At 64.7% G+C, this 57,671-nt stretch carries 34 protein-coding genes (2 of these 34 running past the window's edge); 19 read left to right on the top strand and 15 right to left on the bottom strand.

What is annotated here, in order from left to right; translation table 11 throughout:
* The 8 genes from OCQ_RS15500 to OCQ_RS15465 all read left to right on the top strand — a co-directional run.
* On the top strand, positions 1-513 hold the 3' portion of the coding sequence (locus tag OCQ_RS15500; protein ID WP_014385177.1) for a sulfotransferase family protein. Its footprint begins 480 nt before the window's first position; only the last 513 of its 993 coding nucleotides appear in the window; its start codon lies beyond the left edge, outside the window; its stop codon occupies positions 511-513.
* A 181-nt stretch (positions 514-694) separates the two neighbouring features.
* Positions 695-1,804 carry an NAD-dependent epimerase/dehydratase family protein gene (locus tag OCQ_RS15495; protein ID WP_014385176.1) on the top strand — a complete coding sequence of 370 codons (1,110 nt, stop codon included), beginning with the start codon at positions 695-697 and terminating at the stop codon, positions 1,802-1,804.
* A 153-nt stretch (positions 1,805-1,957) separates the two neighbouring features.
* Positions 1,958-2,764, top strand: a complete 807-nt coding sequence (locus tag OCQ_RS15490) for a TylF/MycF/NovP-related O-methyltransferase (protein ID WP_026071337.1) — start codon at positions 1,958-1,960, stop codon at positions 2,762-2,764.
* Positions 2,765-2,856: 92 nt separating this feature from the next.
* Positions 2,857-4,125: a glycosyltransferase gene (locus tag OCQ_RS15485; RefSeq protein WP_041785057.1), complete on the top strand. Its 1,269-nt coding sequence runs from the start codon at positions 2,857-2,859 to the stop codon at positions 4,123-4,125.
* A 413-nt stretch (positions 4,126-4,538) separates the two neighbouring features.
* The gene (locus tag OCQ_RS15480) at positions 4,539-5,825 is read left to right on the top strand and encodes a glycosyltransferase (RefSeq protein WP_080588027.1); all 1,287 of its coding nucleotides are present in this window, start codon (positions 4,539-4,541) and stop codon (positions 5,823-5,825) included.
* A 95-nt stretch (positions 5,826-5,920) separates the two neighbouring features.
* On the top strand, positions 5,921-6,727 hold the full coding sequence (locus OCQ_RS15475) for a TylF/MycF/NovP-related O-methyltransferase (RefSeq protein WP_009953300.1): 807 nt from the start codon (positions 5,921-5,923) through the stop codon (positions 6,725-6,727).
* 115 nt (positions 6,728-6,842) lie between these two features.
* Positions 6,843-7,646 carry a class I SAM-dependent methyltransferase gene (locus tag OCQ_RS15470; protein ID WP_009953302.1) on the top strand — a complete coding sequence of 268 codons (804 nt, stop codon included), beginning with the start codon at positions 6,843-6,845 and terminating at the stop codon, positions 7,644-7,646.
* A gap of 96 nt (positions 7,647-7,742) precedes the next feature.
* Positions 7,743-8,522 carry an SDR family NAD(P)-dependent oxidoreductase gene (locus OCQ_RS15465; protein ID WP_014380417.1) on the top strand — a complete coding sequence of 260 codons (780 nt, stop codon included), beginning with the start codon at positions 7,743-7,745 and terminating at the stop codon, positions 8,520-8,522.
* A gap of 7 nt (positions 8,523-8,529) precedes the next feature.
* Here OCQ_RS15465 and OCQ_RS15460 read toward each other — a convergent pair whose 3' ends face one another.
* From OCQ_RS15460 to OCQ_RS15450, 3 genes are all read right to left on the bottom strand, one after another.
* Positions 8,530-9,786: a glycosyltransferase gene (locus OCQ_RS15460; protein ID WP_014385173.1), complete on the bottom strand. Its 1,257-nt coding sequence runs from the start codon at positions 9,784-9,786 to the stop codon at positions 8,530-8,532.
* Positions 9,787-10,044: 258 nt separating this feature from the next.
* Entirely contained in the window at positions 10,045-11,130 is a 1,086-nt protein-coding gene (locus tag OCQ_RS15455) for a glycosyltransferase family 4 protein (RefSeq protein WP_014382797.1), read from the bottom strand.
* A complete protein-coding gene (locus OCQ_RS15450) occupies positions 11,127-12,179 on the bottom strand; it encodes a GDP-mannose 4,6-dehydratase (RefSeq protein ID WP_232065609.1) in 1,053 nt (350 codons plus the stop codon). The genes OCQ_RS15455 and OCQ_RS15450 overlap by 4 nt, the downstream gene beginning before the upstream one ends.
* Before the next feature lie 881 nt (positions 12,180-13,060).
* Between OCQ_RS15450 and OCQ_RS15440 the strand changes: the two genes are divergently transcribed.
* A complete protein-coding gene (locus tag OCQ_RS15440) occupies positions 13,061-13,930 on the top strand; it encodes a glycosyltransferase family 2 protein (RefSeq protein WP_232065608.1) in 870 nt (289 codons plus the stop codon).
* Positions 13,931-14,053: 123 nt separating this feature from the next.
* Here OCQ_RS15440 and OCQ_RS15435 read toward each other — a convergent pair whose 3' ends face one another.
* Positions 14,054-14,845, bottom strand: a complete 792-nt coding sequence (locus tag OCQ_RS15435) for a cephalosporin hydroxylase family protein (protein WP_014380411.1) — start codon at positions 14,843-14,845, stop codon at positions 14,054-14,056.
* Positions 14,846-15,302: 457 nt separating this feature from the next.
* On the opposite strand from OCQ_RS15435, the gene OCQ_RS27110 reads away from it, so the two are divergent.
* Positions 15,303-16,073, top strand: coding sequence for a formyltransferase family protein (locus OCQ_RS27110; protein ID WP_139826572.1), 771 nt, complete (start codon positions 15,303-15,305; stop codon positions 16,071-16,073).
* Between the two features lie 52 nt (positions 16,074-16,125).
* On the opposite strand, the gene OCQ_RS15425 is transcribed toward OCQ_RS27110, so the two are convergent.
* The 5 genes from OCQ_RS15425 to rfbF are packed head-to-tail and all read right to left on the bottom strand — an operon-like array spanning position 16,126 to position 20,849.
* Entirely contained in the window at positions 16,126-17,235 is a 1,110-nt protein-coding gene (locus OCQ_RS15425) for a DegT/DnrJ/EryC1/StrS family aminotransferase (RefSeq protein WP_014385168.1), read from the bottom strand.
* Positions 17,232-18,434, bottom strand: coding sequence for a class I SAM-dependent methyltransferase (locus tag OCQ_RS15420; protein WP_014385167.1), 1,203 nt, complete (start codon positions 18,432-18,434; stop codon positions 17,232-17,234). Before OCQ_RS15420 ends, OCQ_RS15425 begins: the two co-directional genes overlap by 4 nt.
* Before the next feature lie 17 nt (positions 18,435-18,451).
* Positions 18,452-19,015, bottom strand: a complete 564-nt coding sequence (locus OCQ_RS15415) for a dTDP-4-dehydrorhamnose 3,5-epimerase family protein (protein WP_232065607.1) — start codon at positions 19,013-19,015, stop codon at positions 18,452-18,454.
* Entirely contained in the window at positions 19,000-20,088 is a 1,089-nt protein-coding gene (rfbG, locus tag OCQ_RS15410) for a CDP-glucose 4,6-dehydratase (protein WP_232065664.1), read from the bottom strand. Before rfbG ends, OCQ_RS15415 begins: the two co-directional genes overlap by 16 nt.
* The gene (gene rfbF, locus OCQ_RS15405) at positions 20,076-20,849 is read right to left on the bottom strand and encodes a glucose-1-phosphate cytidylyltransferase (RefSeq protein WP_014385164.1); all 774 of its coding nucleotides are present in this window, start codon (positions 20,847-20,849) and stop codon (positions 20,076-20,078) included. Before rfbF ends, rfbG begins: the two co-directional genes overlap by 13 nt.
* 211 nt (positions 20,850-21,060) lie before the next feature.
* On the opposite strand from rfbF, the gene OCQ_RS15400 reads away from it, so the two are divergent.
* The 5 genes from OCQ_RS15400 (at position 21,061) to OCQ_RS15380 (ending at position 25,985) form a co-directional block, all read left to right on the top strand.
* Positions 21,061-21,951 (top strand): hypothetical protein, encoded by an 891-nt coding sequence (locus OCQ_RS15400; protein ID WP_041785055.1) that lies wholly within the window; start codon positions 21,061-21,063, stop codon positions 21,949-21,951.
* 330 nt (positions 21,952-22,281) lie between these two features.
* The gene (gmd, locus tag OCQ_RS15395; protein ID WP_014380402.1) at positions 22,282-23,304 is read left to right on the top strand and encodes a GDP-mannose 4,6-dehydratase; all 1,023 of its coding nucleotides are present in this window, start codon (positions 22,282-22,284) and stop codon (positions 23,302-23,304) included.
* A gap of 7 nt (positions 23,305-23,311) precedes the next feature.
* A complete protein-coding gene (locus OCQ_RS15390; RefSeq protein ID WP_041785054.1) occupies positions 23,312-24,274 on the top strand; it encodes a GDP-L-fucose synthase family protein in 963 nt (320 codons plus the stop codon).
* An 86-nt stretch (positions 24,275-24,360) separates the two neighbouring features.
* Positions 24,361-25,092, top strand: a complete 732-nt coding sequence (locus OCQ_RS15385; RefSeq protein ID WP_041785052.1) for an FkbM family methyltransferase — start codon at positions 24,361-24,363, stop codon at positions 25,090-25,092.
* A 107-nt stretch (positions 25,093-25,199) separates the two neighbouring features.
* Positions 25,200-25,985 carry a glycosyltransferase family 2 protein gene (locus tag OCQ_RS15380; protein ID WP_014385160.1) on the top strand — a complete coding sequence of 262 codons (786 nt, stop codon included), beginning with the start codon at positions 25,200-25,202 and terminating at the stop codon, positions 25,983-25,985.
* Between the two features lie 54 nt (positions 25,986-26,039).
* On the opposite strand, the gene OCQ_RS15375 is transcribed toward OCQ_RS15380, so the two are convergent.
* The 6 genes from OCQ_RS15375 to OCQ_RS15350 form a co-directional block, all read right to left on the bottom strand.
* On the bottom strand, positions 26,040-26,831 hold the full coding sequence (locus tag OCQ_RS15375; RefSeq protein ID WP_080588026.1) for an ABC transporter permease: 792 nt from the start codon (positions 26,829-26,831) through the stop codon (positions 26,040-26,042).
* The gene (locus OCQ_RS15370; RefSeq protein WP_014385158.1) at positions 26,831-27,571 is read right to left on the bottom strand and encodes an ABC transporter permease; all 741 of its coding nucleotides are present in this window, start codon (positions 27,569-27,571) and stop codon (positions 26,831-26,833) included. The genes OCQ_RS15375 and OCQ_RS15370 overlap by 1 nt, the downstream gene beginning before the upstream one ends.
* The gene (locus OCQ_RS15365) at positions 27,568-28,515 is read right to left on the bottom strand and encodes a daunorubicin resistance protein DrrA family ABC transporter ATP-binding protein (protein ID WP_026071342.1); all 948 of its coding nucleotides are present in this window, start codon (positions 28,513-28,515) and stop codon (positions 27,568-27,570) included. Before OCQ_RS15365 ends, OCQ_RS15370 begins: the two co-directional genes overlap by 4 nt.
* 173 nt (positions 28,516-28,688) lie before the next feature.
* The gene (locus tag OCQ_RS15360) at positions 28,689-31,604 is read right to left on the bottom strand and encodes an MMPL/RND family transporter (protein ID WP_009953331.1); all 2,916 of its coding nucleotides are present in this window, start codon (positions 31,602-31,604) and stop codon (positions 28,689-28,691) included.
* Between the two features lie 89 nt (positions 31,605-31,693).
* Positions 31,694-34,588, bottom strand: coding sequence for an MMPL/RND family transporter (locus tag OCQ_RS15355; protein ID WP_009953332.1), 2,895 nt, complete (start codon positions 34,586-34,588; stop codon positions 31,694-31,696).
* Positions 34,585-35,004 (bottom strand): MmpS family protein, encoded by a 420-nt coding sequence (locus OCQ_RS15350; RefSeq protein WP_036390192.1) that lies wholly within the window; start codon positions 35,002-35,004, stop codon positions 34,585-34,587. Before OCQ_RS15350 ends, OCQ_RS15355 begins: the two co-directional genes overlap by 4 nt.
* Positions 35,005-35,871: 867 nt before the next feature.
* On the opposite strand from OCQ_RS15350, the gene OCQ_RS15345 reads away from it, so the two are divergent.
* The 4 genes from OCQ_RS15345 to OCQ_RS15330 all read left to right on the top strand — a co-directional run.
* Positions 35,872-36,102 carry an MbtH family protein gene (locus tag OCQ_RS15345; RefSeq protein ID WP_003877688.1) on the top strand — a complete coding sequence of 77 codons (231 nt, stop codon included), beginning with the start codon at positions 35,872-35,874 and terminating at the stop codon, positions 36,100-36,102.
* Positions 36,103-36,146: 44 nt separating this feature from the next.
* Positions 36,147-46,409, top strand: coding sequence for a non-ribosomal peptide synthetase (locus OCQ_RS15340; RefSeq protein ID WP_014385156.1), 10,263 nt, complete (start codon positions 36,147-36,149; stop codon positions 46,407-46,409).
* Positions 46,406-54,064, top strand: a complete 7,659-nt coding sequence (locus tag OCQ_RS15335; protein ID WP_014385155.1) for a non-ribosomal peptide synthetase — start codon at positions 46,406-46,408, stop codon at positions 54,062-54,064. Before OCQ_RS15340 ends, OCQ_RS15335 begins: the two co-directional genes overlap by 4 nt.
* 529 nt (positions 54,065-54,593) lie before the next feature.
* On the top strand, positions 54,594-57,671 hold the beginning of the coding sequence (locus tag OCQ_RS15330; RefSeq protein WP_014385154.1) for a non-ribosomal peptide synthase/polyketide synthase. 21,696 nt of this gene lie beyond the right edge of the window; only the first 3,078 of its 24,774 coding nucleotides appear in the window; it begins with the start codon at positions 54,594-54,596; the stop codon falls past the right edge of the window.

The raw sequence follows: 57,671 nt of genomic DNA, 5'->3' as shown, positions 1-57,671 counted from the left end.
ATCGCGAAGTCCTGGCACGTCTCTCCCGCGCTAGCGAGCGCCTTGTGGTTGAAATGCAACATCCTCGCCGAACGAAATTCGCGCGGCGTACCGCGGGTATTCGTCGACTACGCGAACCTGCTCGACGACTGGCGCCGGGAAATGAAGCGCATCTCCGCGGAGTTGCCGGTCGAACTGCACGCCGAGGACGAGGACGCCATCGAGGGGTTCCTCACGCCAGGCTTGCATCGGCAGCGGCACTGTGGCGCGGTGACGGATCTGTTCGGCGCCGATTGGATTTCCACGGTCTATGAAGCGCTTCGCGATGCCGCGCAGGACGATCCGATCGACATGTCAGCGTTGGACCGCGTTTTCGAGTCCTACCGGTCCAGCGAGCGTGATTTCCGTAAGGCGTACGAGGACTTTCACGGCTTGTCCAACAGCATGCTGTTCCGGCTTCTCCGGCCGGCCATCGCGAGGCCGGTGATGGAGGTCGTCGCAATGGCCCACCGGCACAGGGGGACTTGGGCGTAGCGCCTTTCGTGCATGTGGCGTGGCCTCGTGCGGCCCCCGATGCGCCGCCTATCCGCAAGGAATCCCCTGATGCGGCGGTAAGTCCCCGTTATGATCGACCGGACCGCGATCTCGGCGAGCGTGCCGATCGCATGTTTTCCTCAGCATCGCAAACGGGAGGCGTCGATTCGTGTCAGCGTCCGTGCTCATCACCGGTGGGGCGGGATTCATCGGGTCGGCGCTCGCCCGTCGTCTCATCGAGGCCGGATACGACGTCGCCGTGATGGACGTGCTGCATCCGCAGGTGCACGGGGGAGATCGGCCGATCGAACTGCCGCCGTCGGTGCGGTTGTTCACCGGCGACGTCACCCACGCGCCCGACTTCGACGCGGTGCTGCGGATGTTCCGCCCGTCCCAAGTCGTCCACCTGGCCGCCGAGACGGGAACCGCGCAATCGCTGTCCGAGGCGACGCGGCACGGCTCAGTGAACGTCGTCGGCACCACCCAACTCCTGGACGCCTTGAGCCGCTCGGGACACGTGCCCGACCAACTCGTCCTGGCGTCATCGCGGGCGGTGTACGGCGAGGGCTCATGGCAGTCCGGCTCGCACATCTTCTACCCGCCACCTCGCAGTCACGCGCAGCTCGTCGCGGGCCGCTGGGATCCGCAAGGACCCGCGGGTGAACAGGCGGTGCCGCTGCCCAGCCGCGCCGACCGCACCGAACCCCGGCCCACCAACGTGTACGCGGCGACCAAGCTCGCCCAGGAACACCTGCTGGCCGCCTGGACGTCCGCGCGCGACACCAACCTCAGCGTGCTGCGTCTGCAGAACGTCTACGGCCCCGGGCAGTCGCTGACCAACTCGTACACAGGAATCGTCGCCCTCTTCGCGCGGTTGGCGCGCCAGGGGCTTGCGTTGGAGGTCTACGAGGACGGCCGCATCGTGCGCGATTTCGTCTACATCGACGCTGTCGTCGACGCCCTGTTCGCGGCGGTCCAGCGCCCGGCGACCCAGCCGCGCTGCCTCGACATCGGGTCCGGCCAGGCCACCACCATCCACGAGCTGGCCAACAAGATCGCCGCCATGTGTGGCGCGCCCGAACCGACCGTCGTCCCGAAATTCCGCGACGGCGACGTGCGCGCAGCGAGCTGCGACATCGAGCCGGCGATCAACGAGCTCGGTTGGCGCCCCGAGCGTTCGCTCGATGACGGTTTGCGCGCGCTGCTCGACTGGATCGCCGAGCGGCCCGAAGCCGCCGCCGGATCGAACGAATCGGGCCGCCCCGTCGTTGAACAGGCGGGACGCCGCTGAGAACTGCGGTCTGGTGTGACTGCTGGAAGCCGGGGCAGTGCTTATTAACGCCTATGATGGTTGCTACTCCCCGGTAGGGGCAGGGACGGGACCACCCACGCCAGTCCTTTCATTTTGAACCAGGGGGCAGCTTTGACCGTGGCCGATCGTGACATGCGATCTCCGTTCCTCGACACCAGATCCGCCTACCTTGACCTGCTGCGACGTAACCTCACCCGGTACGGCAGCGACGAGTTGGTGCCGGTGGGCTGGGACCGTCTGGGGCGCCCTCTTTTCAGCACCCGCAACCTGATGCTGGTCCGCAAGCGTCCGTTCAACGAGCATGCGCGAAAGTTGGGCCTGGATTGGCCGGCGGATGCCTTGACGATGATCGGCATGCAGCGGTTGACCAGCCTGCAGCGCTGCGTGGAAACGGTTCTGACGGAAGACGTCCCCGGTGACCTGGTCGAGTGCGGTGTGTGGCGCGGTGGGGCGTCGATTCTGATGCGCGCCGTGTTGTCCGCCTACGGGGACGAGAAGCGATCCGTGTGGCTATGCGATTCGTTCGAAGGGGTGCCGCCGCCGGACGCCGCGCACTACGAAGCCGACAAAGGCATCAATTTGCATCGCGCCGCCGGGGTGCTCGCGGTGTCCGAAGCGCAGGTCAGGGCGAATTTCGAACACTACGGATTACTCGATGACCGCGTTCGTTTCGTACCGGGCTGGTTCAAAGACACCCTGCAGGACGCCCCGATCGAAAGCATCTCCGTGTTGCGTCTCGATGGCGACCTTTACGAGTCGACGATCCAGGCCCTCGACGCCCTCTACCCGCGGCTCTCATCCGGCGGGTATTGCATCATCGACGATTACCACGCCATCGACGCATGCCGGCAGGCCGTGGCCGATTACCGCACGGCGCACGGCGTGACCGCAGAGATCGAGGAAATCGACGGCACCGGCGTGCTGTGGCGCAAGCCGTGACGATCGCGCAAACCGGTGCAGTGGGGATTCGGCGCTATCTAAAGTGATCGGTGCATCACCGTGATGGCGCAACCGAAGGGCTTGGATCCGCGATGAAATGTGTGCTGGCCAGCTACGGAACGCGCGGCGACATCGAGCCCTCCGTGGTGGTCGCCCGCGAGCTGCAGCGCAGGGGCCATGACATGGTCATGGCCGTCCCGCCCGACTCGGTGAGCTTCACCGAAGCGGCCGGGCTGACCGCGGTCCCTTACGGGCTGGACTCGCAGACCTGGCTGGACGTCTACCGCAACTTCTGGACCTCGTTCTTCCGCGGATTCTGGAAGATCCAGGAGATGCGCGGCATGTGGCGCGAGATGTGGGATCTCAGCGACCAGTGCTGGGCGCAGATGAACACGACGCTGATGTCGCTCGCGGACGGCGCCGACCTGCTGTTCGCCGGCCAGAGCTACCAGGAGACCGCCGCCAACGTCGCGGAGTTTTACGACCTTCCGCTGGCCACCTTGCATCACGTTCCCATGCGGCCCAATGGCCAGGTCGTTGCGATCCTGCCGCCGCCGTTGGCGCGCTCGGCGATGACGGCGTTCGACTGGTACTGCTGGCGCCTGAACAAGAAGGTCGAGGACACCCAGCGCAGGCGACTCGGGTTGCCGAAGGCGACGGCGCCGTCACCGCGGCGGATCGCCGAGCGCGGATCACTGGAAATCCAGGCCTATGACGAGGCCTGCTTCCCCGGGCTGGCCGATGAATGGGCGAAATGGGACGGCCTGCGACCCTTCGTCGGAACGTTGACGATGGAGTTGACCACGGAGGCCGACGACGACGTGATGTCCTGGATTCACGCGGGGACACCGCCGATTTGCTTCGGCTTCGGCAGCATGCCGGTGGAATCTCCGGCCGATACCGTCGACATGATCAGCTCCGCCTGCACGCAGCTCGGCGAGCGAGCGTTGATCTGCGCCGGGAGGAGCGACTTCAGCGACGTCCCGCTCGCCGATCACGTCAAAGTGGTGGGGCCGGTGAATTACGCGACGATCTTTCCCGCCTGCCGCGCCGTCGTTCACCACGGCGGCTCGGGAACCACGGCCGCCAGCCTGCGCGCCGGGGTGCCGACGCTGATTCTGTCGATGGATGCCAATCAAACCATCTGGGGAGCTCAGCTCAAGCGGCTGAAAGTTGGTACCACGCGGCGGTTTTCGGCCACCGATCGCAAAACATTGGTGGAGGATCTGAGCCGGATCCTCGCCCCGGATTACGCACGGCGCGCTCGCGAGATCGCCGCCCAGATGACCAAGCCGGCGGACAGCGTCGTCAAGGCCGCCGATGTGGTGGAAAAGTTTGCCAGCTCGCGGAGTCGCGCCTGACGCAGCAAACAGGTTCAGGGCCGTTGTGCTGGGGGAATAGTCGATTTTGCTATCGGTTTCGGTGCGCGGATGGATCCGGGTCGACTTCCCGTTTTCGCGGACACGATGTCGATAGTCTGGCAGACTACGGAAAGATCAGGCGACGACACCTGGGCTTCAGCCACACTGCCCACGGGTCGTCATAGTTCTACGGTCGGGGGGAAAGGCCGATGAGGTTGGCTTTGTCGCACTCGGCTACTCCGGTGCGCCGTTACCATCCCGCGTGGCCGCGGGGTGCCAAATCCGTTGCGGAACAACGACAACCAATGACGCCGACTGCGCCCCAGGGTAAATGGCGGGCCGTAGATTACCGAGCGGAAACGCCGCAGTCAAAGTTGCCCGCGCCGTCGGAGATTGACTAAGGTAAAGTCGCGATGAAATTTGCTGTGGCAAGTTATGGAACGCGTGGCGATATCGAGCCTTGCCTCACCATCGGTCGTGAACTGATGCGCAGAGGCCACTCGGTACGCATGGCCGTGCCGCCCAATCTTGTCGATCTGGCCGAGGAGGCCGGTGTGCCGGCGATTCCGTACGGGCCGGACATGCATGACTTTTGGAGCGACGAGTTCATCCGCGACTTCTTCAAGAACTTCATCCGGGGCCCGGTCAAGTTGATACGGGAAGCCTGGGAACCGGTACTGAAAAACTGGCAGGAAATGAGCGCGGCGCTGATGTCGGTGGGTGCCGGAGCCGATTTGCTGTTCACCGGGCAGCTTTACCAGGATTTGGCGATCAACGTCGCCGACTACTACGGCATTCCGATGGCCACACTGCACTACATCCCGATGCGGCCCAACGGCAGGGTCGTACCGGGGGTGCCCGCGCCCATGGTCCGCACCGGAATGGCCGTGTACGACTGGATGTGCTGGCGGATGAACAAGAAGGCCGAGGATCGTCAGCGGCGCGAGCTCGGCCTTCCCACTGCAACGGTGGCCTCGCCGCGGCGGATCGCCGAGCGGGGTTCGCTGGAAATCCAGGCCTACGACGACGTGTGCTTTCCCGGGCTGGCCGACGAATGGGCGAAGTGGGGTGGTCAGCGGCCGTTTGTGGGCTCGTTGACCATGGAACTGACGACCGATTGCGATGACGAGGTGTTGGCGTGGATCGCCCAGGGCACGCCTCCGATCTGCTTCGGTTTCGGCAGCATGCCGGTCGCCGAATCACCCGCCGACACGGTGAGAATGATCGGCGCCGCCTGCGCGGAGTTGGGGGAGCGGGCGTTGATCTGCTCCGGCTGGAGCGACTTCAGCGACGTCCCCCAGTTGGACCACGTCAAGGTCGTCGGCGTGGTCAACTACACGAAAATTTTCCCCGCCTGTCGCGCGGTCGTTCATCACGGCGGCTCGGGGACCACGGCCGCCGGTCTGCGCGCGGGGATCCCTTCGCTGATCCTCTGGACGGCCGGCGACCAGCCGATGTGGGGGTCGCGTGTCAAGCAACTGAAGGTAGGCACATCCCGGCGGTTCTCGAGCGCCACCCCTGAAACTCTGATTGCCGATCTGCGGACGATCCTTGCCCCGGAGTACACCACCCGCGCCCGTGAGCTGGCGACCCGGATGAGTAAGCCCGCCGAGAGCGCAGGGCGCGCCGTCGATCTGTTGGAAGAATTCGCTCGTTCGGGGCGCTGTGTTCCCGGGGTATCCACCGAGCGAAGTCGCTGAGCAACCGGTGACGGATACAGCGAAACGCATTGATGGCGTGGAGGGGCGTCTAGGCTCTCTACCGGTATTACTGGCACGCGGAGTTAGGGGCAGTTATGGCGGTGACTGATCACGACACGCGGTTTGCATACCTCGATCTGCTCCGGCGTGACCTCACCAGGTATGGCAGCGACGAGTTGGTGCCGGTGGGGTTGTACCGCTTGGGACGTCCCCTCTTCAGCACGCGTAACTTGCTGCTGGTGCGCAAGCGGCCATTCAACAAGGATGCCCGCGACTTGGGCCTGGACTGGCCGGCGGACGCCTTGACGATGATCGGCATGCAGCGGTTGACCAGCCTGCAGCACTGCGTCGAGACGGTTCTGGAAGACGACGTGCCCGGCGATCTGGTCGAGTGCGGTGTGTGGCGCGGCGGCGCCTCGATCTTGATGCGCGCCGTATTGGCCGCCTATGGAGACGAGAAGCGAACCGTGTGGTTGTGCGATTCGTTCGCCGGAGTGCCGCCACCCGATACCGTCAATTACAAGGCGGATAAAGGAATCCGGCTGCATCGCCACGCGCGCATCCTGGGTGTGCCGCAAGAGCACGTCAAGGCCAATTTCGAGCGCTACGGTTTGTTGGACGACCAGGTGCGTTTTCTTCCGGGCTGGTTCAAGGACACCCTGCAGGACGCCCCGATCGACCGGATTTCGGTGTTGCGGCTTGACGGCGACCTTTACGAGTCGACGATTCAGGCGCTCGACGCGCTCTACCCGCGGCTGTCGCCCGGAGGCTTTTGCATCGTCGACGACTACCACGCGATCAAGGCGTGCGCGCAGGCGGTGACGGACTACCGCGACAAGCACGGCGTGACCGACGAGATCGTCGAGATCGACGGCACCGGCGTGCTATGGCGTAAGTCCTAAAGAGATCGCTGAAACTCTAGGTGTACGAGACGATTTGCCCTTCGGTGCGGGATGGGCGGAACACGATCATGATGAACCGATTCCGTTTGCACCGGACGGGGTACGTGCCGATGCTATGGTTGCCGCCGTGGCACCAGGGCTGACAACCGGCACCCGCCTGCGGATGTGGTGGGTGCGCACCGAATACTGGCTCGCGCGCACACTGTTGCCCGACGTCTACGCCAACGACGCGTTGATCACGTTCAACAACTTTCACGCGTTTCTGGATGATCCCGAATTCCAGCGCGCTTACCAGCGTGGCGCCCGCTCCCTGGGCAACGAGGATTGGTACCAGTGGCAATGGCGCGTGCACGTGGGGCTGTGGGCGGCGGCCAGCGCCAGCAAGCTCGAGGGCGATTTCGTCGAGTGCGGCGTCAGTTACGGGTTCTTGAGCAGCGCCATCATGGAGTACCTCGACTGGGATCGGCTGGGCAAGACGTTCTATTTGCTTGACACCTTCGCCGGTCTCGATCCGCGGTTCGTCACCGAGAACGAACGGCGGGCCGGGGCGCTGGAGACTAGCAAAGGGCATCTGCGCAACGGGATGTACGTGAACGGCGTTGACAGCGTCCGCGCCAATTTCGCGCAATGGAAAAACCAGCGCATCATCGTCGGCGCGGTTCCCGAGACACTGGAGCAGGTCGATGCGCCGTCGGTGGCGTATCTGCACATCGACATGAACTGCGCTCCCCCCGAAGTCGCTGCGCTCCGGTTCTTTTGGCCGCGGCTCACCCCGGGTGCGTTCGTGCTGCTGGATGACTACGCCAACCGGGGACGCGACGAGCAGCGCGCCGCCATGGACGAAGTTGCCGGCGAGCTGGGTGTGAAAATCTGCACATTGCCCACGGGCCAGGGCCTGCTCATCAAGCCTGCACGCTAGGCGAACCAGGCCTTCTCCCAAGGGTTTTAGCGCGCCGAACCTCGAGTTGCCCGCGCGATCTGGTTTCACGTTCTTTCACACGGGTAGGCCTCTGCTATGGCATTAGCATTGATCACCGGCGCGTCCAGTGGAATTGGTCTCGAGCTAGCGGAGCTGTTTGCCGAGCGGGGATATGACCTGGTGGTGGCGGCCGAAAACGACGGCATCTACCCAGCGTCCACCACGTTATCCCGGTGGGGCGTCGATGTCCGGCCGGTACAGGTTGACCTACGCACCCCGGAAGGCGTCGAAAAGCTCTATCGGCAGGCCACAGAGGGTGATCGTCCGATCGATGCAGCCGCGCTGAACGCCGGCATCGGCGGCGGGGGAAGCTTCGTCGAGGGCGACCTGGCGCACGATATGTCCATCATCGACCTCAACGTGCGCTCGACCGTGCACCTGGCCAAGCTGGTGCTGCGCAACATGACCCGGAGCGGCGCGGGGAGGGTGCTGCTCACGTCGTCGCTGGCGTCGATGGCGCCCGGGCCTTTCGAGGCGGTTTATCACGCCTCCAAGTCGTTCGTTCAGTCCTTCGCCGGGGCCTTGCAGGACGAATTGCGTGATACCGGAATCACTATCACCTCCCTGCTGCCCGGCACCATCGAGACCAACTTCTTCAACCGCGCGGGTATGGACGAGACGCGTGCGGGGCAAAAGCCGAAGGATGACCCGGCCGAGGTTGCCAGGCAGGGTTTCGAGGCGATGATGCGCGGCGACCGCAAGGTCGTCGGCGGATCTCTGACCACCAAGACCGTGGGTGTGGCCCTGCGTTTCCTGCCCGATTCGCTCAAGGCGGTCGCCAGTCGGATAAATTCCACCCCCGCCGGGCGGCGATAAGGCGGCCTCAGCCAACCACTTTCCGGCGGACGGCCTCCTCCAAGAGGTCGGCGGTGGTCCCGATGCTCTCGGCGGGCTTGCTCATCCGGGCGGAGAGTTCCCGGGCTCTGGTCGCGTAGTCCGGGGCGAGGATGGTACGCAGGTCCGCCACCAGCGAGCGTGGGGTGGTGGCCGAAAAGCGTCGGGCGGCACCTACTTTCAAGCGTTTGATCTGGGCCGCCCAATACGGCTGATCGGCCGAACTCCACAGGGCCAAGGTGGGGATTCCCGCGCGCAGGCTCGCGGCCGTGGTGCCCGAACCACCGTGATGAACGACGGCACGGCAGGCGGGGAAGATGGACGAGTAGTTGACCGGGCCGACGACTTTGACGTGGTCGAAATGCGGCACGTCGCTGAACTCTGTGCCGCCGAAGCAAATGAGCGCCCGCTCGCCCAGCTGTGCGCAGGCCGCACCGATCATTTCGACGGTGGCGGTGGGGGATTCGACCGGTATGCTCCCGGACCCGAAGCAGATGGGTGGTGTTCCCGAGGCGATCCACGAGACGACATCGTCGTCGGCGTCGGTCGCCAACTCCATGGTGAGTGCGCCGACGAACGGACGGCGGCTACCCCATTTCGCCCATTCGGCGGCCAGGCCGGGAAAAAACACGTCGTCGTAGGTTTGGATTTCCAGCCAACCGTGGTCGGCGATTCGTCGCTGCGAACGATGTGTCGCCTCGGGCAGCCCGAGTTCTTGGCGCTGCGCATTGTCGACCTTCATCGTCGAGCGCCAAAACAGCCACTCGATCGCCGTCATCGTCGAGCGGACCAAAGGGGCCGGCATGCTGGGCACCAGGCGGCCGTTGGCGCGCATGGGGAAGTGATGCAACGAGGCCAACGGAATGTCGTAGTACTCAGCCACATTGGCGGCGGCCTGCTCGAAATTCAGGCCGGTGGTGAGCAAGTCGGCCCCATCCGCGAGCGACTTCAGCGTCGTGCTCACGTCCGGCCAATACTTGATGATCGGGTCCCAAACTTTGGGCAGCTGCCTGATCGGATTGCGGAAGAAATCCGCCCACATGTTCCGCAGGAATTCCTCGTCGAGGAACTCCTGCACTTTGGGGCCGTAAGGAACGGCTACCAGCCCGGTCGATTCGACGAAGGCAACCAGTTCCGGGGGGACGGCCAGTCGTACGTCGTGCCCTCGGCGCACCAGTTCGCGACCCACGGCGGCGGAAGGCTCGATGTCGCCGCGAGTTCCGTAACTCGCCAGGGCAAACTTCATTGTGGGTCCCAGCCTTGTGTTCCTTGACTTCGAATCGGTCTGGTCGTTGTGCTGAGACTAGCTAATCAGCGCATCTCCAGCGTGAAGAAGACTGTGAAATCAGCGGGCAGCTTACCGCGTGAGCGATGTCGCCCCTGTGTCGTCGACACTGTCCGCGACGGTGGCGCCGATTACTGATGGTGCTCGGAAGCGGTTGACCGCGGAGAATGGGCCAAGTCAACAGGTTGCCCAGGCATCGGGTGTCGCACGGCCCTTCAGTCAGACGATTTCGCGATAGATTCGTGCCGTGTCTGCGGCGCACTTGTCCCAGGAGAAGGCGGCGAGGCGTTCATATCCACGCGCTCGCAGGTCTGCTTGCAGGGCCTCGTCGGTTGCGACGCGCTCAAGAGTAGTGCGTAATTCCTCGGGGCTATTGGGATCGAAATATGCGCCTGCGTCTGCGACTACTTCGGGGATCGATCCTGCGTTGCTGCACACAACCGGGCACCCGTGGCTCATGGCTTCGAGGGGTGGAATCCCGAATCCTTCGTATTTTGAGGGGCAGATGAACGCGGCGGCCGCCTGGTAATGTGCCGCGAGTTCGCGGTCGGTGCCTGACTCGAAACGCACCTGGTCGCCGATCCCCAGCCGATTGATTTCTTCCTGCTCGTCGCGGCGCAACGGGGGTCCGCCGAAGGCTATCAATTCGAATTCCCGCAGTACCGGAGAGCTGCTATACGCCTGCAGCAACGTGCTGAAATTCTTATATCCCCCTCGCAGTCCGACGTACAAGAGCGTCGGTCTTTGTCCGCGTAAACCGTCCTGTGCCGAGTCAGCTTCGGCAGTCAGCGAATAGCCAAGGTGCACGACACTGGTGCGCGCTGGGTCGATATCGTGAAGACGTACCAGGTCTTGCCTGGTGTTCTCGGAGATGCAGATGATGTGGTCGGCGCGTTTGACCGCCGCGCGCTTGGCGGCGATCGCAAGTTTGGCGTTAGGCATGAAGAGCTCGTGGATCATGTCGTAGACCGTGACGACGCGGCGCCGTGCCTTACCCAATGGTTTGGCGGAGAAATAGGTTTCGTGCACGATGTCGGGATTGGCTCCCCTCCATGCTAGGGGCGCAGCCAACCGGTTTGTCAGTCCGAGCGCAAGGGGGATGCCTGCGAATTCGGAGCGCACGTACTTGCCCCGCGTGAGGCCGCGGGCGGAGTCGTTCGCCAGGTAGTTGTTGATGTGCAGTGGGGCGATGACCGATGCCTCCACGCCGTGGGCGGGAAGGCGGCTTGCCAGTTCGACGAAATAGCGTGAAACACCACCGTATCGCTGGTAAGCGAAGATGTGATGGTCGAATGCGACTTTCATAGGGGCTTCACTCCCGTGTGTTCGGCCTCAACCATGGCTTTGACGACGTCGTGCATTCGGTAGGTCGGCGACCAGCCGAGCACGTCTCGTGCTCGGGACGCATCGCCGAGCCCTCCGGTGAGATCGGAAGGGCGCCTAAGCGCCTCGGAAAGATCGGTATGTTCTCGCCAGTCAAGACCGAGGTGATTAAAGGCGGTCTGTGCGAATTCTTCGAGAGTGTGGCTTTGTCCGGTGGCGATCACGAAGTCTGAGCCGCTGGGTTGCTGCAACATGCGCCACATCGCGTCGACATATTCAGGTGCCCATCCCCAGTCTCGTTTGATGGCAATGTTGCCCAGCGTCAAACGTGAGCGCTCGCCTTTGGCGATGCGGACCGCGGCGGCCACAATCTTCTTGGTCACGAAACGCTCGGGGCGCAACGGCGATTCATGGTTGAACAATATGCCGGTGCTGGCGTGCAGCCCGTATGCCTCCCGGTAGTTGGCGACCAGCCAGTGTGCTGTGCTTTTCGCTACGGCGTAGGGGCTGCGGGGGCGGAAGGGGGTTTGCTCATTTGCCGGCTGGCCTTCGGTGTCTCCGAAGCATTCACTGGAGCCGGCGCTGTAAAAGCGGACGGGCTTATCCAGAAAACGTATCGCTTCGAGCAGATTGATCGTGCCGACGGCCATGCTGTCCAGGGTTTCCACCGGCTGTTCAAACGATAGCCCGACTGAGCTTTGGCCGGCTAGGTTGTAAATCTCTTGGGGTTCGGTTTCCCGCAGTACGTTGAGCACGCTGCGGAAGTCATTGGCCGCCATGGATTCCAGGCGAACATGATCCCGGACTCCGAGCCGCACCAGGTTGGGGAAGCCACCGATCTGAGCGTCTCGCGACGTGCCGATTACCTCGTAACCTTTGTCGAGCAGCAGGCGCGCCAGATAAGCGCCATCTTGGCCTGAAATGCCGCAGACAAGCGCTCGCAATAAACCCTCCTGGGGATCGCCCGCACCACCAAAAGTACCGAAGGAAAGAACAGTCCGAACGTACGCCACGGTTGGACCGATGAGCAATCCAACCTCCGTCGGTGCGCTGGCGAAAGATCGTGATCGTGCACCTGTCGTTGCCGCAGGTGAAGCCGGGTAGGCGCACCCGCAACCGGGTCGATGGCCCACCACCGGCAGATTGGCACTCGTTCGACATGATCATGCAGTTGGCCGGTCTCACCGCAGTCGATCCAGGTCAGCTCCTGGGCGATCGCCGCACCAGTGATCGTCACCAAACTCAATCGTGCGCATGATCGTGTCGGCAACAACGTTGAGCGGGCAGGCACTGGCCTCAGACACGGGCAACCTCGGTGGTGTGGCGGTCGAGTGTAGGAACCCGAATCGTCACGCACCGAGGTCCCACCTCAACTCAGCGACACGCATTCACCGTGATCAACCAACCAACCACGCACTCTCATTTCGGAAGAGCCGTTAAACTCGTGGGGTCATTGCGCATCGCCAACCCGGCTCTGGTGATCTACATGGCGGCGCAGGCGTTTGTACGGCGAAGTTATGCTGAGCCGTTCGAGGATGTTGGTTTCGGGATAGGGAGCAGTACGGAGTGCGAATTGAGATAGGAAAGCGCCCGTGAACGAGCACGAAAAAGTTGGCGCTGTATGTGGGCTTACCCTCCTCTCTTCTCAATGGATTTCCGCGTCCACTAGTGCTCGATACTCATACCATTTCGCCGCGCTTGGGGGCTCCGCAGGATATTGCGGCGACGATTGTCGAAGCCCTGCCGGGTCGGTGCCCATCCGGATCGTCCCTGGGGGCACCGTGACAACCCGAAAACCGTCGTTTTGGAAGTACCTTGAGAACCGTGTGGAGTTCGAGATCGATGACTCCCTGGACAATAAGCTGCTGATGTCAGTGGCGCCGCGCGGGTTCCTGCGCAGAAAGATGTGAACGTGAATGGCCAAGTTCGAATAAGTGTCGGCATTCCCGTCTACAATGGCGGGGCGTCTCTTGAGCAGGCCCTCAGATCTATAAATTCTCAGTCGTTCCGCGACTACGAGGTGATCATCTCCGACAATGCGTCCACAGATAATACAGCTCAAATCTGTCGAGAAATGGCTGCAATTAATCCCCGAATAAAGTACTTTCGCCAGGAAAACAATATTGGCGCCGCTGCCAATTTCAAGTTCGTTTTGGATAAAGCAGTCGGTGAATATTTTCATTGGCTTGCCGCAGACGATACGCGGTCAGACAATTTCTTGGAGTTGAATATCAACTTCCTGGAGGAAAATGTCGACTATGTAGCGTCAACCTGCCCGAACAGGTTCATGGGGCAGGCTGAAGCGGACAATGTCACCTTCTCGCTTGTCGGCACTCCGGGCGAACGCTTTGCGGGCTTTATGGACCATTGCTGGCAATCTCAAGCTGTGTACTACTCTGTGGTTCGGACCGCGATCCTGCGCCAATGTGATGTCATCGGTCAGTCATTCTGGGCGGCAGATTGGGCGATCGATCTGTTCCTTGCCTCGCGTGGAAACATAAATCGAACCGATGGCGGCTGGTTGGAACTCGGTGTGTCGGGAGCCAGCAGCCGCGCGGACGCATACCGTGTTCTCCGAGGTCGCCGCATCGAAGCTGTACTGCCGTTCTTCACTTTCTCGGCCTACGCGCTCAAATTGGCTAAGTCTTTCCCCCTGACCGACAGGGTGTCACTATTGTCTCGGCTCGTGGCACTCAATTGGCGCGTGGCCTATGGGAGAGTATTCACCGCGTTGTATCAGCGGTACAAGGCCGGTCTACGCCCAATGCCGAGGGGCAACTGAATGCTGCGCAGCATCAAGTAAGTCGAATCTGTTATCGCCTGGGTATCAAAGCTGTTGGTTCAGCTGCCCACGGTCTCCTACAGAGCTTGCCGGGCTGTCGCAGCCTTGCTAAGAAGCCGCACGTCACCGGATCCTGCGCAGAAACCCGTCCGGCGCCATGGTTACTTGTAATCTTTGCGGAATTTTGCGGTCAATCTCGAACTCGGAATGCGACTTGAGAAATTCCCAGACTGCCGTCTTCGGGTTGTTGCCAGGGCCCCACGGCCGGTCGGGGAACTTGTCCGCGCCCAAGTCCTCGATGATGGTATCGAAAACCACGCAATAGCTATCCGGCGTCACTAGAGGTGCATAGGCCGACAATTCGGCGAGGACATGCTCATGCGTGTGGTTGCTGTCGAGACAGACGAGCACAGGGCCATCACAGCGCGCCAGATCGTGAACCTGTTGAATGATGTCCGGGTCGATGCTGGATCCTTCGATCATCGAAATGTATTTATACATCGGGTGGGCTTCGATCGCAGCCCGATTATGAGGCCGTATCTCGATATCGACGCCGACGACTTGCCGGCTGGGAGTCCGCACGTCAAGAGGTGTGTCATTGGTGATCGCGTCGCACACGTCAAGCAGCGAGAGCATGGAAGCGCTGAGGATCAATGAACCTCCATGCGCGATTCCCGTCTCGACGATCACGCTAGGCTTAATCCTCCAAATCAATTCCTGCAGACAGACCATGTCCTGCGGGTATTGGATGATCGGCCGGCCGAGCCACTCGAAGTTGTACGAATAGCGGCGCGTGAGGCTTCGGTCGGTCCATTCGGAAGTTAGGCGAGCGATTTCTTGGTCGTTGGCCAGAGCCTCCACATTCTCGACCACGCTCCGCTGATGTTCTGTCTGAGTGTGTTCGGACACGTTCATGCTCCTAAGGTGATTCAAGGCCCCAGCTCAAGCGGGGTCGAGACCCGAGCCCCACCGGTGAGGATGATACTTGTGTCGATTTTCAGGGTCTTCCTGCCCGAGACGGCGTCGATTCGAGCCGGCAGTGTCCGCACCCGGAATTTGCGCCGGGAAGCCATGCCGGCCCGACGATTGGCCCGAAGTACAAGATGCGAGCCGGTCGGGGCCACGCAGCCTTGGCGATGCGTGATCGATTGCAGGAAACCCTCAGCGCTGAAAAGATCGATGCGCGGTTGTCCTTCTTGCCGGCCGGCTCGATGCCGGCGTGCGAGTCCCTTCCCGCGAATGAAGTTAGCTACGATCTCCGGACGGCCCGACCAACTTGCCGAGCAAACACGAGATGACGGAGGACGACGTGAAGCACGTCCTGGACGCTCCGCACCGGGTTGCGAAGAAGACGGTCTGACCGGCAACGAAGATGGAGAACAGCGACCGTTTCAGTGACAGGGCAACGAAGCGCATCGGCATTTTTGCGAATGGGAAGGCCGGCTATTCCTGTCTCGAGAAATTGCTCGCTTATGCGCCGGAAAGTGTCATTGCGCTGATAACCGACAACGAAGCGATCCCCGATGAGTTCGACATCCCCGAGGGATGTGAAGCGAAACTCTGGCAGGAACAGGGTGAATCGGAGAGAGCGAACTGGCTTCTCTCTAAGCAGCTCGACGTCATCATTCTGGCTTGGTGGCCGTATTTGCTCAAAGGAGGGATCCTGGATGCGGCGCCAGTCATTCTCAACACTCACCCAAGCCTGCTTCCGTATTGTCGGGGAAAAGATCCCAATTTTTGGGCAATTGTCGAAAGCGTCCCCTTTGGCGTGACACTTCACCACGTGAATGCCGCGATCGATGCTGGCGAAATCGCCTTCCAGAAGGAAATACCGGTGTCCTGGTCGGACACGGGAGGAACGCTCTACCACAAGGCCCTCACCGAAATGGTGGAGCTTTTTGCAGAAGCCCTCCCGACGATCGTGCACGGCGAAATCCCACGGATTCCGCAGTCAGACGTCGGCAGTCTGCACTATCGCAAGCAGCTCGAGCCGGCCAGCGTCATCGACCTCGATGCGCCGACTACGGCCAGAGAGGTGCTGAACCGCCTGCGTGCCCGGACCTTTCCTCCGCATCCTGCGTGCCGCTTTACCGACGGCGAGGATGTTTACGAGGCCAGGGTCACCATCGACAAGGTTACGTAGACCTAATCGACGTCACCCTCGGGTTATCGATTCCGATCGCCCGGACGCACTCTCATGCACCACGAATCGCCCTAATTACCTGGACAACTCGGCGCTGCTCCGCGTCGGTGATGTCATGGAAACTGGGGATGTTGATGGCGCGGTTGGGGATATCGCCGGACCACTTCCCTCCCAACGATCCTGCGAAAGGTGGGATCACCGACAACGGATGGAAGAAAACCCGGGCATCAATGTTCTCCGCGGCAAAAGCCGCGGTCAGATCCGCTGCGGTGATGCCCGTCGCTTCATCGAAAACGACGGTCGGCATCCAGAATCCGTTTTGCGTCCCCGCCGGCTCGGGGTTCATCGATATGCCTTCGACGCCGGCCAGCCCATCGCTGTAAGCGTGGAAGATTTCTCGTTTCCGCGACGTCAAGGCTTCGATGCGTTCCATTTGTGCGCATCCGATCGCTGCCTGGATATTGGACATTTTGTACTTGAAGCCCACTACGTCTGGCCAGAACTGCTTGGTCTGGCTGCGTGCGCGTCCGTGGTTGCTCAAGGTGAGCACTTTCTCATACAGATCGTCGTCGTTGGTGACGAACATGCCGCCCTCACCGGTGGTGACCGTCTTGGTGCCATGAAACGAAAAGGTTCCAAAGCAGCCCATCGAACCGGCGCGCTTGCCGTAGTAGATCGAACCGATGGCTTCGGCGGCATCCTCGATGACCGGGATACCGTGCTTCTCTCCGATAGCCAAGAGGCGATCCATCTCGCAGAGGTTTCCGTACAAATGCACCGCGAGAATGGCTTTGGTGCGCGGCGTGATGGCGGCTTCGGCCAATTCCGGGTCGACGCACCAACTCTCGGGCAGGATGTCAACGAAGACGGGCTTGGCCCCCAGGTGGACGATCGGCGCCGCCGAGGCGATCCAGTTGGTGTCGGCCATGATGACCTCGTCGCCGGGCCCGATTCCGAGCGCAGCCATGCCCATGTGCAGCGCGCCCGTGCAACTCGACGTGGCGATCGCGTGCTTGACGCCGAGGTGCTCCTTATACGAGTTCTCGAACCTCCCGATGTAGGCATAGCACTGCTCGCCCCAGCCGTTGGCGGCGGCATCGGTGGCGTAGCGCACCTCGAGGTCGGTGATCGACGGCTTGGTGTACGCGATACGGGGCTTCACAGGAAGCTCAATTCAGGAACCGCCGTCACGAAAATCGCACCTGCCTCGGCAAGATCTTTCAGCTGCGTCCGCACTTCTTGAGCGATGTTCCTGGGCAGGATCACCACGTAGTCTGGCGAATTTTCCCACAGCGCCTGCGGCGCGCGGATTGGAATGTGGCTTCCCGGCAGGAATTTCCCTTGCTTGGATGGTGCGGCGTCACAGACGTAGGGCAACAGGTCGGGCCTGATACCGGCGTAGTTCAGCAAGGTGTTACCTTTGGCGGCCGCTCCGTAGGCGGCCACTCGTCGGCCGGCACGCTTCTGTTCGATCAGAAAGGCCACCAGATCGTCCTTCACCCGGTCGGTTCGCTTCTGGAATTCGGTGTAGGTCTCCAGCCGAGTCACCCCGAACTCGGCCTCGCGCGCGAGCAGCGCGGCGACGCGCTCCGTTGTGACGATCGCTGCGTCGGTGTGGCAGCCATATACCCGTAGGCTACTGCCGTGAGTTGGCAGCTCCTCGACATCCCACACGCGCAGGCCGGCTTTGGCGAAGATGCCGGCCACCGCGGTGAGTGACAGGTAGGAGAAATGCTCGTGGTAGATCGTGTCGAACTGGGTCTGCTCGATCAATGGGACAAGGTGCGGAAATTCAAGTGTGACAGTGCCTTCCGGTTTAAGCGCTGCAGCCAATCCCCGGGTGAAGTCGTTGATATCGGGCACGTGTGCGTACACATTATTGCCCGCGATCAGATCCGCGCACCGTCCTTCATCTGCCAGCCGGCGGCCTAGGGCTTCACCGAAGAATTCCCGCATGACTGGGATGCCCAGCGCCTCGGCTGCCGCGGCCGTGCTTGCCGTCGGCTCGATTCCCAGGCAGGGAATCCCCGCTGCCACAAAGTTTTTCAGAAGATAGCCGTCGTTAGACGCGACCTCGATGACGAAACGCTCGGGCCCAAGCTGCAGCCGGTCGGTGATCATGCGCGCGTAGTCGGCGGCGTGATCGAGCCAACTGCTCGAAGTGCTGGAGAAGTAGGCGTAGTCGGCGCTGAACAATTCCTCAGCCTGGGCGTAGTCCTCGGTCTGCACCAACCAGCACCGGTGACACACCCTCACGCGCAGCGGGTAGTGCACCTCGGGATTGGACAGCTGCTCAGCGTAGACATAGGCGTTGGAGGGGGGCGCAAAGCCCAGGTCCACAAAGCTGTGTTCCAACGCCATGTCGCAGTGTCGGCATTTCATAAGGCGACTCCGGTGAAATCGGCACTCAATAGCGGATGGGAAAGGTCACGGGGCGAAAGGTCTTGTGGCGGCAACGGCCACGTAATGGCGAGCCGCGGATCGTCGTGCCGTATACCTCCCTCAGAGGCCGGGTTATAGAACGCGGTGTGCAGGTAGAGCAACTCGCTGTCGGGCTCCAACACCTGGAAGCCGTGGGCGAAACCCTCAGGGATGACTAGCATTTGCGCGTCGTCCTGGGTCAGTTCCACGGCGTGCCACTGCAAGAAGGTTGCGGATCCGGCGCGTAGGTCGACCGCGACGTCCACGACCCGCCCGCGAAGGCACCGGATCATCTTCATCTCCGCGTGCGGCGGGTGCTGGAAATGCATGCCGCGCACGGCGCCGACGCTGCTGGTCCGGGAGTGATTGATCTGCACGATCTGCCGCTCGCCCAGCGCGGGCTGCAGTTCCTCGGCACAGAAGAGGCGGGTGAAGGCGCCGCGGGCATCCCGGTGGGGTACCGATTGCGCAATCTTGACGCCGGCCAGCGGCGTATCAAGGATTTTCATGTTGTCGCCCAACCTAATCCCGCGCTGGCCGCATCGGCGACGTAGGCCTCCAGTTCCTCGGCGCTCGGCAATGCACCAGATTCCATCAGGAGGCGATACCAGGTGGCTGTGTGGTGGATTGCCTGGTCAAGCTTCCACACGGGACGCCACCCCAACTGCATCCGCGCCTTGGCGCTGTCCAATTGCAGTAGGCCCGCCTCGTGCGGCTGGGGATCAGATGTCACTTGCCAGCGCAGCTGCGGCCAGCTGTGCGCAAGATCGTTGAGCACCTCCTCGACGGTCCGATTTCCTTCGCCGTCCGGCCCAAAGTTCCACGCGTCGGCGCAGGCAGCGTCGCCCGCCAGGAGTCGCTGACCCAGCACCAGATAACCGCTGAGGCAATCCAATACGTGCTGCCACGGTCGCGTCGCGTGCGGCGAGCGAATGACGAGGGGCTCGCGGGCGGCAACCGAACGCACCAGGTCTGGAATCAGTCGGTCCTCGGACCAGTCGCCACCGCCAATCACGTTGCCGCCGCGGGCCGTTGCGAGCAGCGGTGCCGACGGCTGTTGCAGAAATGCGGTCCGATAGCTCGCGGCCACCAACTCGGCGCCGGCCTTGGACGCGCTGTAGGGGTCGTGACCTCCCAGGCGGTCTCGTTCTCGGTACGCCCACGGCCACTCGCGGTTTTCGTAGCACTTGTCGGTCGTGACGACGACGATGGCACGCACGTCCGGTGTGCGGCGGGCGGCCTCGAGCACATGCGCAGTGCCCATCACATTGGTGGCCCAGGTGGCGATCGGCTCGCGGTAGGAGCGACGGACCAAGGGCTGTGCTGCCATATGGAATACGATCTCGGGTTTTGCAGTGTCGAATACCCGACGGACTTCCGCTTCGTCGCGGATGTCGATGCGTTGATCCTGGATCGCTAGTTGCAGTAGGTTCCAATGGCTCGGCTCGGACGTCGGATCCAGTGCGATGCCAGTGACTTCGGCGCCCAGCGATTGCAGCCACAGACACAACCAGCTGCCTTTGAAGCCGGTATGACCGGTGACCAACACGCGGCGCCCGCGATACGCCGATCCGAAAGCGTTCAATTCCAGCATTTCCACGGCGCTTCGCCGCTACTCCAGAGTTCTTCGAGCATGTTCTTGTCCCGTAGCGTGTCCATGGGCTGCCAGAAGCCGGAATGCTCGAAGGCCATCATTTCGCCATCGGCAGCGAGACGGGTCAAGGGTGGGCCTTCCCACGAGGTCTGGTCGCCCTCAATGTAATCGAGTACCGAGGGCGACAGGACGAAAAATCCGCCATTGATGAGGCCGCCATCACCTCGCGGCTTCTCGACAAAGCCCGTTACTTGGTCACCGGCGCACTCCAGGGCCCCATAGCGTCCCGGCGGGAGCACCGCGGTAACCGTGGCGCGGCGGCCGTGTTGGCGGTGGAATTCGACGCTCGCGCCGATGTTCACGTCGCTCAGCCCGTCACCATAAGTAAAGCAAAACGCTTCGTCATCCCGGATGTAGGCCTCCACTCGCTTGAGCCGCCCGCCCGTAAGGGTGTTCTCACCCGTATCCACCAGCGTCACTCGCCAGGGCTCCGCATGGTGCCGATGGACTTCCATCTTGTTGGCGGACATATCAAAAGTGACGTCCGACATGTGGAGGAAATAATTGGCGAAGTATTCCTTGATCACGTACCCCTTGTAACCGCAACACACAATAAAATCGTGGATACCGTGGTGGGAGTAGAGCTTCATGATGTGCCATAGGATTGGTCGTCCGCCGATCTCCACCATGGGTTTGGGGCGGATCGTGGTTTCTTCACTCAGGCGAGTACCAAGCCCGCCGGCCAACAATACGGCTTTCATTGGCATCCCTTTCGACAGCTCCGTCGGCTACTTCCGGATCTAACGCGCCGCACCAGGCCCACTGTGCCACGAGGCATCTGACTGACTACCTAGATCCAGTGTGCGGGCGCGGCGCGCCCCCTTGGGCCGACGCTTTGCTAAGAATAAAGTTGCTGACCGAGAGATCGCGGATCGGCCCGCGACGGGTGTGGGCAGCGGGAATAGGACGCACGTGGAACTCAATCTCAATCCGCTGGCCCTCCTCGCGCAAGCCCTGACGGGGGGCGAAGCTAGGCAGCGCACTCTGGTTGGCCGCGGGCTCGCGTGGCAGGTGCGTGAACGGGAAGTCGTCGACGGCCTAGCCGACGTGGAATTCTCGGTGTTCAGTCAATTCGGCGACGACGGCATCATTCAGTGGCTCATCCATCGGCTTTCGGGATTGAGCGAGACCTTCGTAGAATTCGGCGTCGGGGACTACCGAGAGTCCAACACCCGGTTCCTGCTGCTGAACGACAATTGGCGTGGACTGGTGATGGATAGCTCCGATCGAAACGTCGCCGTCATCAAGCGCGACGAGATTTCGTGGCGCCATGATCTCCAGAGCGCGTGCGCCTTCGTGACGGTAGAAAATATCAACCAGTTGATGCTGGATCATGGGTTCGAAGGCGAGATCGGACTTCTTCATATCGACATTGACGGCAACGACTACTGGATCTGGCGTGGCCTCACTGCCGTACGACCCGCGATCGCGATCATGGAGTACAACAGCGTGTTCGGCGCCGAACGCGCGATCACGATCCCCTACGACCCGAATTTCAGTAGAGCTCGCATCAACAATCTGTACTTCGGCGCCTCGCTGCCGGCTATGTGCGACCTCGCTACTTCCAAGGGATATGACTTTGTCGGTAGCAACAGTGCAGGGAACAACGCCTATTTTGTTCGCTCCGACCTGCAGCACGGACTTAAGGTCCTGACCGCTGCGGAGGGCTACGTGATATCCAAGTTCGCCGAGTCCAGGGACAGCAAGGGCCGGCTGACTTATCTCCGCGGCGAGCGGCGACTGGCTTCCCTAAAAGGATTGCCCGTGATCAATACCCGGACGGGCGCCGAAGAGGAGCTCTGAGTGTTGATCGACCCCTCGCCGTGTTACAACTGCACGCGTCGCCGTCGCTTCATAGTAGGTGCTGAAAGCACGCACATATTGAGCGACAGACTCAGTGACTGTGCTGGGCAATTCCGACCCAGAAGGTTCTACCGGCGCAACCGGTAGACAGCTTGGAACAGAAGCGTGAAGGGAGCCTAAGCGCCGCAGGCAGGGACGTGACCCACCTAAGAGAATCGTGCATTCAAGCTCGGGCTCGTACCATGACCTCTTGACGTAGCAGGGACGACTTCGATGATGGGATGCCAGACGTTTGGGTGACGAGCATGCATCGACAGAAGTAAGGATCTTATGAAGCGAGCGCTCATAACCGGAATCACCGGACAGGACGGCTCGTATCTTGCCGAGCTGCTGCTAGGTAAGGGATACGAGGTCCACGGGCTCATCCGTCGAGCTTCGACGTTCAATACCTCCCGGATCGATCATCTCTACATCGATCCACATGAATCGGGTGCGCGACTGCTCTTGCACTACGGCGACCTCACCGACGGCACCCGATTGGTCACTTTGCTCAGCACCATCGATCCCGACGAGGTTTACAACCTTGCTGCGCAGTCGCACGTGCGTGTCAGCTTTGACGAACCGGTGCACACCGGCGATACCACGGGCATGGGATCGATCCGACTGCTCGAGGCCGTTCGCCTCTCTCGAATCGACTGCCGCTTTTACCAGGCATCCTCGTCGGAGATGTTCGGTGCGTCGCCACCACCGCAGAACGAGCAGACACCATTTTATCCGCGCTCACCATACGGCGCGGCAAAAGTCTTCTCTTACTGGGCGACACGCAACTACCGAGAAGCGTACGGTTTGTTCGCGGTGAACGGCATCTTGTTCAATCACGAATCGCCCAGGCGCGGCGAAACATTCGTGACCCGAAAGATCACGCGAGCAGTTGCGCGCATCAAAGCCGGCGACCAGTCAGATGTCTATCTAGGCAACCTCGATGCCGTTCGTGACTGGGGGTACGCGCCAGAATATGTCGAGGGTATGTGGCGGATGCTGCAGGCTCCTGAGCCCGATGACTTCGTCCTGGCGACAGGTCGTGGTTACAGCGTGCGCGAATTTGCCCAGACCGCATTCGAACATGCCGGCCTCGACTGGCAAAAGTATGTGAAATTTGACGACCGCTATCTGCGTCCCACCGAAGTCGATTCACTGATCGGCGATGCCACCAAAGCCGCCCAGTCGCTCGGATGGAAGGCTTCCGTGCACAGTGGCGAATTGGCGCGGATCATGGTCGAGGCGGACATCGCCGCTTTGGAATGCGACGGAAAGCCATGGATCGACAAGCCGGTCCTCGCCGGCTGGAAATGACCCGAGTATGAACTCTGCACCGGGCGTCCTTGACCGCACTTCGCCGGTATACATCGCAGGGCACCGCGGCTTGGTCGGCTCCGCCCTGGTCCGCAGATTTCAGTCCGAAGGGTTCACGAATCTTCTTGTGCGGTCGCACAGCGAGCTCGACTTGATGGACCGGGCCGCAACGTTTGACTTCGTTCTCGAGTCAAGGCCGCAGATCGTCATCGATGCCGCGGCCAGGGTCGGTGGCATCATGGCCAATGACACCTATCCCGCCGATTTCCTGTCCGAAAACCTGCAGATCCAGGTCAACCTGCTCGACGCCGCGGTGGCGGCGAGGGTGCCACGGTTGCTGTTCCTCGGCTCCTCCTGCATCTACCCGAAATTCGCTCCTCAGCCGATCCAGGAGAGCGCGCTGCTCACCGGCCCCCTGGAGCCGACAAACGACGCCTATGCGATTGCAAAGATCGCGGGAATCCTTCAGGTGCAAGCGGTTCGGCGTCAATATGGCTTGTCGTGGATTTCGGCGATGCCAACCAATCTCTATGGACCCGACGACAATTTTTCTCCTTCGGGTTCGCACCTGCTGCCGGCGCTCATCCGCAGATACGAGGAGGCGAAGGCAAGCGGAGCCCCAAGCGTGACGAACTGGGGCACCGGCACCCCACAGCGAGAGTTGTTGCATGTCGATGACTTAGCCAACGCGTGCCTGTACCTTCTCGAACATTTTGACGGCCCAGATCACGTCAACGTGGGTACCGGTGTCGATCACAGCATCAGCGAGATTGCCGAGATGGTTGCCACCGCGGTTGGCTATGCGGGCGAAACGCGCTGGGACCAAACGAAACCGGACGGAACGCCGCGCAAGCTGCTGGACGTCTCAGCGTTACGAGGCCTGGGATGGCAGCCCAAAATCTCCCTGCGCGACGGCATTGAGGCAACGGTGGCGTGGTACCGTGCGAACGCAGCTGCGGCCCGGCAATAGAGCAGAGCGCGTACTAGACGCATATCTGGACGTCGGTTCCCCCGAAGGGGCATTCTCCTCGGCCATTCGCATGTTAGTGTTATGCGATGCAATTGCTGGATCAGGTTCGTTTGATCGCGCGTGCCGCGCCTTCCGAATTGTTGCGCTACGTCTCCGAACGCAATTGGAAACGCAAGTTCGTCAAACAACTCGAATCGCTTAATGTGAATGTAGTTTTCGACATAGGCTCAAACACGGGGCAATACGCTGCCGGCCTCCGCAAAGCGGGCTACCCGGGTCGCATGATCTCGTTCGAACCCCTCTCGCAGCCTTTTGCGACGTTGGAAAGAAGGGCGTCAAAGGATCCACTTTGGGATTGCCGGAGGCACGCACTGGGGGACGCCGACGGCACGGTGTCGGTGAATATCGCAGGCAATGCTGCTCAGAGTAGTTCCGTGTTGCCGATGCTGAAAAGCCACCAAGATGCCTTTCCGCCAGCGAATTACGTTGGCGTCGAAGACGTCGCCGTGTATCGGCTTGACTCTGTGGCGTCAGAAATTTTGCGGCCAACCGATGTGACTTTCCTGAAGATCGACGTCCAAGGTTTCGAGAAGCAAGTGCTCGCCGGTAGTGAAACGACGCTCGCCAACAGTTGTGTGGGCATGCAACTCGAACTTTCTTTTCTGCCCTTGTATGAAGGGAGCATGCTTATCCCGGAAGCGCTCGAGTGGGCCTATTCCATGGGTTTTACGCTAACCGGATTACTACCCTGTTTTATCGATCCGCGGGACGGCCGGATGCTGCAGGCAGACGGTGTATTCTTGCGTGAGAAGGATTGACTTGACAATGCATTTGTTCTGTCGCCTGAATCGAATCCAGATAAAGTGTCTATGGCTCCGACCGACGGCCAATTCGAAAGCCGTGAAGTAGCGTCATGAGTGCACCAATGTTTTCGATCATCGTCCCCACGTTCAACTCGGCCGCGACTCTACAGGCGTGCATCGAAAGCATTGCCCGCCAGACGTACACCGACTACGAACTGGTACTCGTAGACGGCGCTTCGACAGATGGAACCGTCGACATCGCGAACAGTTTTGGGGCCGGCCTTGGTGAACGCCTGGTCATCCACAGCGGCCCAGACCAAGGCCCCTACGACGCCATGAATCGTGGCGTCGGAATGGCCACCGGGGAATGGGTGCTCTTCCTGGGATCCGATGACACCCTGCTGGAGTCGGCCACTCTGGAGCTTGTGGCCGCCTTCATTCGCAGGCATGAGCCCAGCGACCTGGTCTATGGCGATGTCGTCATGCGCTCAACCGGAGCCCGACACGCCGGCGCCTTCGATCTCGATCGTCTGCTGTTTGAGACGAACCTGTGCCACCAGTCAATCTTTTACCGCCGCAAGCTCTTTGACGGCATCGGTCCCTACAACTTGCGCTATCCGGTTTGGGCCGATTGGGATTTCAACATCCGCTGCTTCTCCAACCCGGCGCTGGTGACCCGATACATGGACATCGTCATCGCGGAATACAACGACATGACCGGGCTCAGTATGAGGCAGAGCACCGATAGGGAATTTAGAAAGAGGCTGCCGATGTATTTTTGGGTGGCCGCCTGGGAGACGTGCGGCCGGATGCTGGTCTTCTTCCGGAAAAAAGAGAACCGTCGACTGGCGTTGCGCGCCTTGCTGATCAGGTCCAGAGCCGCATCGAAGGCGCGGGCACAGCAGTAGCGCACGCTTGTTGCCATGCCCGTTCGTCGGGCGGCGATCGTGTGTCCCGGACGTCTAAGCGCTGGCTTCGGCGGCCAGCCGATAGCCGCGCACGGCTACCGGAATGAACACCGCGAGCAGCACGACTGCCCAGGCAACGGTTATCGCGAACGGCAACGCGATCGGCCCCCCGTAAGCCAAGGCTCGCATCGTCTCAATGGGTGGCGAGATTGGTTGCATGCGGATCAAAGGACGGACCCAGCCCGGGAATGTGCTGATTGGAGTCGCGCCCGGGTTGACGAACGCCATGGTGAATGTGAGTCCCAACAACCACGTCATTGCGGTCCGACCGTTGTTGCGGACAGCCAGTGCCATCACCAACGCAGTGAACCCGCTCACCACGACCGACGGGATCAGAATAAAAAGCAGTGCCGCATGCCAGCCCTGATTAAAGCGGAGCCCTAACCCGAGCCCGATCACGGTAATTAGGATCGTGCCGATGAATGCCCGCACGACCTCGGCGGTTAACCACCCGATGAGCGCGCTCGCCCGATGTATCGGCAGAATCCACATCCGGCTGATCAGCCGCGACTGGCGGTCCATGGTGATGCCGACGGAATTGCCAAGCGAGCCGAACAAAGCGGATATCACCGCGCACATGGGGACCACGCCGTAAACGCTGTCGACGCCGGTGACTTTGTGCACCTGCTCGCCTAGCACGATTTGGTAGCAGAACAAGAGGAAGACTGGGAGCAACAGCGACCCCATTAGGACCGCTTGGTCGCGCCGCCACCTGAGAAGGAGCCGAGCGGCCTGCACCCAACTCTCGGTCACCAACGACCCCTGGGTCTCGAGTCGATGCGTCACTAGCCACGCCTCTGCATCCGCAACGTAAGCGTCCCAAAGACCAGCACCATGCCCAAACACCACGCCAGAGTGGCTGCCATATTGCTAAATATCACATGCCCGCTCGCCAGGCCACGCAATGTTTCGGCGAACTGTGACACCGGCTGGTTGCGAACATAGGGGCGCAACCAGCCGGGGAAGGTTTTCTCGGGGGCGATCCCGGTGGACAGCATGAACAACAACAGTTGGGGCACGAAGAGGAGGTGACTGGCGCCTTGGACAGTTTGTGCGCGCGATCCCAGCGCGTCGGCGCCGAGCGTTACGGCTAAGCACAGCAGCAGCGCAATGATCAGGAAAGCTATCGCGTTGCCCAATCCACCGGTTAAGCGGAAACCGAACGCATAGCCGGCCACCATCGCCACTACGAGGCAGAGCGTGCCCCGCATCAGAGTGGCTGCTACGCGGGCGGTCACCGTGGCTGCCGCTGCGACCGGCAGGGTCCGTATTCGCTCACCGAGCCCATACAGACGGTCACGCGCAGCACGATCCGCCGTCATCAACCCTACGAAAATCATCGACTGGGCGACCACCGCGGGCAGAAAGTACTGCGTATAACTGACGGGCCCAGTGTCGATCAGGCCGTGTAGCGCCACACTGAACCCCGCCAAATACGCTGCGGGGGAAAGGACTTCAAAGATCATCTCACCGTCGCGTGCCGCCGACATCAGCGACCGTTCGGTGAGGGCGGCAAGGGCGCTCATGGCCGGATTGCGGTCTGCTCGGTGAGGTGCAGGAATGCTTCGTCGAGCGAGGGCTTACGCAGCGAGATATCCGCGAGTTCGAGCCCGAGCGCGTCGACCCGACGGAATACTTCGACCAGCGTCGCCACGCCGTCGGGCGCGAACACCGACACCGAACTCGAGTCGGTGTCGATATCGACGCCGTCGAGGCCGGTAAGCGCTTCGGCGACGCGGGGCAGATCGGCGGGATTGGCTGGCGTCACCTGGCAGTAGCTGGCACCCACTGCGCGCTTGAGTTCCTCGGCGGTGCCGCTGGCGATCACCTGCCCGTGGTCGATGACGACGATCGAGTCGCTCAACACGTCGGCCTCTTCCAGGTACTGCGTGGTCAGCAGCACCGTGATGCCCTCCACAGTCAGCGAACTCACCAAGGCCCATACATCACGGCGGCTGCGTGGGTCCAGCCCGGTGGTCGGTTCGTCCAGGAAGAGCACCTGCGGCGGCACCACCAACGCACTGGCCAAATCGACGCGCCGAAACATGCCGCCGGAGTAGGTCGACATCCGACGGTCGGCGGCGGCAGTCAGGTCGAACTGCTCAAGCAGTTCGTCGGCGCGCGCCTTCGCCTGTCGCCGATTCAATCCGCGCAGCCGGCCAAACAACACCAGGTTCTCCCGGCCCGTCAGCATGGGATCCATTCCGGTGAACTGTCCAGCCATTCCGATGCTGGCCCGCACCTCGGCGGGCTGGCGCGCGAGGTCATACCCGGCAACGCTGGCGCGACCCGAACTGGGGCGAATCAACGTGGACAGGATGTTGATCGTGGTGGTCTTGCCGGCGCCATTATGGCCCAGCAGCCCGCATACCGTCCCGGCCTGAACCGAGAAGTCCACGCCATTGAGCGCGATCGTGTCTCGCCCGAATGTCTTTGTGAGGCCTACAACCTCAATAGCAAGTGGGCTCACGGTAGGAGTATTTCACGGTGCGTAACGGCGTGCTGACGGTATCGACAGATGACGATGTGGGGGAGGGGATGGGCTTGAAGCAAACTCATTGGCGTCCAATCTTTCTCGCCGCGCTATTGCGCGGAGGACATCGACCGCCTCGCTATCCGGGACAGCGAAACGACTAGGAACACCTAGACGGTCGGCCTGGCAATCGGGATCTCGGCCGTGGGGGCGTCCGCGTCGTCGTCCTCGCGCAGCAGGGTGCGCACGGAGGGGCGCGTGCCCACCGAGCGAAGCAGCAGGCTTGCCGGCCGCGGCCGAACCAACAGCGGCCACCAGAACCACCGCCCGAGCAGCGCCGCGATGGTGGGCGTCATGAACGAGCGCACGATTAAGGTGTCGAACATCAGGCCCAGGCCGATCGTGGTACCCACCTGACCGATGATGCGCAAGTCGCTGACCACCATCGATGCCATGGTGAATGCGAACACCAGGCCCGCGTTCGTCACGACCTTTCCGGTGCCGCCCATCGCCCGAATGATGCCCGTGTTGATGCCGGCGGCTATTTCCTCTTTCATGCGGGACACCAGCAGCAGGTTGTAGTCCGAGCCGACCGCCAGCAAGACGATGACCGACATCGGCAGCACCATCCAATACAGCTCGATGCCGAAGATGTACTGCCAGATCAGCACCGACAACCCGAACGAGGCGCCCAACGAAAGGGTCACCGTGCCCACGATGACAAGGGCGGCGATAAAACTTCGGGTGATGATGAGCATGATGATGAAGATCAGACACAGCGCGCCAACGCCGGCGATCAAGAGGTCGTAGGTCGAACCGTCCCGGAAGTCTTTGAAGGTCGACGCGGTACCCGCGATATTGATCTTGGCGTTTTCCAGCGGCGTGTTCTTGAGCGCCTCTTCGGCCGCCTGCCTGATCTTGTCGATGCGGGCCACGCTCTCGGACGTTGCCGGGTCGCCGCGGTGGGAAATGATGAAGCGGGCGGCCTTTCCATCGGGCGACAAGAATTGGCTCATCGCTTTCTTGAAGTCCGCATTCTCGAAGATGTCCGGCGGCAGGTAGAACGAGTCATCATTCTTGGAGGCGTCGAACGCCTCGCCCATGGCAACGGCGTCCTTGTTATTGCTGTCCATCTGGCCGATGATCCCGGACATGGTGCTGTGATTGGTCAGCATCATCTGTCGCATGTCCTCCGACATGGCGATCATCGGCGGGTACTGCTCGAGCAGCTGCGGCATCAGCTTGTCCATATTGTCGAGATCTTTGAGAAGATCCGTCAGTTTGTCGCTGAGTGTATCGATGCCGTCGAGCGTGTCGAATATGCTTCTCAATGACCAGCATATCGGGATGTCATAGCAATGCTTTTCCCAATAGAAGTAGTTGCGCAGCGGCCGGAAAAAATCCTCGAAGTCGGACACATGGCCTCGTAGGTCATAAATGACTTCGGCCATTTCCTTGGTCTTCTCGATGGTATCGTGCGTGATGTCGGTCATGCGCGATTGCAATTCGTAGATGCGCTTCATGATCTCGATTTGTTTCGCCATCATGTCCGCCTGGACGAGCATGTCATCCATACGCAGCTGCATGTACTTGATGTCCTGGCTCATCATCGCCTGTTGCATGCTGAGCAAAAACGGAATCGACGTGTGCTGGATCGGCGTTCCCTCCGGCCGCGTGATGCCCTGCACCCGAGAAATACCGTGAACCCCGAAGACTGCCTTGGCAAGCCTGTGCAGCACCAGGAAGTCCGCCGAATTCCGCATGTCGTGATCGGCCTCGATCATCACGATTTCGGGCATCATCCGCGATTGATTGAAATGACGATCGGCGGCCGCGTACCCGACGTTGGCGGGAACGCTGTTGGGCATGTACAACCGGTTGTTGTAGCTCGTCTTGTATCCGGGCAAAGTGGCCAGGCCGACAATGGCGATCGCTATCGTCGCGCACAGGATAGGTGCGGGCCAGCGGACGATTGCCGTGCCGATGCGGCGCCAGCGGCCGAACCCGATCGTGCGCTTCGGGTCGAACAAGCCGACACCACCGCCGACGGTCAGAACCGCCGGAACCAGCGTCAAAGCGATCAGGACCGAAATCAGCATGCCCAAAGAGCAAGGCAGACCCATGGTTTGGAAGATGGGCATGCGGGTGAAGCTCAGGCACAACATCGCCCCGGCGATCGTCAGACCCGAACCCAGGACCACGGGGGAGACGCTGCGATAGGTGGTGAAAAACGCGGTTTCCCGGTCCTCGCCGGCCTGGCGCGCCTCTTGATAGCGGCCGAAGAAGAAAATGGCGTAGTCGGTCCCGGCGGCCATCGCCAGCGCGACCAGCAAGTTCACGGCAAACGTCGACAGGGCAATGAAGTTGTGATCGGCGATAAAGGCGATGACACCCCGCGCGGCAAAAACTTCGATGCCCACCGTCAGCAACAAAAGAATGACGGTAATGACCGAGCGGTACACGAAAAGCAGCACGATGAAAATGATCAAGGCGCCGATCATCGTCATTTTCAGAATGGATCGGTCACCGGCGAGCTGCATATCGGAAAAAAGCGCCGCCGGGCCGGTGACATAGGCCTGAATGCCGGGAGGCGGTGGCGTCCGCGCGATGATGTCGCGGATCGCCGCCACGGATTCCTGACCCTGCGTGGTGCCTTGATTACCCGCCAGGTTCAACTGCACATAGACGGCCTTGCCGTCGGGACTCTGGGCACCCGCCGCGGTGAGGCGGTCTCCCCACAAATCCTGCACGTGCTCGATGTGCTTGGTGTCGCTCTTGAGTTCGCGAACCAACTTGTCGTAGTAGGCGTGTGCCGAGTCGCCGAGCTGCTGCTGCCCCTCGATCACCAGCATCGCGAAGCTGTCGGAGTCCGATTCCTTGAAGTCCCGGCCCATGCGCTGCATGGCCTGGACGGCCGGGGCGTCCTGTGGGGCCAGCGGCACCGAATGCTGTTGGCCCACGATCTCGAGCCGCGGGACGCCGAAGGTCACCAGCAGGGTCAGCGCTACCCACCCGATGATGATGAGCGCCGAAAAGCGACGGATGTTCCGCGCGATGCGGGGAGGCCGAGTTCCTTGGGTCGTCATGCGGCCCCCAGCGTGTCTGCGGCGCTATCGCCCTGCGTCACGATGTTCCCCACGGTTGCTGTTCCCATCCTGAAGTGGAAAGCCGCCACTTACTGCGACTGCTTCAGCAGCAACGAACGCACCAACGGACGAGGCCCCGTGGGCCGCAGCATCGTGCTGGCGGGGCGGGGACGCACCAGCTGTGGCCACCAGAACCAACGCCCCAGCAACGCAGCCACAGAGGGCGTCATGAACGCACGCACCACCAACGTGTCGAACAACAGTCCCAAACCGATCGTGGTGCCCAATTGGGCGATGCTGCGCAGGTCGCTGACCACCATTGAGGCCATGGTGAACGCGAACACCAGGCCGGCGTTCGTCACGACCTTGCCGGTGCCGCCCATGGCGCGAATGATGCCGGTGTGGATCCCGGCGGACAATTCCTCCTTCATACGGGAGACCAGTAGCAGGTTGTAGTCGGAGCCGACCGCCAACAGCACGATCACCGAGGTGGACAGCACCGTCCAGTGCAACTGCATGCCCAGGAGGTACTGCCAGACCAATACGGATAGCCCGAAGGACGCGCCGAGGGACAGCAAAACCGTGCCGACGATCACCATGGCGGCGATAAAACTTCGCGTCATGATCAGCATGATGATGAAAATGAGGCAGAGCGCGGAGACGCCGGCGATCAGGAGGTCGAACTTGGACCCGTCCACCAAATCTTTGGTGATCGCCGCCGTGCCGGTGAGGTAGATCTTGGCGTTTTCGAGGGGGGTCCCCTTGAGCGATTCTTCGGCCGCCGTCTTGATCTGTTCCACCCGCGAGAGGCCCTCGGGTGTCGCCGGATCACCCCGCTGCGAGATGAGCAGACGGAAGTCCTTCCCGTCCGGCGACATGAACACCTTCTCGACCCGTTTGAAGGCGTCGGAGCCGTTGATGATCCCCGGCGGGAGGTAGAAGGAATCGTCGTTTCTGGAGGCATCGAATGCCTGGCCCATGACACTCGGATCCTTGGCGCTCGAATCCATCTGACCCATGACCCCGGACATGGTGCTGTGCATGGTCAGCATCATGCTGCGCATGCCGGACATGGTTTCGATCATCGGCGGGATCTGCATGACCAGCTGCGGCAGGATCGCGTCGAGCTGATCGAGGTTTTTCACCATCTCCTGCAGCTTGTCGCTGATCAAGTCCACGCCGTCGAGCGTGTCGAAAATCGACCTCAGCGAGAAGCAGATCGGAATGTCGTAGCAGTGTTTTTCCCAATAGAAGTAGTTGCGTAGGGGCCGCCAGAAATCCTCGAAATCCGAAATATGATCGCGTAGCTCCGACGTGATGTCCTGCATTTCATGCGTCGTCTGGACCATGTGGTGAGTGGTGGCGACGAGCTCTTTCATCAGACCCAGCATGTGCTGCATGATGCCGATCATTTTTCCCAGCTCGTTGGCCTGGACGAGCATGTCGTTCATGCGGTCTTTTTGAAAGGCCATGTTCTGCATCTGGCTGGCCTGACCCATGCTGATGATCCACGGAATCGTGGTGTGTTGCAGGGGCACACCTTCGGGGCGGGTGACGGTCTGCACTGTGGCAATACCCGGGACAGCAAGCACGGCCTTGGCGAGTTTGTTGATCACCAACATATCGGTCGGATTGCGCAAATCGTGATCGGTCTCGACCAACAGAATCTCGGGCATCTGCATTCGCTGGCCCGGAAAGTGCCGCGCCGCCGCGGCGTACCCCACATTGGCGGGAATGCTTTGCGGAATGAATTTCTGGTCGTCGTAGCTCGGGTGGTAATTCGGCAAGGCCAACAGGCCGATCAGCGCAACGGCCAACGACGCAACCAGAATGGGCGCCGGCCACCGGACGATGGCCGTGCCGATCCGTCGCCACCGGCGGGCCGAGACCGCCCGCCGAGGCTCGAACAGGCCGAACCGGGCTCCGGCGGCCAGCAGCGCCGGCCCCAGCGTCAGCGCAATTAGCACCGCAACCGCTATGCCGACCGCGCACGGTATACCGAGCGGTTGGAAAAAGGGCAGACGGGTGAAGCTGAGGCAGAGCACCGCGCCGGCGATGGTCAAGCCGGAGGCCAACACAACCTTCGCGACCCCGGCGAATGTGGTGTAGAAGGCGTCTTCGCGACTTTCGCCGGCCTGCCGAGCCTCTTGATATCGGCCGACGAAGAAAATGCCGTAGTCGGTTCCCGTCGCGATGACCGCCGCGACCAGCAAGTTGACGGCAAAGGTGGTAAGGCCGACCAGCCCGAGATGGCCGAGAAGCGCGACCATACCGCGCGCGATCTGCAATTCCAGGCCGACGATGAGCAACAGAAGGATGACGGTGACAATCGATCGATAAACGATCAGCAACGTCAGGAAAATCACGCAAAGGCTGGCCAAAGTCACCAGCGCGACCGTCTTCGCGCCGGCGGCGTTCATGTCCGCGACGATGGCCGCGGGACCGGTGACATAGACCTTGAGCCCGGGCGGGGGAGAAGCCTCCTGCACGATCTTTCTGACTGCGGCCACAGATTCGTCGCCCGCGGCCGCGCCCGCGTTGCCGTTCAGGTTCACCTGAACGTATGCGGCCTTGCCGTCCTGGCTTTGCGCGGCGCCGCGGGTAAGCGGGTCGCCCCAGAAATCCTGGACATGCTGCACGTGCGTGTGATCGGCCTCTAACTGGCGAACCAAACGCGTGTAATACGTGTGCGCGTCGTCGCCCAGTTGCTGTTGACCCTCCAACAGGACCATGGCCATGGCGCCGGTATTGGTCTCCTTGAAATCCTCGCCCAGCCGCTCCATCGCCTTGAACGACGGTGCGCCCAAAGGACTTAGCGATACCGCATGCTCAGCCGAAACCTGCTCCAGTGAGGGGACGGCGACGCTGATGAGGACCGCGATGCCAAGCCAACCCAAGATGATGGGCACCGACAACCGGTGGATGATCCGCGCCACCCGTGATCGCGCGGCGGGCTGCTGGGTCTCCAATTGCTCGGTACTCATGTGGCAGTCAACACGCAGTAGGTGAATGCGTTCAATTGGTGCGAGATCCTCTCGGTCTTGACAACGCCGTCCACCACGATGCGGCAGCCAAGAGTGTCGCTATTGCCCTGCGCCACTACGTTTCCCACGATTGACGGCAACGTGGTCGAGATGTCGAACGTCCACGGCAGCACGATGCCGGTGATGTGGTTCGGCTCGCCGTTGGCGTCAAAGTAGCTGATGTCGGCCATCGTCCCCGCCGGGCCGAAGACCTCGTATTTCACGTGCTTGGGGTTGAACGGTTTAGTGTCCTGCTGCCGCGATTCGGCGTACGACGGGCGGTGCTCGGAACCGAATACGCCGTGCAACCGCGAAACGGTCATGCCCCCGGCAATAACCACCGCCACGATCACCAACGGGATCCACAGCCGCTTCAGCAGGCTGAGAACTGCGGCACTCTTTTGGGATCGATTCGTTTGACGGCCAGTTTGCTGTGTGGGTTCAGGCGAAGATCGGCGAGCAAAGCCCAAGAAACCGCGTCTCCGGCCAGACGGTTGGCTAATTTCTCGTCCTTCCGCGATGGTGTTGTCGGGCCGGGCCCGCACGTCGGATTCGACCACTGCACCCCCTTCAGCCGTCTTCATGTCCGCGCGGGCTCCGCCACCCGAACATGCAACTACAGACCGGTAGCAACACGCCAGACTGCGGCGCCTTGATGCGGTGTACGTCGCCGACCAGTCGTGTCTCCGTTACCTCATGCGAGCCCCGCCCCCGGGGAACGCGACCAGGTCTTGATGAGTAAACCACGCCCGTCGCTTCCGTATCAGTGCTTTGGCAACGCGATACGGGATCGTGACCGATTCCACCTGCGTAAACGGCGTTTTGCTGACCCCTCCGCCCCGGGCAGCGGTCGCCAACGCCGCGCAACCACCTAAGCACAGCAGTCGTCACGTGTCACCGGCCGGGAGGGTTCAACATGCCCTGCCGGGAGGCGGCAGCTTCGCCTCCGGGTGATTTTCGCGGCCGTCACGCGTTCGGCTAGGATGTGTGTCGACGAGCACAAAAACTTCATCGGCCTGAAGGACGTGCCTGCCCCAATAGCGATATTTCGCACCAACCGCCATTGATGCAGGTCACTGGAGCGAATTCAGGGGCATCGGGGCCCCTTCGCACACCAATCATTCGGTGGCGCCAAGACCTTCTCGGCCACACCAGGAACTTTCCCCAAACCGCCGACGGGCAGTGTTGCCCTCCACTATGGTTTGGACCTGTTCCACTCATGTCCACTATCTATCTGGAGAATTGTGAGCATCAATCCATTCGACGACGACAACGGCAGCTTTTTCGTCCTGGTGAACGACGAGGAGCAACACAGCTTGTGGCCGGCCTTCGCCGATGTTCCAGCGGGTTGGCGAGTGGTACACGGGGAAGCCGACCGAGCTGCGTGTTTGGAGTACATCGAGCAACATTGGCCCGACATCAGGCCGAAGAGCCTGCGGGACAAGCTCGCAACGGGTCGGGGTTTTGACCAGTAACCAGCCGGGGTACGGGGCGGGTGGGTGGAGACTTGGGGGAGTCGATGGCGAGGGATGATCGAACGCTGCCACTGACACGGGGTCAGCTCGACATCTGGCTATCCCAAGAAGCCGGCTTCGCCGGCACCCAGTGGCAGCTCGGCCTCCTGGTCAAAATCGACGGCCCGGTCCATCGCGATCAGTTTCAGCAGGCACTCACCCAGACGGTCGGCGAGGCCGAATCGGGCCGGGTCTCGTTCTTCGAGGTCGACGGCCAGGTGGTCCAGAAGCCGATCGACTACCCCCACGTCGAGCTCGAGTTCCATGACCTGAGGGGCGCGGCGGATCCGGTGCAGGAAGCCCGCGAGATGTCATCCGCCATTCAGCGCACGCCGATGCCGTTGAACGGCCAGATGTTCAAATTCGTGCTCTTTCAAACGGGGCACGAGGAATTCTATTTGTTTGGTTGCTGCCACCACATTGCGATCGACGGTTTGGGCATGGCCCTGGTCTGCCGCCGGGTCGCAACCATTTATTCCGCGATGGTGGCGGGAAAGCCAATTCCCGACGCCTATTTCGGTTCGGCGCAGGACCTGGTCGACCTCGAGTCCGAGTACGAGGCTTCCGAGGATTACCTCGAAGACAAGGCCTATTGGAGCGAGCACCTTCCGCCGGAGAGCGGACCGGTCGACCGGCTGCCCGATGCGGGCACCGAGCAAGACCATTACTCGCCGTCCGCGTCGGTCCAGTTGGACCCCTCGGTCGTCAACCGGATCAAGGAGTTGTCCAAGAAGCTGGCCATCCGCCGGTTTTCGGTCACCACCGCCGCGTGCGCGCTGTTGGTGCGCGGATGGTCGGGCAGCGGCTCCGAGGTGGCGCTGGACTTCCCGGTCAGCAGGCGGGTGACTCCCGAGTCGAAGACGCTCCCGGCAATGCTGGCCGGTGTCGTGCCGCTGGTCCTGTCGACGGAACCGCAGACGACGGTTGCCGACTTCTGCAAGCACGTCGACAAGCGGATCCGCGAACTGCTGAAGCATCAACGTTTTCCCGCGCACACCCTCGAGGGCGACGGCCTGCGGCAGGCGCCGAACCGGGTGGGCATCAATTTCCTACCGATGAGGCTGACCCTGGACCTGGCCGGCTCGCCGGCGACGGCGTCGTACACCAACCACGGGCCGGTCGGGCACTTCGGGTTGTTCTTCCTCGGCGCCGGTGACCAGCTCTTCCTCAGCACCGCGGGCCCGGGCCAACCGTTCGCCGGCTTCGGCGTCGCCGACCTGGCGGGACGGCTGCAGCAGATCCTGGCGGCCATGACCGCCGACCCCGAGCGGCCGCTGTCGTCGATCGAGCTGCTGACCCCCGACGAGCCCGCACTCATCGACCGGTGGAGCAACCGGCCGGCATTGGCCGAGCCCGCGCCGCCCCCGGTGTCGATTCCGGCCGCGTTCGCCGAGCACGTGCAGCGCACCCCCGAGGCGCCGGCCGTGACATTCGGCGACCACTCGCTGACCTACGCCGAGCTCGACGAGGCGTCGAACCGCTTGGGGCACCTGCTCGCCGGCCACGGCGTCGGACCGGGTGACTGCGTGGCGGTGCTGTTCCCCCGCTGCGCGGACGCCATCGTTTCGATGCTGGCGGTGCTCAAGACCGGGGCGGCCTACGTGCCGATCGACCCCGCGCACGCGTCGTCGCGGATGGACTTCGTGCTCTCCGATGCCGCGCCCAGCGCGGTGATCACCACGGCGGAACTGCGCCCGCGGCTGGAAGGCCACGACGTTTTCGTCGTCGATGTGCACGACCCCGCCGTCGACAGCCAACCCAGCACCGCGCTGCCGAACCCGGCCCCCGAGAACGTCGCCTACATCATCTATACGTCCGGAACGACGGGGACCCCCAAAGGCGTCGCCATCCCTCATCTGAACGTCACGTGGCTGACCGAGTCGCTCGACGCCGCCCTGCCGCCCGGAAATGTCTGGACGCAAAGCCATTCCTCGTCCTTCGACTTCTCGGTGTGGGAGATCTTCGGCGCGCTGCTGCGCGGCAGGCGGCTGCTGGTGGTGCCCGAATCGGTGGCGTCCTCCCCGCAGGATTTCCACGACCTGCTGGTCGCGGAGAAAGTCAGCGTGCTGACCCAGACGCCCTCGGCGGTCGCGATGCTGCCCGCCGAGGGCCTGGAGTCCACGGCGCTGGTGGTGGCCGGCGAGGCCTGCCCCACCGACGTCGTCGACCGCTGGGCGGCCCCCGGCCGGGTGATGATCGATGCCTACGGCCCGACCGAGACCACGGTCTGCGCGTCGATCAGCACACCCTTGACGCCCGGCTCGCCGGTGGTCCCGATCGGCTCCCCGATAGCCGGGGCGGCGATGTTCGTGCTCGACAAGTGGCTGCAGCCGGTGCCCGCCGGTGTGGTCGGCGAGTTGTACCTGGCGGGTCGCGGCGTCGGGCACGGCTACGTGCGCCGGCCCGGGCTGACCGCGTCGCGGTTCGTGGCCAACCCCTTCGGCGGCCCCGGGGCACGCATGTACCGCACCGGGGACCTGGTGTGCTGGGGTCCCGACGGGCAGCTGCAATACCTGGGCCGCGCCGACGAGCAGGTCAAGATTCGCGGCTACCGCATCGAACTCGGCGAAATCCAGGCGGTTCTGGCCGGGCTCGACGGCGTGGACCAGGCCGCGGTGATCGCCCGCGAGGACCGCCCCGGCGACAAGCGCCTCGTCGGCTACGTCACCGGCACAGCCGACCCCGCGGCGCTGCGCGCCCAACTGGCCGAAAAGCTTCCGCCGTACATGGTGCCGACCGCGGTGATGGTGCTCGACGCGCTGCCGCTGACCGGCAACGGCAAGCTCGACAAGCGCGCCCTGCCCTCGCCGGAATACACCGCGAGCGAGTACCGCGCCCCCGCCGACGCGATCGAGGAGATCCTGGCCGACATCTACGCCCAGGTGCTGGGCGTCGAGCGCGTCGGCGTGGACGACTCGTTCTTCGACCTCGGCGGCGACAGCATCCTGTCGATGCAGGTGGTGTCCCGCGCGCGGGCGGCCGGCGTCATCTGCCGCCCCCGGGACGTCTTCGTCGAGCAGACGGTGGCCCGCCTGGCGCGGGTGTCCGAGGTGGCCGTCGACGGCGACCTCGGTGCGGCCGACGAGGGGATCGGCCCCGTGGTGGCCACCCCCATCATGCGGTGGCTGCAGACCATCGACGGCCCGATCGACGAGTTCAACCAGACCATGGTGCTGGCGGCGCCCGCGGGTGTGAGCGCCGACGACGTGGCGGTGGTGCTGCAGGCCCTGCTCGATCGCCATCCCATGCTGCGGCTGCGCGTGCAGGACGACGGCGCCGGCGGCTGGTCGCTCGAGGCGCCCGAGGCCGGGTCGGTGCAGGCCGGTGACTGCCTGCGCACGGTCGACACGCTCTCCGACGCGGACCTGGTCGAGGCCCGTTCCCGGCTCAACGTGGCCGACGGGGTCATGGTGAGCGCGGTATGGGCAAGTGCGACAAGCCAATTGGCGTTGATCATTCATCACTTGGCGGTCGACGGTGTGTCGTGGCGGACCCTGATCGAGGACCTCAACATCGCCTGGGTCCAGCATCACAACGCCCAACCGGTGGCGTTGCAGGCGCCCGGGACCTCGTTCGCCCGGTGGTCGTCGCTGCTGGCCGAGCACGCGAAGGACCCGGCCGTCCTCGAACAGGCCGGCGCGTGGCAGGAGGTGGTCGCCACCCCACCGGCGCTGCCGGCCGCCGGGCCGGAGGACACCTACGCGAACGCCGGACAGTTGTCGGCGTCGCTGGACGTCGAGACGACCCGCCTGTTGCTGGGGGAGGTGCCGGCGGCGTTTCACGCCGGCGTGCAGGACATCCTGTTGATCGCGTTCGGGTTGGCGTTCACCGAGTTCCTGGGGTCCGTGGGGACCGCGACGCCGATCGGCATCGACATCGAAGGGCACGGGCGCAACGAAGAGATCGCTTCCCGCGTGGATCTGTCCCGCACGGTGGGCTGGTTCACCACCAAATACCCTGCGGCGCTGTCGATCACCGGCGGGTTGAACTGGTCGAAGGTGGCCGCGGGTGACGCCGCGCTGGGGGCGGTGATCAAGGACGCCAAGGAGCAGCTGCGCGCCCTGCCCGACGGCCTGACCTATGGGCTGTTGCGCTACCTGAACACCGAGGTCGGCCTGCAGGGGCCGGACCCCGTGATCGGGTTCAACTACCTGGGCCGGCTGGCCGCGGGGGCCGACCTCTCCGAGGACTTGTGGCGCGTCAGCGAGGACAGCCTGTCGTCGGCCGCGGTCGCGACGGCGGTGGCGATGCCCTTGGCGCACACCGTGGAACTCAACGCCGGCACCATGGACACCGAGGACGGCCCGCTGCTGCACGCCAACTGGCGGTGGGCGACCTCGGCGCTGACCGACGAACAAGTAAACCGGTTGAGCCAGTTGTGGTTTGAGGCCCTGGCCGGCATCTGCGCCCACGTGCGTGCCGGCGGCGGCGGGCTGACCCCGTCCGACATCGCGCCGGCGCGCCTGAACCAGCAGCAGATCGACGAGCTGTGCCGGCAGCACCAGATCGCCGACGTGCTGCCGCTGAGCCCCGTGCAGCAGGGTTTGTTGTTCCACACCAGCTTCGCGGCCGAGCTCGAAGACCTCTACGCGGTGCAGCTGGGCATCACCGTGAGCGGCAGCCTCGATCAGCACCGGCTGCGCGAGGCCGTGCAGACCGCCGTCAACCGCCACCCCAACCTGGTGGCGCGCTTCTTCGACGAATTCGGCGAGCCGGTGCAGATCATCCCCGCCGAGCCGGTAATGGCTTGGCGCTACGTCGAATTGGACGGCGGCGCGGACCAGGACCACCAGCTCGAGCAGTTGGCCGCCGACGAACGCACCGCCGTGTGCGATTTGGCGGGCCAACCCACCTTCCGGGCCGCGTTGATCCGCATCGCCGACGACCGGCATCGGCTGCTGTTCACCATCCACCACATCGTGATCGACGGCTGGTCGCTGCCGGTCCTGCTGCGGGAGGTCTTCGCCGGCTACTACGGGCAGCGGCTGCCCGCGCCGCCGTCGTACCGCAGCTACCTGATGTGGCTGGCCGCCCAGGACCACACCGCCGCCCAAGCGGCCTGGCGCGAGGCGCTCGACGAGTTCGAGGCCCCCACCCTGGTGGCCCCGCCCGGCAAGATCGGGCGGCGCGCCGTTGCCACCTATGCGGTTTCGGCCGACACGACGCGCGCGCTCGGCGAGCTGGCCCGCTCCAGCCGCACCACCATCAGCACCGTGCTGCAGGGCGCCTGGGCGCAGCTGCTGACGTGGCTGACCGGCCAGCACGACGTCGCCTTCGGCACCGCGGTCTCAGGCCGGCCCACCGAGCTGGCCGGCGCCGACGCCATGGTCGGGCTGCTGATCAACACCGTGCCCGTCCGGGCCAACATCGCCGCCGCGACCACCGTCGTCGACCTGCTCGAGCAGCTGCAACGCGCCCACGCCGAGACCCTCGAGCATGAACACTTGGCGCTCAACGAGATTCACCGCGTCACCGGGCACGACCAGCTGTTCGACACCCTGTTCCTCTACGAGAACTACCCGATCGACGCCGGCGCGATGATGGGCGCCCAAGAGCTGGCCGTCACCGAATTCAGCAGCCGCGAATTCAACCACTACCCGCTGTCGGTCGTGGCCACGCCGGGCCACGAACTGAGCCTGCGCGTCGAGTACGACACCGAGGTCTTCGACGCGGCCGCCATCGAAACGCTGATCGAACGGCTGCGCCACGTGATGGCGGCCATGACCGCCGATCCCGCGCAACGGCTTTCATCGATCGATCTGCTCGACCCCGCCGAACACCAACGGCTGGACGAGTGGGGCAACCGGGCCGTCCTGGCCCAGCGGCCCACCGGGCAGGAGTCGATTCCGGCGTTGTTCGCCGGCCAGGTCGCCCGCGCCGCCGACGCCGTCGCGATCACCTGCGGCGACCGGTCGTTCACCTACCGCGAGGTCGAAGAGTCGGCAAACCGGTTGGCGCACTTGCTCGTTGGGCAGGGCGCCGGCCCTGGCCAGCGGGTGGCGGTGGTGATCCCGCGGTCGGCCGAAGCGGTGATCGCGATCTTCGCCGTCCTCAAGACCGGGGCCGCCTACGTGCCGATCGACCCGAGCGTGCCCGCGGCGCGCCTCGAATTCGTGCTCGGTGACGCCGCGCCGATCGCGGCGGTGACCACCGCCGAGGTGCGGCCGCAGTTGGGCGGGTTCGCCGGGCAGATCATCGACATCGACGACCCGATAGTGGCCGACCAGCCCACGACCGGGCTGCCGGTGCCGGCGCCGGACAACATCGCCTACATCATCTACACCTCGGGCACGACGGGAACGCCCAAGGGCGTGGCGATCCCGCACCGCAACGTCACGTTGCTGCTGGAGACACTGGATGCTCAGCTGGGGTTGGGCCAGGTGTGGACGCAATGTCACTCGCTGGCGTTTGACTTCTCGGTGTGGGAGGTCTTCGGGTCGCTGCTGTACGGCGGGCGCCTCGTGATGGTGCCCGACGCGGTGGTGCGCTCCGCGGAAGACCTGCACGCCTTGCTGGTTCGCGAGCAGGTCAGCGTGCTCAGCCAGACCCCGTCGGCGTTCTACGCGTTGCAGAGTGCCGACGCGTTGGCCCCGGAGCTGGGTGAGCAGCTGAAGTTGCAGACGGTGGTGTTCGGCGGGGAGGCGTTGGAGCCGCGCCGGCTGTCGACGTGGCTGCATCACCATCCCGGCCTGCCGCGGATGATCAACATGTACGGCATCACCGAGACCACGGTGCACGCGTCGTTCCGCGAGATCCTTCGCGGCGACGTCGACAACAACGTCAGCCCCATCGGGGTGCCGCTGGGCAACCTCGCCTTCTTCGTCCTCGACGGGTGGCTGCGCCCGGTGCCGGTCGGGGTGGTCGGCGAGTTGTACGTCGCCGGTGGGGGATTGGCCACCGGCTACGTGGGCCGCCCGGGGCTGTCGGCCACCCGTTTCGTGGCCTGCCCCTTCGGTGGGCCCGGCGCGCGGATGTATCGCACCGGTGACCTCGTCCGGTGGAGCGCCGACGGGCAACTGCAGTACATCGGCCGCGCCGACGAGCAGGTCAAGATCCGCGGCTACCGCATCGAACTCGGCGAAATCCAGGCCGCCCTCGCCTCGCTCGACGGCGTCGAGCACGCCGCGGTGATCGCCCGCGAGGACCGTCCCGGCGACAAGCGTCTGGTCGGCTACGTGACCGGCACCGCCGACCCGGCGGAGGCCCGGGCCCAACTCAGCGAACGGCTGCCCGGCTACATGGTCCCGTCCGCGGTGGTGGTGCTCGACGTGCTGCCGTTGACCGTCAACGGCAAGCTCGACACCCGCGCCCTGCCCGCCCCGGAGTACTCCGACGTCGACCGCTACCGGGCGCCGGCGAGCGCCATCGAGGAGATCCTGGCCGGCATCTACGCCCAGGTGCTGGGCGTGGAGCGCGTCGGCGTGGACGACTCGTTCTTCGACCTGGGCGGCGACAGCATCCTGTCCATGCAGGTGGTGGCCCGCGCCCGCGCCGCCGGCGTGGTGTGCCGCCCCCGGGACGTCTTCACCGAGCAGACGGTCGCGCGCCTGGCGCGCGTCGCCACGATCGCCAGCCCCGAGGACGACGTGGTCGACGAGGGCATCGGGCCGGTGGTGGCCACCCCGATCATGCGCTGGCTGCAGAACATGGACGGCCCCGTCGAACAGTTCAACCAGACGATGGTGCTGGCGGTCCCCGCCGACGTAACCGCCGACGACGTGCCGGTGGTGCTGCAGGCGTTGCTGGACCGGCACGCGATGCTGCGGGTGCGCGTCGAGGACGACGGCGTGGGCGGCTGGTCGTTCGAGGTGCCCGAGCCCGGCTCGGTGCAGGCCGGCGACGTCCTCGAGACCGTCGACGAGTTGTCCGAGGAGGCCCTGGTCGAGGCCCGGTCGCGGCTGAACCTGGCCGACGGCCTCCTGGTGAGCGCCGTATGGGCAAGCGCGACAAGCCAATTGGCGTTGATCATCCACCACCTGGCCGTCGACGGTGTGTCGTGGCGGACCCTGATCGAGGACCTCAACATCGCCTGGGCGCAGCACCACAGCGGCCAGCCGGTGGCCCTGCCGGCCGGCGGGACGTCGTTCGCCCGGTGGTCGTCGCTGCTGGACGAGCACGCGCGCCGCCCCGAGGTGGTCGAGCGGGCCGAGGAGTGGCGGCAGGTGGCCGCGATCCCGGCGGTGTTGCCGGCCGCGCAGCCCGAGGACACCTACGCGACGGCCGGGCAGCTGTCGGCGTCGCTGGACGTCGAGACGACCCGCCTGTTGCTCGGGGAGGTGCCCGCGGCGTTTCACGCTGGGGTGCAAGACATTTTGTTGATTGCGTTCGGGTTGGCGTGGACGCAGTTCATGGGCACCGGCGCGCCGATCGCCATCGACGTGGAGGGCCACGGGCGCAGCGAGGAGCTGGGACCGCAGGTGGACCTATCGCGCACGGTCGGGTGGTTCACCGCCAAGTACCCGGTGTCGCTGCGCGTCGGCGGCCTGTCGTGGGGCCAGGTGATCGGCGGAGACGCGGCGCTGGGCCCGGTGATCAAGGACGCCAAGGAACAGCTGCGCGGCCTGCCCGACGGCCTCACCTATGGGTTGCTGCGTTACCTGAATCCCGATGTGGACCTTGGTGATTCGGATCCCGCCATCAGCTTCAACTACCTGGGCCGGCTCGGTGGCGGGGCCGCCGACCTGTCGCCCGACCTGTGGCAGCTCAGCGAGGACAGCTTCGCGTTGGCCGGTGCGGCCGGGGCGGTGGCCTTGCCGCTGCCGCACACGGTGGAGCTCAACGCCGGCACCATGGACACCGCGGACGGCCCCCACCTGCAGGCCAACTGGACGTGGGCGCGCTCGGCGCTGGACGAAAAGCAGATCGGCAAGCTCAGCGAGTTGTGGTTCGACGCGCTGGCCGGCATCTGCGCGCACGTCCGCGACGGCGGCGGCGGGTTGACCCCGTCCGACATCGCGCCCGCCCGGCTGACCCAGCGGGACATCGACGAACTGCAGCAGCAGCACCGCGTCGCCGACGTGCTGCCGCTGACCCCGCTGCAGCAGGGGCTGCTGTTCCACACCGGCACGGCGCAGGGCGCCCAAGGCTCCGAGGACCTCTACGCCGTGCAGCTCGACATCTCGGTCAGCGGCGCCATCGACCCGGAGCGGCTGCGCGACGCCGTGCAGACCGTCGTCACCCGCCACCCCAACGTGGTGGCCCACTTCAGCGAGGACTTCGGCGAACCGGTGCAGGTCTTGTCCGCCGATCCGGAACTGGCCTGGCAGTACGTCGAGCTGGACGCCGGCGGCGACCAAGACAGCCGGATCGAGGAGCTGTCGGCCGCCGAACGTGTCGCCGTCTGCGACCTGGCGGGCAAGCCGCCGTTCCGGGGCACGCTGATCCGCACCGGGGACGACACCTACCGCTTCGTGCTCACCAACCACCACATCGTGCTCGACGGCTGGTCCAAGCCCGTCCTGCTGCAGGAGATCTTCGCCAGCTACTTCGGGGTGCGGCTGCCCGCGCCGGTGCCCTACCGCAGCTTCATCACCTGGCTGTCCGAGCAGGACCGCGCCGCCGCCCAGGCGGCGTGGCGCGAGGTGCTCGCCGGATTCGACACCCCCACGCTGGTGGGCCCGTCGGGCCGGATGGGACTCGGTCCGCGCGGCGTCGCCGAATTCCACGTGTCCGCGGAGACCAGCCGCCTGCTCGGCGAATTGGCCCGCTCGTGCCGCACCACCGTCAGCACCGTGCTGCAGGCGGCCTGGGCGCAGCTGCTGATGTGGCTGACCGGCCAGCACGATGTGGTCTTCGGCACAGCGGTTTCGGGCCGGCCCACCGATTTGGCCGGTTCGGAGTCCATGGTGGGCCTGCTGATCAACACCGTGCCGGTGCGGGCGACGATCGGCGCCGAAACCACCATCGCCGACCTACTTGACCAGCTACAACAGGCCTACACCAGGACCCTGGACCACCAGCACCTGGCGCTGAACGAAATTCATCGTGTAACGGGACACGATCAAATTTTCGACACAATGTTCGTGTACGAGAACTATCCCATCGATACCGCCGCGCTATCGGCCGTGGACGAGTTAACTATTAGGGGATTCACGAATCGGGAATACAACCATTACCCGCTTTCGGTTCAAGCCGTGCCGGGCCACGAAATTGGCCTCCGCGTCGAGTTCGATACCGACGTGTTCGGCGAGGCGAGGATCGAGAAGCTGGTCGAGCGTTTCAAGCGGGTGCTGGAAGCCATGACCGTGGACTTGGAGGAGCAGTCATGACCGTCGGTGCGGGACGGCGATTGTTGTCGATTGATCTACTGGATGGCGGCGAGCACGACCGACTCGACGAGTGGGGCAACCGGGCGATATTGACCAAGCCGGTCAAGGCGCCCACGTCCATTCCCGAAATGTTCGCGGCCCAGGTGGCGCGCGCCCCCCAGGCGGCGGCGCTCAGTTTCGAGGGTCGCTCGATGACGTACCTGGAGCTCGACGAGGCCGCCAACCGGCTGGCGCACCTACTGGCCGAGCAGGGCGCCGCCCCGGGCGAGTGCGTGGCGCTGCTGTTCTCCCGCTCGGCCGAAGCCATCATCTCGATCCTCGCGGTCTTGAAGACCGGGGCGGCCTACCTGCCGATCGACCCCGCCCTGCCCGCCGCCCGCATGGAGTTCATGCTCGGCGACGCCACCCCGATCGCCGCGGTCACCACCGCCAGCCTGCGCACCCGGCTGGACGGCTTCGACCTGCCCGTCATCGACGTCGACGAGGCCGCCGCCGACAGCCAGCCCAGCAGCGCGCTGCCCGGGCCGGCACCCGACGACATCGCCTACATGATCTACACCTCGGGCACCACCGGCGTCCCCAAGGGTGTCGCGGTCACGCACCGCAACGTGACCGAATTCCTGAAGACCCTGCACGCCAAGCTCCCGTCCGGCGCGGGCCAGGTGTGGTCGCAGTGGCACTCCCTGGTGTTCGACGTCTCCGTGTGGGAGATCTGGGGTGCGCTGCTGCACGGTGGGCGCCTGGTCGTGGTCCCCGAATCGGTCGCGGGCTCGCCCGACGACCTGCACGACCTACTTGTCGCCGAGAAGGTCAACGTGCTGAGCCAGACCCCGTCCGCGGTGGGGATGCTCTCGCCCGAGGGCCTGGAGTCCACGGCGCTGGTGGTGGCCGGCGAGGCCTGCCCCGCCGAGGTCGTCGACCGGTGGGCGCCCGGACGCGTGATGATCAACGCCTACGGCCCGACCGAGGCCACCGTCTACGCCGCGATGAGCGCGCCGCTGACGGGGGACTCGGGCGCGCCGCCGATCGGCTCGCCGGTGCCCGGCGCGGCGCTGTTCGTCTTGGACAAGTGGTTGCGGCCCGCGCCCGAGGGCGTGGTCGGTGAGCTCTACGTGGCCGGCCGCGGCGTGGCCACCGGGTACGCGCGACGGTCCGGCCTGACGGCATCGCGGTTCGTGGCCTGCCCCTTCGGCGGCCCGGGCGCGCGGATGTACCGCACCGGCGACCTGGTGCGCTGGGGCACCGACGGGCAGCTGCAATACCTGGGCCGCGCCGACGAGCAGGTCAAGATCCGCGGCTACCGGATCGAACTCGGCGAGATCCAGTCGGCCCTCGCCGCGCTCGACGGCGTGGACCAGGCCGCGGTCATCGCCCGCGAGGACCGCCCCGGCGACAAGCGCCTCGTCGGCTACATCACCGGCACCGCCGACCCGGCGGAGCTGCGCACCCAGCTCGGCAAGCGGTTGCCCGCCTACATGGTCCCCGCCGCCGTGGTGGTGCTCGAGGCGCTGCCGCTGACGGTCAACGGCAAGCTCGACAAGCGCGCCCTGCCCGCGCCGGAGTACCACAAGCGCGCCGGTGAGTACCGCGCCCCGTCCAACCACACCGAGGAGATCCTGGCCGGCATCTACGCCCAGGTGCTGGGTGTGGAGCGCGTCGGCGTGGACGACTCGTTCTTCGACCTGGGCGGCGACAGCATCCTGTCCATGCAGGTCGTGGCCCGCGCCCGCGCCGCCGGCGTGGTGTGCCGCCCCCGCGACGTGTTCGTCGAGCAGACCGTGGCCCGGCTGGCCCGCGTGGCCACCGACCGCGACGACGAGGAGGACGTGGTCGACGAGGGGATCGGCCCCGTCGTGGCCACCCCGATCATGCGCTGGCTGCAGACCGTTGACGGCCCGATCGACGACTTCAACCAGACCATGGTGCTGGCGGCCCCCGCGGGCGTCACTGCCGACGAGGTCGTCGTCGTGCTGCAGGCCCTGCTGGACCGCCACCCGATGCTGCGGCTGCGCGTCGAAGACGACGGCGAGGGCGGCTGGAAGTTGCACGCGCCCGACCCGGGCACGGTGCAGGCCGGCGACTGCCTGCAGACCGTCGACACCCTGACCGACGCCACGCTCGTCGAGGCGCGGTCGCGGCTGAACCCGGGCGCCGGCGCGATGGTGAGCGCCGTATGGGCAAGCGAGACAAGCCAATTGGCGTTGATCATCCACCACGTGGCCGTCGACGGTGTGTCGTGGCGGACCCTGATCGAGGACCTCAACATCGCCTGGGCGCAGCACCACAGCGGTCAGCCGGTGGCCCTGCCGGTCGGCGGGACCTCGTTCGCCCGGTGGTCGTCGCTGCTGGCCGAGCACGCGCAGAGCCCGGCGGTCGTCGAGCAGGCCGACGCCTGGCGCGAGGTGGTGTCCACCCCGGCCCTGCTGCCGGCGGTGCGACCCGAGGAGGACACCTACCAGACGGCCGAGCAGCTGTCGGTGTCGCTGGACGTCGAGACCACCCGGCTGCTGCTGGGTGAGGTGCCGGCGGCGTTCCACGCCGGGGTGCAAGACATTTTGCTGATCGCGTTCGGGATGGCCTGGACGGAATTCCTCGGTTCCAAGGCCGCTAGCGCGCCGATCGGCATCGACGTCGAGGGTCACGGCCGCCAGGAAGAGCTGGGACCGCACGTCGACCTGTCGCGCACCGTGGGGTGGTTCACCACCAAGTACCCGGTGGCCCTGACCATCGACGGGCTGGACTGGGCCAGCGTGGTGGGCGGTGACGACGCGCTGGGCGCCGCCGTCAAGGCCACCAAGGAGCAGCTGCGCGCCCTGCCCGACGGGCTGACCTACGGCCTGCTGCGCTACCTGAACCCCGACGTCGATCTGGGTGGATCCGACCCGGTGATCGGCTTCAACTACCTGGGTCGGCTCGGCGCGGCCGCCGACCTGCCCGGCGAGTTGTGGCGGTTGAGCCCCGACAGCCTGTCGCTGAGCGGCGCGGCCGCCGCGGTGGCCATGCCGCTCATGCACACCGTCGACCTCAACGCCGGCACCATGGACACCGAAGAGGGCCCGCACCTGCACGCCAACTGGACGTGGGCGGCCTCGGCGATGGACCGCGAGCAGATCAGCCGGCTCAGCCGGCTGTGGTTCGAGGCCCTGGCCGGCATCTGCGCCCACGTGCAAGCCGGCGGCGGCGGGCTGACCCCGTCCGACATCGCGCCGGCCCGCCTGAACCAGCGACAGATCGACGAGCTGAGCAAGCAGCACCAGGTCGCCGACATCCTGCCGCTGACCCCGCTGCAGCAAGGCCTGCTCTTCCACGCCAGCTTCGCCCAAGACCCCGGCGACGACGTCTACGCGGTGCAGCTGGGCATCACCGTGACCGGCGCCCTGGACTCGCACCGGCTGCACGAGGCGGTGCACACCGTGGTGAACCGCCACCCCAACCTGGCGGCCCGGTTCTGCCCGCAATTCGGCGAACCCGTCCAGGTGATCCCGGCCGACCCGGTCATGGCGTGGCGCTACATCCAGCTCGGCCCCGAAGACCCCGACCCCGAACAACGGGTCGAGGAGCTGTGCGCCGCCGAGCGCGCCGCGGTGAGCGACCTGGCCAACCGGCCGGCGTTCCGGGCCGCGCTGATCCGCACCGCGGACAACCGGTACCGGTTCGTGCTCACCAACCACCACATCGTGATGGACGGCTGGTCGCTGCCCATCCTGCTGCGCGAGATCCTGGCCAACTACTACGGCGACCAGCTGCCCGCGCCCGCGACCTACCGCAGCTACCTGACCTGGCTGGCCGGCCAGGACCGCGCCGCCGCGCAGGCGGCGTGGCGCGAGGTGCTTGACGGGTTCGAGGCCCCCACCCTGGTGGGCCCGGCCGGCCGGATGCGGCTCGGCCGGCGGGCCGTGGAGTCCTACCGGCTCTCCGCGGAAACCACGCGCGCCCTGGGCGAGCTGGCCCGCTCGTGCCACACGACCGTCAACACCGTGCTGCAGGCCGGGTGGGCGCAGCTGCTGATGCGGCTCACCGGCCACCACGACGTGGCGTTCGGCACCGCCGTCTCCGGTCGGCCCGCCGACCTGGCCGGCGCCGAATCGATGGTGGGCCTGCTGATCAACACCGTCCCGGTGCGCGCCAACATCGACGCGGAGACCACCGTCGCCGACGTGCTGGACCAGCTGCAGCAGCACCACAACGACACCCTCGAACACGAGCACCTGGCGCTGAGCGAGATTCACCGCGTGACCGGCCACGACGCCCTGTTCGACACCCTGTTCCTGTACGAGAACTACCCGATCGACACCAGCGTGCCGTTGGGCTTCCACGAGTTGGCCATCACCGATGTCACCAACCGCGAGTACAACCACTACCCGCTGTCGGTGATGGCGCTCCCGGGCCGCGAACTGGGCCTGCGCGTCGAATACGACACCGACGTGTTCGACGCCGCCGGCATCGAGAAGATGACCGAGCGGTTCCAGCGCGTGCTCTCCGAGATGACCGTCGACCCCACCCGACGGCTGATGGCGCTCGACGTCGTCGACGAGGCCGAGCACGAGCTGCTCGACTCCTGGGGCAACCGGTCGGTGCTGAGCCAGCCGGCGACCGGCACGTCGATCCCGGGGTTGTTCGCCGCGCAGGTGGCCCGCACCCCCGACGCGGCGGCGCTCAGTTTCGATGGCCGCTCGATGACCTATCGGGAACTCGACGAGGCCGCAAACCGGTTGGCGCACTTGCTGATCGAGGAGGGCGCGGGCCCGGGCGAGCGGGTCGCGCTGCTGTTCTCCCGCTCGGCCGACGCGATCGTCTCGATCCTCGCCGTCCTCAAGACGGGCGCGGCGTATCTGCCGATCGACCCGGCGCTGCCGACCGCCCGGATCGAGTTCCTGCTCGGCGACGCCGAGCCGGTCGCCGTGGTCACCACGACGGGCCTGCGGTCGCGGCTGGAGGGCTGCCGCCCGACGGTCATCGACGTCGACGACCCGGCGCTGGACGCCCAGCCCAGCGACCCGCTGCCGATGCCGTCGTCGGACAACATCGCCTACCTCATCTACACGTCGGGCACCACCGGCGTCCCCAAGGGCGTGGCCGTCACCCACGACAACGTCACCCAGCTGGTGGAGTCCCTGCACGCCGACCTGCCGGAGGCGGGGGTTTGGGCGCAGTGGCACTCCCTGGTCTTCGACGTGTCGGTGCACGAGATCTGGGGCGCGCTGCTGCACGGTGGCCGCCTGGTCGTGGTGCCCGAATCGGACGCGGCCTCCCCGGATGAGCTGCACGCGCTGCTGGTCTCCGAAGGCGTCACCGTGCTGAGCCAGACCCCGTCGGCGGTGGGCATGCTCTCGCCGGAGGGCCTGGACTCGACGGCGCTGGTGGTGGCCGGCGAGGCCTGCCCGGTCGAGGTCGTCGACCGGTGGGCGCCGGGGCGCGTGATGATCAACGCCTACGGCCCGACCGAGGCCACCGTCTACGCGGCGATGAGCGCGCCGCTGCAGGCCGGGGCAGCGTCGGCGCCGATCGGTTCACCGGTGCCGCGGGCCGCGTTGTTCGTGCTCGACCGGTGGCTGCGCCCGGCGCCCGAGGGTGTCGTGGGCGAGCTGTACATCGCCGGCCACGGTGTGGCGACGGGATATTCGCGACGGTCCGGTCTGACGGCGTCGCGGTTCGTCGCCTGCCCGTTCGGCGGCCCGGGCGCGCGGATGTACCGCACCGGCGACCTGGTCCGGTGGAGCCACGACGGTCAGCTCGAGTACCTCGGCCGCGCCGACGAGCAGGTCAAGATCCGCGGCTACCGCATCGAACTCGGCGAAGTGCAGGCGGCGCTGGCCGGGCTGGACGGGGTCGAGCAGGCGGCGGTGATCGCCCGCGAGGACCGTCCCGGCGACAAGCGGCTGGTCGGTTACATCACCGGCACCGCCGACCCGGTCGGCATCCGCATCCAGCTGGCCGACCGGCTGCCGGCCTACATGGTGCCGGCCGCGGTGGTGGTGCTCGACGCGCTGCCGCTGACGGTCAACGGCAAGCTCGACAAGCGCGCCCTGCCCGCGCCGGAGTACCAGAAGCGCGGCGGCGAATACGTCGCCCCGTCCAACCCGACCGAGGAGACCATCGCCGGCATCTTCGCCCGGGTCCTCGGGATGGAGCGGGTCTCGGTCGACGACTCCTTCTTCGAGCTCGGCGGCGACTCGCTGTCGGCGATGCGGGTGATCGCCGAGATCAACACCGCCCTGGACGGCGCTTTGTCGGTGCGCACCCTGTTCGACTCGCAGTCCATCCGGGCTCTGAGTCAGCGGATCGCCAGCGGCGCCGACACCGAGAACGCCGCGGGGCCCGGCTTCGCGGCGGTGCACGGCGCCGACGCCACCGAGGTGTACGCCCGCGACCTCACGCTGGACAAGTTCATCGACGCGACGACGCTGGCGGCCGTGCCGTCGCTGCGCGCTCCCAGCTCCGAGGTCCGGACGGTCCTGCTGACCGGCGCGACCGGATTCCTGGGTCGATACCTGGTGCTGGAATGGCTCGAGCAGCTGGAACAGGTCGAGGGCAAGCTGATCTGCCTGGTGCGGGCCCGCTCCGACGAGGACGCCTGGCGCCGGCTGGAGAAGACCTTCGACAGCGGCGACCCCGAGCTGCTGCGGCACTTCCGGGAACTGGCCGAAGATCACCTGCAGGTGGTCGCCGGCGACAAGGGCCAGGCCAACCTGGGCCTGGACGACCAGACCTGGCGGCAGCTGGCCGACACCGTCGACCTCATCGTGGACTCCGCGGCCGTCGTCAACGGGGTGCTGCCCTACAACGAGCTGTTCACGCCCAACGTCGGCGGCACCGCCGAGCTGATCCGCTTGGCGCTCACCACGAAGATGAAGCCGTACGCCTACGTGTCGACGTCGGACGTGGGGCGCCAGATCGAGCCGTCGGCGTTCACCGAGGACGCCGACATCCGGGTCATCAGCGCCACCCGCGTCGTCGACGGCAGCTACGCCAACGGCTACGGCAACAGCAAGTGGGCGGGCGAGGTGCTGCTGCGCGAGGCCCACGACCTGTGCGGCCTGCCGGTCTCGGTGTTCCGCTCCGACATGATCCTGGCCGACACCAGCTACGCGGGCCAGCTCAACGTGGCGGACATCTTCACCCGGATGATCCTGAGCGTCGTGGCCACCGGCTGCGCGCCCAAGTCGTTCTATCAGCTCGACGCCGAGGGCAACCGGCAGAGCGCGCACTTCGACGGCCTGCCCGTCGAGTTCGTCGCCGAGGCGATCGCCAAGCTGGGCGCCCAGGTGATGGAGGGGTTCGAGACCTATCACGTGATGAACCCGCACGACGACGGCATCGGGCTCGACGAATACGTCGACTGGCTGATCGAGGCCGGCTACCCGATCGAGCGCGTCGGCGACTTCGGGGAGTGGCTGCAGCGCTTCGAGACCGGCCTGCGCGGCCTGCCGGAACGGCAGCGCCAGAACTCGGTCCTGCAGATGCTCCTGTTGCTGCTGCGCGATCCGAAGAACCTGCAGCCCGCCGAGCCGGCCCGCGGCGCGTTCGCGCCGACCGACCGGTTCCGCGCCGCCGTGCAGGAAGCGAAAGTCGGTCCGGACAACGACATCCCGCACGTCAGCGCGCCGGTGATCGTCAAGTACGTCACCGACCTGCAACTGCTCGGCCTGCTCTAACCGATCGCGGAACTTCAGCGCGGCGTGGCCCCTACGGACCGCGCCGCGCTGCTGCATGGGCAATTCCCGTTTGTGATTGAGTGACGCCCGACCAGCGCCCGCCGCCAATCACGCGGCAATAACGGTCACCTCCGCGAAAGGCGTCGGCGAAACCGTCAAACCCCCTGATCCAATCAATACTGTATGTAGCTACACTATCCACGATCAGTACCTCAGGTATCTGAAGTACGGGATTAGCAGGTGCAGTCTACGGTTTTGGGTAATTCACAGGACATTAAGTTTGGATAACCCTGGACTACCGGGGTTCGCGTCTACTAGCCTTCCCAACTGTTGCACTCGTGTTGAAGACGAGATTTCCGGAGTCGGTGAGCGTCGGCCGTTCGATAGCGACACCCGCCAGCCTGGTCGTCTCGGTCAACGACGAACTGCGACGCCGGGGCTACATCGAACGGAAGCGGACCGGGCTTCTGCGCGAGCGGTATCAGACAACCGGGGGGTTGAAAGGAAGACCCTGTGGTTGGGGCGTGGGATGCAGCTTGATCGTCAAGCACTTCCGCTGACGCGCGGACAGCTGGACATCTGGCTGGCGCGCGAGACAGGTCACTCCAACACCGAGTGGCAGCTCGGTCTGTTCGTACGGATCGACGGCGTGGTCCAGCGCGATGCCCTGCAGTGGGCGATCCGGCAGGCGGTGCGGGAGGCCGAGCCGGCCAGGGCGGCCTTCTTCGAGGTGGACGGCCAGGTCTTCCAGCGGGCGATCGATTACCCCGACGTCGAGCTGGCCTTTGACGACCTGACCGACGCGCCCGATCCCGTGCGGGAAGCGCGCCGGCGGGCGCTGGCGATCCAGCGCACGCCCATGCCGCTCACCGGGCCGCTGTTCCGGTTCGTCCTATTTGCGACCCGGCGCGACGAGTTCTTCTTGTTCGCCTGCTGCCACCACATCGTCATCGATGGGACCGGCGTCGCGCTGGTCGGTCACCGCATCGCCTCGATCTACTCCGCGATCGTGTCCGCCGGACCCATTCCCACGGCCGTCTTCGGCTCCTTGCAGGAGCTGATCGACTGCGAATCGCAGTACGAGCGCTCCGGTGATTACCGGGACGACGAGGCGTATTGGACGGCGAACCTGCCCCCCGCCGGCCAGGGCCACCATCGGCCGCCCGACGGCGCCACGGAGCGCGACCCGTGGCCGTCCGCCCCGACGGCCCTGGACCCCGCGGTGCTGCGCCGCGTCAATCGGTTCTGCGAGGCGTGGGCGGTGTCCCAGACATCGGTCATCACCGCGGCCTGCGCGCTGCTGGTGCGCGGGTGGTCCGCCGACGGCTCGGACGTGGTGCTCGATTTCCCCGTCAGCCGGCGCGTACGTCCGGAGCAGAAGACGCTGCCCGGGATGGTCGCCGGCGTGGTGCCGCTGGTGTTGAGCGCCTCGCCGCAGTCCACCGTCGCCGCCTTCTGCAAACACGTCGAGACGCGAATCGACGAAGCGATCCAGCACCAGCGCTTTCCGGTGCACGCGCTGGAGCGCAAGGTCCGCGGCCTGACGCAACCGCCCGAACGGGTCAGCGTCAACTTCATCCCGTCGGCGTTCACGCTGCCCTTCGGCGGCGTCATGGCCTCGGCGTCGTACACGAACTCCGGTCAGGCGGACGGCTTCGGGCTGATCTTCTCCGGCGACGGCGACGACCTCTTCCTCAGCACGGCGGGCGCGTGGGAACCGTGGGCCCACCTCGACGCCGCCGGCCTGGCGGACCGACTCGAACAGCTCTTGGTCGCGATGACGGCCGATCCGACCCGGCGGCTGCTGTCCCTCGACGCCGTCGACGCCGACGAGCGCGCTCGGCTCGACGAATGGGGCAACGCGTCCGCGTTGCGCCGGCCGGCGGCGCCCGTGACCGTGGTCGAGCTGCTCGCCGCGCAGGCGGCGCGCACCCCGGATGCGGTGGCGCTGACGTTCGAAGACCGGTCCATGACCTACCGCGAGCTCGACGAGGCCGCCAACCGGCTGGCGCACGTGCTGGTCGACCGCGGCGCCGGCCCGGGTGCGTTTGTGGCGCTGCTGTTTTCGCGGTCGGCCGAGGCGATCGTGGCGATCCTGGCGGTGCTCAAGTCCGGCGCGGCGTATCTGCCGATCGATCCCGCCCTGCCGGCGGCCCGGGTGGAGTTCATGCTCACCGACGCCGCCCCGGTGGCCGCGGTCACCACCGCCGACCTGGCCGACAGGTTCGACGGCTTCGACCTGATCGTCGTCGACGTGGCCGACCCGGCCGTGGCGGGCGCGCCGTGCACCGCTTTGCGGGCGCCGGATCCGACGGATTTGGCCCATTTGATCTACACCTCGGGCACCACCGGTGTGCCCAAAGGCGTTGCGGTGACTCAACACAACGTCGCGCAGTTGTTCGACGACCTGCGGCTCGGTTTCGCCTTGTCGGCCGAGCAGGTGTGGACCCAATTCCACTCCTATGCGTTCGACTTCTCGGTGTGGGAGATCTGGGGCGCGCTGCTGCATGGCGGGCGCCTGGTCGTCGTGCCGGATGCGGTGGCCCGCTCACCCGAGGAGTTCCACGCCCTGCTGGTGCGCGAGGGCGTCACGGTGTTGACCCAGACCCCCTCGGCGGTGGGGCTGCTGCCCACCGACGGCCTGGACTCCACGGCGTTGGTGATCGGCGCCGAGCCCTGCCCGCCGGAGCTGGTGGACCGCTGGGCGCCGGGTCGGGTGATGGTCAACGTGTACGGCCCGACCGAGACCACGATGTGGGCGTGCAAGAGCGCGCCCTTGACGGCGGGGTCGGGCTTCCCGCCGATCGGCTCCCCGGTGAGCTGGGCGGCGTTCTTCGTGCTCGACGAGTGGTTGCGCCCGGTGCCCGCCGGGGTGGTCGGGGAGCTGTACCTGGCCGGCGAAGGTGTCGGTGTCGGCTATTGGCGGCGTCCCGGGCTGACCGCGTCGCGGTTCATGGCCTGCCCGTTCGGCGAACCCGGCACCCGCATGTACCGCACCGGCGACCTGGTCTGCTGGGGCCGCTCCGGATCCGGGGAGGGGCAGCTGCAGTATCTGGGCCGCGCCGATGAACAGGTTAAGGTGCGTGGGTACCGCATCGAATTGGGCGAGATCCGCGCCGCGCTGCTCGAGGTGGAGGGCGTTGAACACGCGGCGGTGCTCGTCCGTGAAGATCGTGCCGGCGAGAAGCGTCTCGTCGGCTATGTGACAGGAGCCGCTGACCCGACCGATATTCGGGCCCGGTTGGGTCGGCGGCTCCCCACGTACATGGTCCCGTCGGCGGTCGTGGCGCTCGACGCGCTGCCGATGACGGTCAACGGCAAGCTCGACACCCGCGCCCTGCCCGCCCCGGACTACCAGGGCGGCAACGGATACCGCGCCCCGGAAAGCGCCATCGAGGAAATCCTGGCCGGCATCTTCGCCCGGGTCCTCGGCGTCGAACGCGTCGGGATCGACGACTCCTTCTTCCACCTCGGCGGCGACTCGCTGTCCGCGATGCGGCTGGTCTCCGCGGTCAACACCGGCCTCGACGCCCACCTCGGGGTGCGGACCTTGTTCGAGTCGCCCACGGTCGCCGAGCTGGCGCCGCGGGTGTGCGGCGGGGGAAGC

Origin of the sequence: Mycobacterium paraintracellulare (assembly GCF_000276825.1) — a bacterium.
In the GTDB taxonomy this organism is placed as follows: Bacteria; Actinomycetota; Actinomycetes; order Mycobacteriales; family Mycobacteriaceae; genus Mycobacterium; species Mycobacterium intracellulare.
The sequence above is the reverse complement of the archived record's forward strand: the minus strand, read 5'-3'. Positions and strand labels throughout refer to the sequence as shown.

What these genes read in the sequence shown, in the direction of transcription:
- OCQ_RS15490 (WP_026071337.1), top strand. Translation starts at nt 1,958, where the DNA reads ATGCGATCTCCGTTCCTCGACACCAGATCCGCCTACCTTGACCTGCTG.
- OCQ_RS15485 (WP_041785057.1), top strand. Translation starts at nt 2,857, where the DNA reads ATGAAATGTGTGCTGGCCAGCTACGGAACGCGCGGCGACATCGAGCCC.
- OCQ_RS15480 (WP_080588027.1), top strand. Translation starts at nt 4,539, where the DNA reads ATGAAATTTGCTGTGGCAAGTTATGGAACGCGTGGCGATATCGAGCCT.
- OCQ_RS15475 (WP_009953300.1), top strand. Translation starts at nt 5,921, where the DNA reads ATGGCGGTGACTGATCACGACACGCGGTTTGCATACCTCGATCTGCTC.
- OCQ_RS15470 (WP_009953302.1), top strand. Translation starts at nt 6,843, where the DNA reads ATGGTTGCCGCCGTGGCACCAGGGCTGACAACCGGCACCCGCCTGCGG.
- OCQ_RS15465 (WP_014380417.1), top strand. Translation starts at nt 7,743, where the DNA reads ATGGCATTAGCATTGATCACCGGCGCGTCCAGTGGAATTGGTCTCGAG.
- OCQ_RS15460 (WP_014385173.1), bottom strand. Translation starts at nt 9,786, where the DNA reads ATGAAGTTTGCCCTGGCGAGTTACGGAACTCGCGGCGACATCGAGCCT.
- OCQ_RS15455 (WP_014382797.1), bottom strand. Translation starts at nt 11,130, where the DNA reads ATGAAAGTCGCATTCGACCATCACATCTTCGCTTACCAGCGATACGGT.
- OCQ_RS15435 (WP_014380411.1), bottom strand. Translation starts at nt 14,845, where the DNA reads ATGAACGTGTCCGAACACACTCAGACAGAACATCAGCGGAGCGTGGTC.
- OCQ_RS27110 (WP_139826572.1), top strand. Translation starts at nt 15,303, where the DNA reads ATGGAGAACAGCGACCGTTTCAGTGACAGGGCAACGAAGCGCATCGGC.
- OCQ_RS15420 (WP_014385167.1), bottom strand. Translation starts at nt 18,434, where the DNA reads ATGGCGTTGGAACACAGCTTTGTGGACCTGGGCTTTGCGCCCCCCTCC.
- rfbG (WP_232065664.1), bottom strand. Translation starts at nt 20,088, where the DNA reads ATGCTGGAATTGAACGCTTTCGGATCGGCGTATCGCGGGCGCCGCGTG.
- rfbF (WP_014385164.1), bottom strand. Translation starts at nt 20,849, where the DNA reads ATGAAAGCCGTATTGTTGGCCGGCGGGCTTGGTACTCGCCTGAGTGAA.
- gmd (WP_014380402.1), top strand. Translation starts at nt 22,282, where the DNA reads ATGAAGCGAGCGCTCATAACCGGAATCACCGGACAGGACGGCTCGTAT.
- OCQ_RS15390 (WP_041785054.1), top strand. Translation starts at nt 23,312, where the DNA reads ATGAACTCTGCACCGGGCGTCCTTGACCGCACTTCGCCGGTATACATC.
- OCQ_RS15385 (WP_041785052.1), top strand. Translation starts at nt 24,361, where the DNA reads ATGCAATTGCTGGATCAGGTTCGTTTGATCGCGCGTGCCGCGCCTTCC.
- OCQ_RS15380 (WP_014385160.1), top strand. Translation starts at nt 25,200, where the DNA reads ATGTTTTCGATCATCGTCCCCACGTTCAACTCGGCCGCGACTCTACAG.
- OCQ_RS15370 (WP_014385158.1), bottom strand. Translation starts at nt 27,571, where the DNA reads ATGAGCGCCCTTGCCGCCCTCACCGAACGGTCGCTGATGTCGGCGGCA.
- OCQ_RS15360 (WP_009953331.1), bottom strand. Translation starts at nt 31,604, where the DNA reads ATGACGACCCAAGGAACTCGGCCTCCCCGCATCGCGCGGAACATCCGT.
- OCQ_RS15355 (WP_009953332.1), bottom strand. Translation starts at nt 34,588, where the DNA reads ATGAGTACCGAGCAATTGGAGACCCAGCAGCCCGCCGCGCGATCACGG.
- OCQ_RS15340 (WP_014385156.1), top strand. Translation starts at nt 36,147, where the DNA reads ATGGCGAGGGATGATCGAACGCTGCCACTGACACGGGGTCAGCTCGAC.
- OCQ_RS15335 (WP_014385155.1), top strand. Translation starts at nt 46,406, where the DNA reads ATGACCGTCGGTGCGGGACGGCGATTGTTGTCGATTGATCTACTGGAT.